The organism is Fictibacillus solisalsi (assembly GCF_900103485.1).
Lineage (GTDB): Bacteria > Bacillota > Bacilli > Bacillales > Fictibacillaceae > Fictibacillus_C > Fictibacillus_C solisalsi.
Window position 1 is genome coordinate 1,703,884 of sequence record NZ_FNHW01000001.1, and the last position, 56,783, is coordinate 1,760,666.

Sequence of the window (56,783 nt, forward strand, 5' to 3'; positions counted from 1 at the left end):
ATACCAAGCACCGTAAGAAAAGCCACAAACCCTGAACCTACAGCAATGCCCCCGCCAAAACCGATAAAGGCCAAAAACACGCTTTTAATCCCCATCGATTTTTTTCTCGGTTTCCTTATTTTCATGAATGACGACGTACTGATCCAGATCCTGCTGGTATTTAAACATCTCTACTTCAAGCGGGCTAGGCTCTTCATTTAGTCTTTTCTTAAAGACATGGTTAAAAAAAAGAACCATTCCAATCCCAAGCCCCAGGGAATAGGGGATTTGCAATATCAGCGGCTGGTTATCATAAGTTCCCGTCACCATATAATAAATTTTTTGGTGAACCACCTGCATGCTGACATCCTCATGAAAGTTCATGATAGCCAGTGCGGACCCGATAAATAATAGCAGCCAGACAAGCACAAAGTAGACAGGTGCAAGCTTCTTTTTTTTATACTGGATCTCCAGAATCGATTGAGCGGGGCCAACCGTTTGGATTTCAATTCCCGGAAATACGTGTTGAATCCGTTGAACAACTTTCATCACATCCAGCACGATTAAATGCTTATCGGCCGGCTTTACCTGGTAAATGACCAGCATTTGCAGCTTTTTTTGTAAGGCTGGAGGAGCCACTATTTGGGCAACCGTTCTAAGTGTCACGGGCTGCTCAAGCACAACCTGAACCTTTTGTCTCATCCTTATGTAAACAGCAGATTCTTTCATGGCCGCACCTCCTGATATTCAACATTCTTGTTTAGTATGGATTTGGTAAAGTTGTATCATTCTTCTCCAAAGAATTATCCATCAATTACCATAGGCAAAAAGCTGCGTTCCATTTATGCTTGCACACAAAAAAGCCAGATGGGTTACTCATCCATCTGGCTTTTCATCTGAGCCAAAATTTTCTTTTCAAGCCGGGAAACCTGCACCTGCGAGATTCCCAGCCTCTCGGCAACTTCTGATTGTGTCTGGTCTTTATAATAGCGAAGATAAACAATGAGGCGTTCCCGTTCATCCAACGATTCAATGGCTTCCTGCAAGGTAATTTTGTCAAACCACTTGTTCTCGGTGCTGTCTGCAATCTGATCAAGCAGGGTAATCGGGTCTCCGTCGTTTTCATAAACCGTTTCATGAATAGAAGTCGGTGCTCGTACGGCCTCCTGCGCCAGTACAACATCTTCCACACTGATCTCCAGCTTCTCAGCGACTTCGTTGACCGTCGGAGTTCGTCCAAGTACTTTCGACAATTCATCTTTAGCTTTTCTGACTTTGTTTCCCATTTCTTTCAGCGACCGACTAACCTTTACCGTTCCATCATCCCGAATGAATCGCTGGATTTCTCCTATGATCATTGGAACAGCATAAGTGGAAAAACGCACATCATAGCTTAAATCAAATTTATCGACCGACTTTAAAAGCCCAATGCTTCCGATTTGGAAGAGATCATCCGGTTCATAACCGCGGTTGATAAACCGCTGTACGACCGACCATACCAGACGCATATTTTTTTCTACAATTAAGTCCCGGGCTGACTGATCACCTTCCTGGCTTCGTTTTATCAAAAGCTTGATTTCCTCATCCTTAAAGTACGATTCGTTTTTACCGCCTTTAACCTCGACATCCATAAGGCATACCCCTTAATTGATAACCGCTTTATTTTTTGCCAAAAATTTTGTCAAGTGGATCGTGGTGCCATAGGAGGGTTCGGAAATCACTTCAACCTCATCCATAAAGTTCTCCATAATTGTAAAGCCCATCCCCGACCGTTCGAGCTCCGGCTTTGAAGTGAAAAGAGGCTGTCTTGCTTCATTCAAATCAGATATGCCAACGCCTTTGTCCCGGATGGTCAGCTTAACTGTATCCTCATCAAGCAAGACTTCAATGTAAACGATGCCATCGGACGAATTTTCATATCCATGGATAATGGCGTTCGTCACAGCCTCTGAAACCACCGTTTTAATTTCGGTCAGTTCGTCCACGGTAGGGTCCAGCTGCGCGATAAAGGCTGCGACCGTAACCCGCGCAAATGATTCATTCTGGCTTAGTGCTGAAAACTGAATTTTCATCTCGTTTTTCATGATTAAGCCACCCCCAAGGTTTGTAGGGCATATTCTTCATTTTCTTCCAGTCTGATAATCTTGAACAGACCGGACATGTCGAATAACCTTTTTACTGCAGGAGAAATGGCACACACCACCATTTCACCGTTATTACTTTTGATTTGTTTATATCTCCCAAGGATTACGCCGAGGCCCGAGCTGTCCATGAAGTCCAGCCCTTCAAGGTTCAGCATGATATGTTCAATTTTCTTATTCTTTAAAATATCATCTACCTTTGACCTCAATTCATCAGCCGTGTGATGGTCCAGTTCCCCATCCAGGCGAATACATAATACTGTATGCTTGATCTCCAGCCCGATGTTAAGACTCAAACGTCTCTCCTCCTTCTTCTTGATACGCAACTGTTTCGATAATAAAAGGACGAATTCCTCCACTATTACAAAACTAGTGCGGATTCGTCCCATTTAGTCAAAACATGAGATTATGAAGATTTCGCCATATGTCCAAGCGTACGTTTAAACAAACTCCACCAGGACGCGTTCTTTACATTCTCTGAAGCAAGAAGCGGACTTTTTGTTACAGTCTTTCCGCCTTTCATAATGCTCAACGTTCCAACTTGCTGTCCTTTTTTAATCGGCATTTTCAAATCGGGATTCACCTGTATGAGGGGTTTCACGTTGTTTTCCTTTTCCCCTCGTTTGGAAAGGAGGGAAATGCTTTCAGATGTCACAACCGCCAGCTGCTGCTTGTTTCCTTTTTGGATCTTTACCTGCTTTACAATCTGATGACGGTCATATAATTTTTTGGTTGCATATTGAGAAAAAGCATAATCAAACATTTGAGTGACTTGTTGATTGCGCTGTTTTGGGTTGGGTGCACCCATTACCACAGCAATCACCCGCATATCATGTTTTTTGGCAGTAGCAGTAAGACAATACTTGGCTTCTTGTGTAAACCCTGTTTTCAGGCCATCTGTGCCTGGATAAAATTTCACAAGACGGTTGGTATTCACCAGCCAAAATTTATTCGGCGTATTTTGACGGAGATATTCCTCATAAAGGCCGGTATATTTTGTGATTTCTTCATGCTTTAACAGCTCTTTACCCATAATGGCCATATCATGAGCGGAAGAATAATGTCCCGCAGCAGGCAGCCCGGTAGGATTTTTAAAAAATGTGTCCTTTAATCCCAACTGTTTGGCTTTCTTGTTCATCATATCCACAAAGGAAGCTTCAGAGCCTCCAATTTTTTCTGCCATGGCAACAGACGCATCATTTGCGCTTCCAATCGCAATTCCCTTCATCATGTCGTGAACGCTCATTTCTTCACCGGGTTCTAGGAAAATTTGGGATCCTCCCATAGAGGCGGCATATTCACTGACTCTAACAGGATCGGTCAGTTTGATCTTTCCTGAATCAAGGGCTTCCATGGTCAGAATCATGGTCATGATTTTTGTCATGCTCGCCGGCGGCAGTTTTTTATGGCTGTTTTTATCAAAAAGAACAGTTCCCGTATCACGTTCAATCAAAATAGCTGAGGATGCATTTGGAGCAAGACTTTGTGTTTTTTCAGCAGCAAATGTCCGGCCTCCGCCCGTAGTCAGCAGAAGCGCGAGCGCAACAGCAGCCACTATGTATCGTTTCATTCCATTTCCCTCCAATCATGATACCCCTATTTTTTCCATTATTTTTCGGTTTATACAGGAATATCAGTGGGAGAGAAAAAAAGGGAGCTTCCTTTGAGAAGCTCCCTTTACGTCATGCTTTTATTCGTTTTTATTTAATGATATCGTGAATTAATTTAGGTGCTTCTACGGATTCCTTTGTAAATGTGTATGCGTTCTTCAATGTTTTCTCCGCTTCAGCAATATCTTCAAAATTAGCATGGAATACAGCAAGTGTTTCTCCTTTGGTTACTTTATCCCCTACTTTTTTCTTCAAGGTAATACCTACTGCATAATCAATGCTGTCTTCTTTCGTCTTTCTTCCTGCGCCCAATAGCATCGCAGCAATTCCAACCGATTCAGCATCAATGGTTTGAACGTTACCTTCTTCATCTGACTTGATTTCCATGTGATATTTTGCTTGAGGCAACGTTTCAGGATTCGTAATTTGATTACCGTTACCACCTTGAGATTCAACAAATTCTCTCATCTTCTCGACAGCTTTGCCACTTTCCAGAACCTTCTGCAACTCACGTTTTGCTTCGTCAAAGTTGGAATAAGCGCCGCCTAATACAGCCATATTGCCTGCGAGTGTCAAGCAAACCTCTGTTAAATCCTTATCACCTTTACCACTTAAGACGGCAATTGCCTCCTGAACCTCATTGGCATTCCCGATTTCATGCCCTAAAGGCTGATCCATATCTGTGATAATGGCAACCGTTTGCCGGCCTAGTTCATTACCGATGCCAACCATCGCACTTGCCAATGCTTTAGCATCTTCCAACGTCTTCATGAATGCGCCTGAACCAAACTTAACATCCAATACAATAGCATTAGATCCTGAAGCAATCTTCTTGGACATAATGGATGATGCAATCAATGGTATAGAGTCAACCGTGCCTGTAACGTCTCTTAACGCATAAAGTTTTTTATCCGCAGGAGTTAGGTTGCCACTTTGGCCAACAACTGCAATTTTGTGTTTATTAACATTCTCAATAAATTGCTGTGTCGTTAATTCAACCTGGAAGCCTTCGATGGATTCTAATTTGTCAACAGTACCTCCAGTATGACCTAAGCCGCGCCCGCTCATTTTCGCCACAGGAACGCCTACTGAGGCCACAAGAGGAGCAATAATTAGGCTTGTCTTGTCTCCCACTCCACCTGTAGAGTGTTTATCAACTTTAATACCTTCAATTTTTGAGAGATCAATCTCGTCTCCTGACTTGACCATAGCATGGGTTAAGTGAGCCGTTTCTTCTTTTGTCATGCCTTTAAAGTATACGGCCATAAGGAAAGCGGATACCTGGTAATCAGGAATGTCACCGTTTGTGTAGCCTTTGATGAACGTATCAATTTCTTCTTTTGTTAATTCTTTTCCGTGTCGTTTCTTTAGGATAATATCGACAGCCCTCATTTAAATCCACCTCATTGAGCTTTCTTTTTCTTTATTTTTGTTTAGGTAACCAAAAGCGGTCTACTTTTGATAATCAGTCCATTACAAAGTTACATTTTTTACGATTTCTTTGACCAGGTTGATAAATTTTGGCTTCGTACGGTTCGCCACTGCCACGACTTGTTCGTGAGTGAGCGGTTCAAGCTCGTCTGCGATCGCCATGTCTGTGATACAGGAAATCCCGATCACTTTTAAGCCCATATGGCTTGCAACGATAACTTCCGGTACCGTTGACATACCGATTGCATCTCCGCCCACCGTGCGAAGCATGCGAAGTTCTGCCTTCGTCATATAGGTTGGCCCTGTAATACCTGCGTAAACACCCTCTTGAACGTTAATTCCCAGGGAAGCTGCTGTTTCTTTTGTAAATTGAACAAGTTCCGGCGTGTAAGCTGTGCTCATATCCGGGAAACGCGGACCGAGTTCTGCCTCGTTCGGGCCGATCAGCGGATTGGCGCCTGTCATATTCAGGTGATCGTTAATAATCATAAGGTCTCCCGCTGAAAATTCCGGGTTCATTCCGCCGCATGCATTGGTTACAACCACCAGCTTAACCCCCAGACCTTTCATGACACGCACAGGAAATGTTACATCCTGCATGCTGTAACCTTCATAATAATGAAAACGCCCCTGCATGGCTAAAACGGTCTTTCCGTTCAGCGTACCAATTACCAGTTTGCCTGCATGTCCTTCAACCGTTGAGACAGGGAAATGAGGGATCTCACTGTAATCGATTTGAACGGCATTTTCAATTTCATCGGCCAGTTCACCAAGGCCTGAGCCGAGAATCAAACCAATTTCAGGTTGTTTTCCTTCTATTTTGGATTGAATCAATGTTGCTGCTTCATTCATATTAGATAATAGTGTAGCCATGTTTTCTTCCTCCCTTAAATGGTTTTAACAATGCCTTTAACCAGGCCAAGGAAATTCGATTTTACCCGTTCAGTGGTTTCCATCACTTCATCATGGGTTAGCGGCTGATCCAGAATCCCTGCAGCCATGTTGGAGATGCATGACAATCCGAGCACCTTCATGCCTGAATGGCGTGCCACAATGACCTCGGGAACAGTGGACATGCCAACTGCATCTCCGCCAAGAATACGGAGCATGCGGATTTCCGCCGGTGTTTCATAACTTGGTCCAGAGTTCGCCACATAGACCCCTTCTTTGAGGGAAATTCCAAGCGAGGATGCAGCCTGGCGGGCTGTATTCTGCAGCTCTGGCGTGTAGGCATCCGACATATCAGGGAACCGCACGCCAAACGAGCTGTCGTTTGGCCCGATGAGCGGATTGTCACCCAGGTTGTTGATATGGTCGGTAATCAGCATAAGGTCCCCCGCCTGAAACGACGTGTTAATTCCACCTGCAGCATTTGTTACGATGACACTGCTTACGCCAAGTTCCTTCATTACGCGCACCGGAAAAGTTACCTTCCCCAGTGAATATCCTTCATAATAATGAAAGCGTCCCTGCATCGCGATCACTTGCTTACCCTCAAGTTCCCCGATGACAAGCTGTCCGGCATGACCCTCAACCGTTGAGACTGGAAATTCAGGAATATCACTGTAAGGAAGAACCACAGCGTTTTGAATTTCATCAGCAAGAATTCCAAGACCAGAGCCCAAAATCAATCCGATTTCAGGTTGGGAAGAAAGTTTGTTTTGTATAAAATCTGCAGCGGTTTGAATCGGTTTCAATTCTCCCATTTCATTTCCCCCTAGTTTAATTGATCTAAAAAGCTTACGCCGTGCTCCGGCAGCTTCACATGATAATTATCGGCTACTGTAGCTCCAATGTCAGCAAAAGTTTTGCTCACGTTCAGCGGTTTTCCTGACTCGATGCCCTTGTAATACACAAGGAGAGGCACGTATTCACGTGTATGGTCAGTTCCATGGTGAACCGGATCGTTTCCATGGTCGGCAGTGATGATTAAAACGTCATCCTCATTCAGCTTTTCAAACACTTCCGGAAGCCGGGCATCAAACTCCTGCAGGGCTTCCCCATAGCCTTTTGGATCGCGTCTGTGTCCAAATAACGCATCAAAATCAACTAGGTTTATGAAGTTAAGCCCTGTAAACGACTGGTCCATGGATTTAACAAGCTGATCCATGCCATCCATATTGGATTTAGTGCGGATCGCCTGAGTCACTCCCTCACCATCATAAATATCAGAAATTTTCCCCAATGCAATCACATCATAGCCGCCGTCCTTCAGCTCGTTCATCACAGTTCTTCCAAACGGTTTGAGCGCATAATCATGGCGGTTTGAAGTCCGCTGAAAATCTCCCGGTTTACCGACGAACGGGCGGGCAATAATCCGGCCGATCATGTATTTTTCGTTCATTGTCATTTCTCTGGCCATTTCACAGATCTTGTACAACTCTTCAAGCGGAACAACATCTTCATGGGCGGCAATCTGAAGAACAGAGTCAGCGGATGTATAAACAATAAGCGCACCGGTGTTCACATGTTCTTCGCCCAGCTCTTTCATAATTTCCGTTCCTGATGCCGGCTTGTTTCCGATGATTTTGCGGCCGGATTTCTCCTCAAGCTGCTGAATCAGGTCGTCCGGAAATCCTTCCGGGAACGTCTGAAAGGGCTGGTCAATAAAGAGGCCCATGATTTCCCAGTGGCCGGTCATCGTGTCTTTTCCGTTCGATGCTTCCTGAAGCTTCGCATAATGGGCTTTCGGCGCTTTTGCCGCTTGAATTCCCTGGATTTCACGAATGTTGCCAAGACCCAGTGCTTCCATGTTCGGCATTTGAAGTCCATTCATTTCCCTTGCGATATGGCCAAGCGTATCTGAACCTTTATCGTCAAATTTTTCGGCATCAGGTGCTTCCCCGATCCCGACGGAATCCATCACAATTAAAAATGTGCGTTTGAACCGTTTATATTCCATTCCTAATGACCTCCAGTACAAAATAATTCATCTTTAGATACTATATCCCACCATCACTGACAGCAAACTAAGATCAAATGATGTCAGAAGTCAGACCTCTTGATTTAAAAAAAGGCTTACGCCCTTGGATGATAGGCAGCATAAATATCTTTCAATCTCGTTTTTGACACATGGGTATAAATCTGAGTGGTTGAAATATCCGCATGGCCCAGCATTTCCTGAACCGCCCTTAAATCTGCTCCATTCTCCAGCAAGTGAGTGGCGAATGAATGCCTCAAAGTATGCGGGGTCAGTTCTTTTTCAATGTTTGCTTTTTGGGCAAGGTGCTTCAGGATTTTCCAGAATCCCTGACGTGACAAACGGTTGCCATGATGGTTCAAAAACAGAGCGTTGCCGCTTTTCCCCTTTTGGAGAGCCGGCCTGCCTGACTCCAGATATACTTGAATAGCACTTGCCGCCATCTTGCCAAGAGGAATGATCCGTTCTTTGTTTCCTTTGCCAAGGCAGCGCAAAAATCCCATGGACAGATGGACATCGGACTGATCCAGGCTTACCAGCTCTGTCACCCTGATGCCAGTAGCATACAGAAGTTCAAGCATAGCCTTGTCCCTCATACCAAAAGGCTGGTGTGAATCCGGAACATCTAAAAGCGCTTCCACTTCCTTCATCGAAAGGACCTTGGGCAGCTTGCGTTCGGTTTTTGGTGTTTCGATATGTACTGACGGATCGGCGTCGCTGATCTTTTCCCGAAGCAGATACTGATGGAACGACCGGATCGATGCAATGTTTCTGGCTATGGTGGTCGCCGCTTTACCGTTCTCCTTCAAATGGAGCAGATAGCCTACAATATTGGCACGCTGAATCTTGCCGACCGCATCGATACTTTCGACCTTTTCCATATACAGCGTATACTGCTCAAGATCACGGCGATAAGAATCAACGGTATTTTTCGAGAGACCACGTTCGACGATCAAGTAATGTATAAAATCCTGGACATGATCTTTCATATCTGCACTCCTCACTCACTGGATTCGTAAAAAAACAGCAGACGGATGAGCCAATTGCTCTCGTCCACACTTTCAGCGGCAGAATCGTTTTGGAATACCTTCACTGCTTTTCCTTTTGGCACGTCATATCTATGATAATTCTGATATTCCTGATTGATCCAAAGCAAACCAAAATAGAATAATAATGTGCAGGCCGTAAATGAAAAAAATATTTTGAATGCACTCCAGCATAATTTCAGCCAAGATCTCATGTCTTTAAGCCTCCCCGTACACTTATTAGTACAGGTTATGCCAAAGAATTAAAGGATTATACACATTTTCTATTTTCACTGTAACTTTACGTTAACTTATTCCTTTGGATTTGTAAATAAATAAAAAAATGATGAGCATCATTCATTCGGATGTCTCATCATTTTTTTCCTTCCCATGACAGCGGTGGCAGATCCCGTGAAAGGTCAGGCGATGGTCTTTAATTTTAAAATTCCATCCTTCTTCCACTACTTTTTCTACATCTTCCAGAAGATCCTCCTGAATTTCATCAACGGCTCCACATTCGAGGCAGACGAGGTGATGATGAAAGTGAGCGGCTCCTTCTGTTCGGAGATCATAGCGGGAAACCCCATCACCAAAATTTATTTTATCGACCACTTTCAATTCGGTTAATAATTCCAATGTACGGTACACGGTTGCGAGACCTATTTCCGGCGCTTTCTCCTTCACCAGCAAATATACGTCTTCTGCGCTTAAATGATCTTCCTCATTCTCAAGGAGGACTCTAACGGTTGCTTCTCGCTGGGGAGTAAGCTTGTAGCTCTGGGAATGCAGCTGTTTTTTGATACGGTCAATACGGCTTTCCATACCTGATCCTCCCTTATGTTTCACATCCATATTATAAGTCATGAGAAGAAAAGGTGTCAATTTAAAATGATTATAATATACAGTTTAAAATAATTATTATCTGATAATTCATAGGGTTTTATTTTTTTGTCAAACTCATAACACCTTCCATTAAATGGGGAGAGAGGTACGCTTCAAACAAAGATGCAAGCCCTAAAAGTAATCCCACAGCAAGGATGAGTGCCGAGTACTTGAAGAACTTTGGAAAAAAAGGCTCGCTCGACTTTTTTAGAAATTGCTGCCTGATCATTTTGATCGAAAATAGAATGGAAGCGGCTGCGGCAATAATGATGCCGGGAACCAAAACGATGTTCTGTGGCAGCACCGATACAAAAGCCAGCAGAAATCCATGCCATCCCATTTGGTTAACCAGGAATCCGACCGTAAACCCAATCACCACACCCTTGATAAACAGCATGATCAAAATGACCGGCAGACCGATGACAGACAAGCCCAGAATCCACATGAGCATGATGTATTTAATATAGTGGCTGTAGCTTTGCGAAAACATATCCTTTGAATTGGCAAAGCTTCCATTGGAGACTTCACCAAAGAACCTCGACAGGTAATTCAGCAGATCTTGCTTTTGCCCAAGGGTCAGGCTGTTTACAATTACAGCGCCAAAAATGACGCCCATCAGCAGCAGGACGGAAACAAATACGTAGAGCGAATAGTGTTCCTGCAGATGGAACCAAACAAATCTTTTAATTGAAGCCATCTTTTTTCCTCCCTTACTCTCTTAATTCATTCTATGAATCAAATAGGGAGGTATGTCTATTTTTATTTGCTAGATTTGCTGTTGGGTGACCTTTCCGTATGTTCCTCCCCCTCCGGCACGGAGGGACAGCTTACCTTCTCTTGCCAGAAGGATATGGCGGACGACAGCTTCCGGTGCTACGGTTTTTAAATCCTTTTCTTCAATATCATGAAGCACCGCCATGTCCGTTCCAAAATGGTCCCTTAGTTTCTGCAGCGTTTTGGGGCCCAGAGCCGGAATAAATTCCAGCGGCACCTGGTGGATATAAGGCGGTCTTTCTCCCCTGTCAATCCGAGGCACCGGGAGGGCTGCCAATTCGTTAATTCTGTTTCGCACACCACGGATGACCGTCGTGCTCCTGCACTCCGCACATTCCATTCCTTTTTCTTCATAAATAACGGCAGAGCATTTGGCACAGGTGGTTTCGTAATATTTTCCGAGCCTAGGATCAAGCCCGTAATTGGCTGTTATCTTTCGTCCCTCTTTATTTTTCAGCGCGAGCTTAAACTCTGCAAATGTCGGTTTTTCCATTTGTATCGTCTGGTATTCCCGCCCGATTTTCTCCAGTGAATGGGCATCCGAATTTGAGAGAAACGGAAATTGCCGAAGCTCCTGGATCCCGTCGGCCATATTCGTATCCGAGCTTAAACCAAGCTCGATGGCATCGATGAGTTCTGGCATAAATATTTCAGAAAGCGAGCTCTTTACGCCTTTCCCGTACACACTTTTATGAGGCGTAAACACATGGGCAGGAATGAACAGGCCACCCAGCTCTTTGGTGGCACGCTGAAGGTTATGTGCCGATTCATAGATTCGCTGGGAGCTCAGGGTTACGTTTTTCATTCTTCCCTGCAAATACAGGCTGAACTGTTTCATCTTTTCCACTGTAGGAAAAAATGATAGAACATGTACGGGTCCCCGGCAGTTTTCATCGTATATTTCAATCTCTGAACCGGGAAGAAGACATACATTCTCATACCACAATCCGCCTTCCGGATGTTCCCTCATTTCTCCTGACGCCAGCATCTCTTCCATTTCTTCAATGACTTCCGGCACATGGCAGTCTATGATTCCCAGAAGATTAATGCCCTTTACTGAGGACGCCATCTCGAGAATATTGGATAAAGTCAGTGTTCTTGCTCCGGTAATTTTCACCGGCTTCCCTGAACGGGATCTGCCGATATGCACGTGAAGATCGGCATAGTAAGTGTTAAGCATGATTCTCCATCTTCCTTTTCAGCTGTTCATATTGCACCGCATAAGCTGTTTTTGCATCATGAATCTGCTGGTCTTTTATAAGCTCAAGCGCTTCTTCAAGCGTTACTTCCATCACATCCAGAAATTCATCCTCATCCGGCTGCTGATCTTTGCATTCTTTCAGAGAGTCTGTATAAAACAAATGAATCAATTCATCAGCAAATCCCGGTGACGTGTAAAACGAGGTGAGGTATTCCAACTTTTCACACTCATACCCGGTTTCTTCACGCAGCTCACGCTCTGCACATTTTTGTGGATTTTCATCTTTTTCAAGCTTTCCTGCGGGAATTTCCACAATAATTTTATCCAGCGCTTTGCGGAACTGCCGGACAAAGAGAAGTTTATTTTCCGGGGTGATGGCAATAATAGCTACTGCGCCCGGATGTCTGATGATTTCTCGCTTGCCTTTATTTCCGTTCGGAAGCTCTACTTCCTGAATTTCCAAATCTATAATTTTCCCTTCATAGACGGATTCAGTAGAAAGGGTCTTTTCATTTAAATGTTCCATACTGATCTCACTCCTGGTTCTATAACTTATTTGGCTACATAAAGTCTACCATAAGGAAATGCGTAACACACATTTAAAAGGAGCTGTTCATGTGAAGATCTATATTCAGCCGAAAAGCGTGACCCTGGTGGGAAAAGCGTGGCAAATAAGGTACATGCTCAAGCGTTATATGAAAGAACATACCACAGTGCAAGAGTGGATCTCTTCCGCCCCGGGGCCAAAACAGTGACCCTGCAGGCTGGAAGGTTTTTTTTTGCCCGTTTTCATGCTACCCTTTTTTTAAATCTATCAAAAAAGGAGCTGGTATGTAATGAAGCAGAACCAACTTGGATCCTCAGAGCTGCGAGTCAGTGAAATCGGACTGGGCTGCATGTCCCTTGTGCCGGAAAATGCGGCGGAAGGAAAAGAAATTATAAAGCGTGCGTATGAAGAAGGCGTTACTTATTTTGACACAGCCGATCTCTATCAATTTGGCTGGAATGAGGAATTCGTAGGAAAAAACATCCGTCCTTTCAGAGATAACATCGTTCTGTCCACAAAGGTTGGAAACCGCTGGACAGCAAATAAAAAAAGCTGGGACTGGGATCCCTCGAAAACATACATAAAACAAGCCGTAAAGGATAGCCTGCACCGTTTGGGAACCGATTATATTGATCTGTACCAGCTTCACGGAGGAACGATTGAAGACAACATGGATGAAACGATTTCAGCCTTCAACGAATTAAAACAGGAGGGCCTCGTCCGGGAATATGGCATTTCATCCATCCGGCCAAACGTGATTTCATATTACGCCGAGCATTCACAGATTGTCAGCGTCATGATGCAGTACAGCATCCTTGACCGGAGACCAGAAGAAGAAATGCTTGATTTTCTTCATGAAAAAAACATCAGCGTGATTGCCCGTGGGCCTGTTGCAAAAGGATGGCTTACCGAGCGCGCGTTGAATCGCAGCAAAAGTGATCATTATCTTGAATATGAAGGAAAAGAAATCCAGGAAATAGTGAAAGGGCTGCAGGACAAATTGGACAGTGAGCGGACGTTGAGCCAGACGGCCATCCGTTATTCCCTGCACCATCCTGCGGTAGCAGCCGTTATTCCAGGGGCAAGCTCTGTTGAACAGCTGCTGTCAAATGTAGGTGCTGCTCATACACCTGAACTTTCGGCAGATGACGTTGCCGTGATCCAGTCCCTTTCAAAAGCCTCTGTCTACGGTCAGCATCGACGATAAAATAAAAAGGCTGCCATCGCCTGTTTACGGCGTTTGGCAGCCTTTTTGTTATTTTTTCTAAAGGTTGCTACTGCGGGAGAATTCACCTTCATTGAACCGTTGATTGGAATGCAAGGTGGAACGGAAATAGCCACTCCCGAAGAGCAAGTCTTATAAAAGGAGCTTTTGGTTTATGAAGATACATTTTCGATAATCATGGCAATCCCCTGGCCCCCACCGATGCAAAGGCTGGCCAATCCATATCGCAACCCTCTGTTTCTCAGTTCATACGCCAAAGTAAGGAGCAGACGGGATCCGCTGGCACCGACCGGATGGCCGAGCGCGATAGCCCCTCCGTTCACATTCGTCTTTTCACGATCCAGACTTAATTCTTTTTCAACCGCCAGGTATTGGGTGGCGAACGCTTCGTTAATTTCTACAAGATCCATGTCTTTAATGGACAGGTTCACTTTGGCAAGGGCTTTTTGAGAGGCCGGAACCGGGCCGATTCCCATGATATTCGGATCAACGCCGCTGATTCCCCACGATACTATCCGCGCCAGCGGTTTGACTTGGTTGCTATTGACGGAATCCTCACCCGCGAGCACCAGAGAGACTGCACCATCATTGATCCCGCTTGCATTCCCCGCCGTTACGGTTCCGTCTTTTTTAAAGGACGGGCGCAGGGCGGAAAGCTGCTGAAGGGTGGAGTCAGGCTTCACCAGTTCATCCACCGTGAAGGTAAGGCTCTTTTTTTCATCAATGACAACCGGTATCGTTTCTTGGGCGAATCTTCCTTCATGAATGGCTTTTGCCGCTCTTTGATGGCTAAGAAGTGCGTATTCATCTTGTTCTTCCCGTCCAATACTGTGCTTCTCTGCAAGGTTTTCCGCGGTAATCCCCATTCCGCAGCCAATATACTGATCGGTCAGCGTATGAAGAAGCATATCCTCGAACTCAAGATTTCCGAACTTTTGGCTTTGAAACCGCTGGTTAAAGGATGAATGTGGACTCTTTGACATGTTTTCAATGCCGCCACACAGGGCCAGACCGGCATCACCCGTTTGAATGGCAAGGGCACTGCTTATGACCGCCTGAAGGCCCGATCCGCATAAACGGTTTACCAGCATGGCCGGAACATGATCGGGAACCCCTGCCTTTAAAGCGACATGCCTTGCGGCATAGGCAGCGTCTATGCTCGAATGAATAACATTTCCGTACACTACATCCCCGATTTGCGCCGGGTCGATTTTCGCCCTCTTGATCGCTTCAAGCGCAGTCAGGGTGCCCATTTGAATTGTTGAGACACTTTTCAATGATTTCCCAAAGCTTCCAAACGGCGTTCGAGCTCCTTCTACAACAAATACTTCCGTCATGTTTCCTTCCCCCGCTCTCTTTGCCTTAATAAACGCCCAGTGTTACTTCGTCGGTAATCAAATCCGGCTCGGTGCAGCTTTTAATATCCTCAATACTGTACCCATCAGCGACTTCAACCAGTTTCAGTCCCTGATCCGTTACATCAATAACCGCTCGATCCGTAATGATCCGGTCCACTACTCCCTTTCCTGTCAGCGGCAGGCTGCATCTTTTTAGGATCTTGCTCTGTCCGCTTTTGTTGACATGTTCCATAATCACAATGATCTTTTGCGCGCCGTGTACAAGATCCATGGCACCGCCCATTCCTTTAATCATTTTCCCCGGAATCATCCAGTTGGCCAAGTCGCCGGTTTCAGATACTTCCATACCACCCAGGATGGCAATATTCACATGTCCTCCCCGAATCATGGCAAACGATTCTGCGCTATCAAAATAGGAGGCTCCCTTGACCGCAGTCACGGTCTCTTTTCCCGCATTGATCAGGTCGGGATCCACTTCCGTTTCTTTAGGGTAAGGGCCAATTCCAAGCAGCCCGTTTTCCGACTGAAGTACCACACTCTTATTCTCGCTTATGTAGTTCGCGACCATAGTCGGCATGCCGATGCCGAGATTTACATAAAAACCATCCTTGATTTCTTTTTCTGCTCTTCTGGCAATTTTCTCTCTGCTATTCATAGCCCATCCCCACTTTCTCTCTTTATGATTGAACTGTCAGTCGCTCAATGCGCTTTTCCTGAGGCGCAACAATCATTCTCTGAACATAGATTCCAGGCGTGTGGATGCAGTCTGGATCCAGCTCACCAATCTCGTGCAATTCTTCGACCTCTGCAATGGTGATCTTGCCAGCTGCAGCCATCATTGGATTAAAGTTACGCGCTGTTTTATTAAAAATGAGGTTTCCTGCTTTGTCACCATGTGCTGCCCGAACGAGGCTGAAGTCCGCGGTCATCCCGTGTTCAAGCACATATTCCTTTCCCTCAAACGTACGCACTTCTTTCCCTTCTGCAATCGGCGTACCTACACCGGCCGGGGTATAAAAAGCGGGAATACCCGCACCGCCTGCCCGGATGCGTTCAGCCAATGTGCCCTGGGGGGTGAGTTCAACCTCCAGTTCACCGGAAAGCACCTGGCGCTCAAACTCTTTGTTTTCTCCCACATAGGAACCCACCATCTTCTTGATTTGTTTATTACGCAAGAGAAGGCCGAGCCCCCAGTCATCGATTCCGCAGTTATTAGAGATGACCGTCAGGTCTTTGGTGCCTGTTTCCACAAGAGCCAAAATCAATTTCTCCGGAATCCCTACCAATCCGAATCCACCGACCATCAGTGTGGCACCATCCTGAATATCCTTCACTGCATTCAGTGCACTGCTTTCCACCATTTTCATAATATGCCGTCCCCCTTATTTCCAGTTTTCATTTTCTACAATGGTGGCTACGCCCTGTCCCCCGCCGATGCAAAGCGTAGCAAGCCCCAAACGGTTATTCCTTCTTTTCATCTCATGAAGCAAGGTGACAAGAATCCTTGCGCCGCTTGCCCCGATTGGATGTCCAAGGGCAATGGCTCCTCCGTTCACGTTTAATTTCTCTGTTGAAAATTGAAGTTCCCTGCCTACAGCCAGAGCTTGTGCGGCGAACGCTTCGTTCGCTTCAATCAAATCAATGTCATTTAGAGTGACTCCGGATTTTTCAAGCACTTTTTTCGTGGCATCCACCGGCCCGATTCCCATGATGCTTGGATCCACTCCCGCGCTGGCGTTTGCAATGATTTTGGCAAGCGGTATCAGACCGAGCTCCTCGGCTTTTTTCCGCGATACCACCACAAGAGCAGCCGCTCCATCATTGATTCCCGATGCGTTCCCGGCTGTTACTGTGCCATCCTTTTTAAACGCTGGTCTTAACTTGGCAAGCCCCTCAGCCGTGGTTCCCTTTTTCGGATATTCATCTTCTGAGAATTGAAGCGGCTCTCCTTTTCGCTGGGGAATTTCAACAGATACAATTTCGTCTTTGAACTTTCCTTCATTGATCGCTTTTTCGCATTTTTGTTGGCTATCTGCTGCGAACTCATCCATCTCCTCGCGGCTAAGTCCATAGGCGTCACACAGGTTTTCCGCTGTCATCCCCATATGGTAATCGTTAAACGCACACCAGAGACCGTCATGGATCATGGAATCTGTCATTTTTCCATCTCCCATGCGCAGTCCTGTTCTTGCGTTATCCAAAAGGTACGGTGCTCTGCTCATGTTCTCCATTCCGCCGCAGACGATGATGTCCGCCTCTTCTAGCATGATCGCCTGGCTTGCCAGATGCAGCGCCTTTAAACCCGATCCGCATACCTTGTTAATCGTCATTGCTGAAACAGAATTCGGGAGCCCTGCCTTAATCGCAGCCTGCCGCGCGGGGTTTTGCCCCAAACCGGCCTGAAGAACATTGCCCATAATCACTTCGCTCACATCATTAGGAGAAACATTGGCGCGCTCCAATGCCTCTTTAATTACAATCGCCCCAAGTTCGGTGGCTGGTATATTTTTCAACGTGCCCAAAAAGCTGCCAATCGGTGTCCTGACAGCGCTTACAATCACTGCTTCCTGTATGGCCATAAATTTCTTCTCACTCCCGTATTTTTTTCTGAATTTTCCCTTTTATCATATCATATTTCCTCTCACTGTATTGCATCTTAACTGGCCAAAACGTAAAATAAAGAAGAATCAATGACAGATATATACATAGGAGGATGCATGGAATTACCCCAAAGAGTCTCGATCATTGAGGTTGGACCGCGCGACGGGCTTCAAAATGAAAAACAGCTTGTTCCTGCCCAGGAAAAGATTAAATTCATTAAAAAACTGAAAGCCTCGGGAATTCAGGAAATGGAACTCACCTCTTTTGTTTCACCAAAATGGGTTCCGCAAATGAGTGATGCAGAACAGATCATCGAGCACTGCCTGGATGACAGCACTCGCAATCTTGTTCTCGTCCCCAATGAAAAAGGCGTTTCCCGCCTGCTTTCTTCAGCCTGCAAAAATGCGGCATTTTTTGTCGGTGTAAGCAATACCTTCAACCAAAAGAATATAAACAAAAGCACCAGAGACAGCATGGAAGAGCTTGCTCCGCTGATTAAAGATTTGAAACGAAACGGCTTCTTTGTCCGCGCTTGCCTTTCCACCGCTTTTTATTGTCCTTATGAAGGAAAAGTGGATGAACAGGAGGTTCTTGCTCTTTCTGAGGAATTTGCGGCGCTTGGCGTGGATGAATTAAGCGTGGCAGATACCATTGGCCTTGCCAATCCGCAGGAAGTGTTCGAACTGTTCAGCCTTCTTAAGCATCATCTTCCCTCCACACTTTTGATTGCTGCCCATTTCCACGATACAAGAGGAATGGCACTCGCGAATATCTTCTCCGCACTCCAGGCCGGTATCGACCGTTTTGATACATCTGCCGGCGGACTTGGCGGATGCCCGTTTGCTCCGGGGGCAACTGGAAACGTCGCAACTGAGGATGCTGTTTTCATGCTTAATCGCATGGGGATCAGCACCGGAATTCAGCTGGAGCCCCTGCTGGAGGCTGTGGAATTTATTGCTCCCTTCGTTTCCCGCGGCCTTCAAAGCCGGCAATTTTTGCTATCCAAAACAGGAAAGGGCGCTTTAGGTTAAGCGCCCTTTCCTGTTTCTATTTTATTTTCAAACCGAAGATGCGGATTAAGCATCTGGTTTGGACTTTTTAGTTGAAATGTATGTTGCTCTGCTTTGTAATCAATCGTCATCTTTTCATCAAAAAATACCAGTTTGCTTTGTTCCATATAAACAGGAAGGAAATTGGTATCCACTTTCACAGTCCCATCAGGCTGTTCATCGACAAGCCAGAGTGCAGACACACCGCTTACCACGCACCCGCAGCCCTCCGTATCGTATTTCAAAAACAACTGTCCGCCCTGCACCTTGTGTTCTATTTTCTCTATTGCTTTTTCTGTCCATTCCAGAATCATTCTTCATCACTGCCCTTCTCTTTAGTACTCTTGATTACGTCAATCGCCCAGTCGCACCATTCCATCCAATGCTGCATATAACGTTTTCCAAATTCGGATGTTAAGTATTCTCCCAAATCTTCCTGGTTAAACTGCCCTTCTGGAAAATGACTTTCTCTCCATTTTTCCATTAAACCATGGCCAAACATATGCTGTTCCTTTGCTCTCTCTAAAAAGGCGATCGCTTCTTCCGACGGGATTAACTGAAACAGCGATACCTGGAGCAGAAGATCATCCTTTAAATTAGACGGGAGAATCTCTTTGCTCAGCAGCCACTGAAGCAATGCTTCATAGCCTTTATCTTCAAGCCGGTATATTTTTTTATCTGGATAATCCACCTGATGAACCACCTGCGAGGAGACCAGTCCTTCTTCCTCCATCTTAACAAGCTGACGGTAGATCTGCGTATGATGGGCACTCCAGAAATGAATCATGGTTTCTTTAAACTGCTGATTCAGTTCGTATCCAGTTGCTTCATTTTTGGTCAATAAGCCAAGAAGCGCATACTTCAACGCCATCTTTTCATTCCTTCTTTCCGTATCTGTATGTCATTTTAACACATTCTTCACAATTAACTACGGTTAATGCTTGATATATTTATCATACTTTCCTTATACTAACCTTGAACATATGTGAATATACACATATAAAATAATGAAGGAGAGTGAATCATGAACTGGCTAACGAAATTCAGCTTAAAGAACCCTGTCGCTATTTTTATTTTTTCTTTCTTGCTTATCCTGGGCGGCTTGTTTTCTTTCAGCTCCCTGAAAGTTGACCTGCTTCCGAATGTGGATTTTCCGCAAATCACCGTGCAGACCACCTATCCGGGCGCGTCTCCACAGGATGTTAACAAGCAGGTAACAGATGAGCTTGAAAAAAAATTAAAAAGCCTTAACAACGTAAAGTCGGTAAAAAGTACTTCGCTTGAAAGTGTCTCAATCATAAATCTTGAATTTCCTTTTTCCGCAAACATGGATGATATAGAGGATCAAATTAACACGATCACAAAGGAAGCTGCTCTTCCGGATACCGTGAGTGTTGAAGTAAACCGCTTTTCATTCGGAACGATTCCCATCTACAATATCTCTCTATTCCCTAAAGAAGGAGAGAACATTCAGCCTTTTGTTGAGGATGAGCTGGTGCCTGAACTGAAAAAAATTCAGGGAATCAATAACGTCTCAGTCGGCGGGGTGAAAGAAGATTTCGTATCCATTAAGGTCGACCAGAAAAAGGCGCAGCAACTTGGAGTATCGTTAAGTACCATCAAAGACGAGATTAATTCTAAATTTCTCTCCTTCCCTGCCGGCAATGTGACCTCAGGTAATATCTCCGTGCCAGTGCGTGTCGAGGAACAACTTAAAACAATCAAGGAATTAACATCCCTTGAGCTGACTCCCCCGTCTCAAGGAACAGCTCAAAAATCTTCATCTGGCCAGGGATCTGGAAGCGGAGCCCCTGCTGCGGGAGGACCTCCGGCCGGAACTTCACAGAGCGGTGGAGCAGGTGCACCTTCCGGCAGTGCAGGCGGTGGAGCTCCATCGGGTGCTGCAGCTCCTCAAAGCGTTCAGCTCGGGGATATTGCCAGCATTAAGCAGTCCGAAGATGTGAACGAAATTACCCGCTATAACCAAAAACGCTCTTTATCCATGGCGGTCACCAAAAAACAGGATGCCAATACGGTCGATGTCGCTGATAAAGTTATGTCTGTTCTAAACAAAGACAAATACAAAGACAAAATCGATTATGCCATCGGATTCGACCAGGCAAGCGGGATTAAAGAATCCGTGAATTCCTTGATCAAAGAAGGATTGTTCGGAGCACTCTTTGCTTCGTTAGCCGTTCTCTTGTTCTTGAGAAACATTCGCGCAACAATTATTGCAATTGTTTCCATTCCGCTGTCGATTCTCATATCCGCGATTTTCCTGAACCAGCTCGATATTACGCTTAATATCATGACGCTGGGGGGAATGGCTGTAGCAGTGGGCCGGGTCGTGGATGACAGCATCGTTGTCATAGAGAACATCTTCCGAAGGATCAGCAAAAGCAGCGAAGAATACAGCAAAAATAAGTTGGTCATCGATTCGACCAAGGAAATCCTCCGTGCGATTGTATCCTCCACCTTGACAACCGTGGTAGTGTTTCTGCCGCTAGGGTTTGTCGGGGGGATTACCGGAGAATTTTTCCTGCCGTTCGCTTTAACGGTTGTATTTGCCCTTTTGGCTTCCTTGCTTGTAGCCATTACGATCGTGCCGATCCTGGCCAAGTTCGCTTTCAAAAAAGTTAAACCGGAAAACAACGATGGTCCTCTTCAACGGGCATACGCAAAAGTGATCCGCTCGTCATTGAACCACAAGTTCATCGTTCTGTTCATTTCGATTGTTCTTCTTGCAGGCTCTCTGTTCCTGTCTACAAAGCTTGGAGCTGTCTTCCTGCCGAATGAAGAACAAAAGACCATTACGGCAAACATTGAACTTCCTGCCTCTACCACTGTGAAAAAAACAAATGACGTGTCACTGAAGGTGGAGAAGATGCTTGATCAGCGGGATACTGTAAAAGAGGTGACCGCCGGCATCGGCAGCCGTGACTTCCAGTCCGGATTGAAACGCGAGAATGTAGCCAACTATTTTATCAATCTTAAGAAAGATACTAATGTTAACAACGAGATTAAATCTCTCGAAAAAGAAATCCAGACCGTTGTGGACAAAGACAGTAAAGATGCTGTTGTCAGCCTGCAGGAGGCCCAGTCAGGCGGACCGCCATCTAACAATGAAGTTAATATTGATTTGTATTCCAACAATCTTGATGACCTGCAAAAAGGTGCTGCATCGGTTGAGAAATACATGAAATCACGTAACGACCTTAAATATGTTTCCAATAACTTCAAAGATACCCAGCGTCAGTGGATCGTAAAAATTGATACAAAAAAAGCCGCAGACGCCGGAGTCTCAGGCTATACGGTGCTCGGCATTATCAATGATGCCACCAAACCTGTCTCTGTGGGTAACCTTAAACTGAACGGAAAAGAAAATGATGTCCGGCTTGCCTATAATAAGGCACCGAAATCCCTTGATGAAGTTAAGGACCTTAAAGTATACGGCACCAAAGGCCCCGTTGCCCTTTCAGAAGTGGCAGACATTCAGGATGTAGATGCTGTAACCGCAATTCAGAAACTCGATGGCAAGGTTTATGCTCAAGTGTCTGCACAGATTCCTGGTAATGACGTCCAAGGTGTCACACAGGATGTGATCAAGAGCGTAAATGATAAAGTGGACCTTCCAAAAGATGTATCGACTGAAGGTGGCGGCGGAAGTGAAGAAACCACCCAGACCTTTAAAGAGCTTGGCCTGGCCATTGCTGTAGCCATTGGCCTTGTCTACTTGACGATGCTCATTACCTTTGGCCGTGCACGGATCCCATTTATTATTCTATCATCCCTTATTTTCGTGCCGGTGGGTGCCATAGGCGGTCTGTACCTGGCGGATGAGCCGCTTTCAGTCAGTGCAATGATCGGCATTCTGATGCTTATCGGGATCGTAACCACCAATGCCATCGTTCTCGTCGACCGGATCGGACAAAACCGCAATCTGAAAGGCATGACAATCCGAAAAGCATTGCTTGAAGCCGGAAAAACACGGCTTCGGCCAATTCTGATGACCGCATTTGCCACAATTGCGGCCCTCATTCCGCTGGCTCTGACCTCTTCATCGGGTACGTTGATTTCAAAAGGACTTGCCGTGGTAGTAATCGGCGGTTTAACGACCTCCACCCTGCTCACATTAATTATTGTTCCTGTACTGTATGAACTCTTTTTCAGGAAGCAGGCAAAAAGAGAACAACGAGAATCCAAAGCGTGATCTCCAAAATAATACGGCGGAGCCAGTTGGTTCCGCCGTTTTTTTATATAAGAAGAACCCGATCAGCCGGCAGCTCTCCGGTTCCGTTTTTTGTACAAAAACTTATAGAGCAGGTAACAAAGAAGCAAAGCGCCTGCGCCAATCAGAATATATGTCTGTGACGCTTCGAGGATTGAGTTAACGGTTTTTATTTCTCCCAGCCTGCCCAAAAACAGCATAGCGATCGCCAGGGGAAAAACACCAATAAAGGTTAACACTCCAAACTTCCAGCGGTTTACCTTGCTCATCCCTGCCGCATACGAGACATAGTTTCCTATACCAAACGGGCGTGAAAGCGCGATGCTCCACTCACCGTATTTTTTGAACACCCTTTTGGTTTTCTCCACCTTTTTCTCGTCAAACTTCTCTCTCATCTTGCTTTCCAGCTTATAGCCGATCACGTATGGCACATAACTGAACAATGTATAAACGACACTTACCGCTAATGCCAGCAGCACCGTCTCCAGCGGACTCGGTTTCAGCAGAAACCCATAAATTAAAATAACGAGCGCTCCGGGAAAGGGAACGGAGGAAGCTTCCAGTGCCGTTCCAATGAACAGGCCTGCAGCCCCCACTTCTCGTAAAAAATGAAAAATCATTTCAAACACAATATTCATTCTCCTTTCCTGTCTTCTCCCCCTCTTTATTCCCTTTCCCGCCAATTTCAATCTCTTTGGTTTAATCGTCTCCGGTATGGGGTAGATACGTTTTAAGTCGACTATTATACAATCCATTTCAGGAGGATAACATACATGAAAAAGATTTGTTCAAAAACCGTTTCCATGACACAGGATGCTTCTAAATTTACCATTCAAAAGATAACGAATTTCGTTAATATATCACGTTCTTATCAATCCAACGTGTTTCTTTGCAAAAACGGCGTTACCCTTCAAGCAAAAAAATTGTCTTGCCTGGTTACCTTCTTTATGATGCTTCGCAAGGATGAATCCTTTCTCCTTATTACAGAAGGCGCTGATGCAGACTCCGCTATCCAGCAGCTGCTTCAACAGCTTACACCATCACAGGCCACTACATAAAAAAAGCGCTGAATTGTGTCAGCGCTTTTTTTCTTTGGTTATTGCCTTATAGGCCAAGCTTTTTTTGCCACCTTTTTCTGGTGACCACCGGCAGGACAATCAATATGATCAGAATAATGGATGAGATTAAGATTTCCTTCATGCCGGTATGAGCCACCGAAGATCCGATATAGGTATACGCCAGCGTTCCCGGTATGATGCCAATGGCCGTTGCTGCCGCATAATCTCTGAATTTTACATTTGCCGCTGCTGTAAGATAACTGACAAGGTCGTAATTCAGGATGGGCAGTAACCGGAGAATCAGCACATATATGAAGCCTTTCTCTTTGATGCCCTCCTGCACTTTCCGATACTTGCCCTTCCATTCTTTTTTCATCGCTTTTTTTCCAATCCATCTGACCGCCAGATAGGTGATCAGACCCCCGGAAAGCGACCCGAGGTAGGTATATAGACAGCCATAGTATAATCCGAAGGCCAATCCACTTGTAATCGCAAACACAGAGGACGGAAACAGCACAAAGGGTCTCAGGCCGTACAGCACAATAAAAACAATGGGTGCCCATACGCCCCAGGAAAGAATCCATTCCCTGAATACTTGCGGTGTTAAATTTAAATACTTATGGTTGAAATACCATAGCAGTGCCACGCCTATAGCGATTATTAAAATTTTCATCCAAATTTTTTTGCTGCGAACCAATCGATGTTTCTCCTTTCTCCTGTCTTACCTTTATATTTTCCATTACTTTCCGATAGAAGTCACTTTTATTTTCATTATATTTATGACATTTCCTCCTTACTCCTTCATAAGCTGTATAAAAAAAGAAGATATAAGGGGAGAGAAACGATTTGAAAGTCATTGCGAAAAAACCGATCTATTCCAAAAATGCCGGCCAATTTGTGCAGTTTACCAGCCGTTTTGAAGAACCAGTGTATGTAAAAAAAGGAGAGAAAACGGCTGACGGCAAAAGCCTTCTCGGATTGATTGCCTTATCCATCCAGCCGGGACAGGAGATTGAAATAACAAGCAGTGCCGATTTATCTGATCTGCAGAACCAGCTGTTCCAATCCGATCTGTTTGAAAATGCCGAATAAGCCAGCCGGTAATGACTGTCCCCTGAATGTCAGTGGGGAGTCATTATCGGCCGGCTGTTTTTTTGTTCCTTATAAATGGGCAATGGCGACGATTGTCTGCAGGTATACGTCCTGCCGCCCTCCTGCTTCATCCACCATCCTGAGCATACGGCGGTAAGGATCGTAATAATGGATGCTTCCCCTCACTCGTTTGCCCGTGAGAGCGCCGTCCCGGCACATAATCTCTACCCGGCCTGCCTCTTCCATCGCCAGAAGGATCTGCTGATTCATCTCCTCTAGCAGCTGCTCATCCCATTCACGGTTTTCAGCTGTATCTCTATCTTCCCGTTCCCATTCCCTTAATTGCTTCACATGCTCCGGCAGCATCATGGAGGTCCATTTCAAGCTTCCTCGGTCTTTGATCATATGTGAGGCGTCCTCCTTTCTCTATGCCTTATGGCCGCCAAGAAGGGTACTGCGGTGCAGTGCCGTCCCCCCGCTCGTATACGAGACGGCCCGAAGAAGAGCAGTTGACCCGTACTTTTTGCGAATATCATCCATCACATACCCAAGCTTTCGTTTTTTGGGATGTTCCAGCGTAAAGATGCTTAATTGAGTTTCATTGTCCTCGCACACATTGGAAAGGCAAATCGAAATCTTTCGGACGGTCTTTCCTTCATAAAATGTATGAAACAACTCCAGGCAGACCTCATAAATCTCCATCGTAATATTGGTCGGTTCCGGAACGGTTTTTGAGCGGTAAAATCCTCCTCCCCATTCCTCCTTGCTGTAGCCGATTCCAAGGCTGACCGTTCTCCCTGCCTTTTTGGCTGTCCTGGCCCTCCTGGCCACCTCTTCGCACATTTCAAGGATGACATGCTGGACTTCCTTCGGGTCCGTATAATCCCTCAGGAGAATCTGGCTTTTGCCATAACTGATCTGTCCCTGCATAATGGGCGCCCCCACCTCCGAGAGGTCCACACCCCAGGCATGATAATACAGCTGGTTTCCCATAATGCCGAACTTTTTTTCCAAAAGCGCCAAAGGATAGCGGGCAAGATCCCCAACCGTCGTGATCCCCATCAAGTTCAGCGTCCGTTCCACACGTGACCCAATGCCCCACATCTTGCTCAGGGGGGAAAGGGTCCATAGTTTTTCCGGAATGTCCTCATACGTCCACGTGGCCACCCCTTCCTTTTTTGCCTCCAAATCAAGACAGAGTTTCGCCATCAGCATATTAGGGCCGATGCCGATCGCGCAGGGCAGCCCGAACTCTTCCTTGATGGCGGTGCGAATGGCTTTTGCCAGCTGCATCGGCCCTCCCCATAACCGTTCCGTGCCGTCCGCCTGTATGAAGCTTTCGTCCACACTGTACGTATGAATGGCTTCTTTGGGGACGAATCGGTTAAGCAGACGCGTAATCTCCATGGAGCGCTTTAAAAAAAAGGACATTTGGGCGTCCACAATATGGATGCGGCTGTCTTTGGGAATCTCAAAAAGCCGGTTTCCCGTTCGGATGCCAAAGTCCCTTTTTAAACAGGGAGAAGCGGCCAGAACCACGCTTCCCTGCCTTTCGGTGTTCCCGACGACGGCAAGATAACAGTCCAACGGATCCAGCCCTAAACGCACAGCCGCACAGCTGGCGTAAAAACTCTTCATGTCCATACACAAAATTGAACGATTTTGAACCTTGGAATAATCGATCAACTTCCTCACTCCTTCAAAATGCAAACGTTCGTTCTCTTTATTATGTATACCCATTTTAACCGAATGTATGTTCTGTTCTCAATGGAAATTTTTTCAGGCTTATTCCACCCTTAAGAATCATTGACCACGGATGGCAGGTACACTACATGGTGTACAAGAGGAAAGGATGACGATGATGGAACAGCGCCTGCTGCGCAAGTGGCTGGAAAAAGCCTTGTTAACCTACTTTGACGATAAAGAAGCCATCCCGTATACGGAAAAGGAATACGCCTTGTTTTGGAACAAATCCAAGGGTTGCACGCCGCAGAAGGGGCGGACCTTACCTCACCATACAGGATGTCGTGTATCATTTTGTGACCCAATAATAAAAACCCTCTCTTGGTCAATAAGAGAGGGTTGGCGTTATCCGTTGCTTTCCACCGTTTCCTTTTCAAAAAAATGTTCCCATGCTTCCCGAATTCCACCGGCGCAGTGGTTTTCTGCCCGGAAAATAAGCGGATGTTCCGGAAGCTTTTTCAGTTCATCCTGGCAATTCCCCACCACTACGGCAGGATAACCCATCGTGATCATGTCACGATCATTTCCCGAGTCCCCGGCAATAAGAATATTTACTTTCTCCCACCCCTTTTCACGAAGCAGGAAGGAAAGGGCTTCACCTTTGCCTGCGTTTGGAGGAAGAATGTCCACATCTCTCCCCGAACTGAAAATCAGCTTGTGCGGCACTCCGTTTTCTTCAAGTTTTTGTTTTACTTCTTCAAATGCTCCTGCATTCTCGGCAAAGTAGGAAAGCCGGTGTGTGGAGGGAATGGATTGAGGCGTAAGCCCGCTGCACTGGGCGGCAATCCGGGAAATTTCCTCAGGCCTCCACTGCTTCTCCAATGTTTTTTTCCATCGCTCATGAAATTCTGAATCATCAAAATCATATACTTCTGTTCCTACGTCGGAAATGAGGATGGATGGCATCGGAAGGTTTTCCGCCTTGATCAGTTCCATCGTCGAATCATAATGCCGTCCGGTCACATAGACGAGTTCAACCTCATAGGCCTGTTTCCCGTAATATTCAAACAAGGCAGAAGTCAGTTCCTCTTCTCCTACAAGCGTCCCATCAAGATCAGTAGCTAAAAGATGTGTAACGTTTTTTTGTTTCACCTTCAAGAACCTCCTCATATACCTGCTCGACTCTCGCTGCCACATTTGGCCAGCGGTAATCGCGTTCTGCAAGAGAGGACGCCTGTTTGCCAAGCCTTTGTGCAATAATATCATTGTTTAAAATAATTTCAAGGGTCAAAGCCAGATCCTGCGGGTCTTTTGGTGTAACAAGCAAGCCGGTTTCCCCTTCAACGACCACGTTTTGCAGTCCGCCTACACGCGATGCAATCACCGGGCAACCGCAGGCCTGGGCTTCAGCCGCCACCATGCCGAACGATTCATAATAAGACGGCACAACCGCCACATTCGCAGCATTAAAGTAGTCTGCCAGTTCTTCCTGGCTTTTTGGCCCGACAAAACGGACATAACGCTCGATTCCTTTTACCCATGAGCGCTGTTTCTCGGGTACGGGAAGCTGGTCGTCACCGATCTCTTCCTTTTGTCCGCCGGCCAGAACCAGTTTGGTGTCAGACGGCACATCGCCCCATTGGATTAAATACCTGAAAGCTTGAAGCAAGGTTTCAACGCCTTTCGTTTCTTCGAGCCTTCCTGCGTAAAACACCAAAGGTCCATAGGCGCCAAGCTTTTGTTTGGTAGCTGATCGCTGGTTATATGGATAAAATGTAGGAGATACACCAATTGGAATAACATCTACAGGCGCAGGCTGTTTAGCTACTTCATGAATGAGACTTTTTTCGCTGTTGGTGGTGGCGATCACACGGTTGGCGGAACGGAGGATGGTTCGTTCATACTGAAATCTGCGCTCATCCCTTTCTCCTGTAGCTCGTTCTTTTGCAGCGCCAAGGGAATGTGATGTATGAACAAACGGTATGTTGTATTTTCTGCGGAGCTGGCGTCCGAGGATTCCGGAAAGCCAGTAATGAGTATGAATAATGTCGTATTGGTCAAGAGGTGCAACCTCTTCAATTTCTTTAAAAAATGCCGGCAAGATTTGAAACATCTCATTTTTTGATACAAAACCTTTAATTCCGGCTTTAATGCGGATGACTCTTGCACGTTTTCCAAAGTTCTCTATCTGCGGGGCATCTTTATCACACCAATGGGTTATTACATCAACATCCCATCCCCTGTTTTCCATTGCCAGGGCCAGGTGGTATACATAATTATTTTGTCCTCCAGCTTGCTTTCCACCGAGTTTTGCAAGCGGATCCCCATGATCTGAAATAAATAAAACTTTTTTATTCATTGTCGTTACCCCTCTTTCTATTGTTGCGGTCGATAGCCTGTACTAGATATACCCCGGTTTTGGCCAGAACAAACCACTTTTAGTACTTAAGTCTCAGTGAATTAAGACTTTTTACCTTTTATTGAGAAGGTATGGAAATAACAGAACCCGAATAAATTATGAGAAAAATCATCATTTTATTACAAAAATAGTTTACATAATAATATTATTGATTATTTCTGTTTAAAGGCATTGCCTCCCAGTTTTTCAACAAGCCTTGGAAACATTTGATACAGTTTGCTTCCCGCATTCATCCAGCCGGGAAGATTGATTTCCCGGACCGGTCGGCCAACGGCCGAGAGAATTTTTTTTGAGACATATTCCGGTGACAGCATCCACTTTTTAATATTTGCTTCATAGGATCCGGATTTATCCGCAATCGAAAAAAAGTTGGTTTCAATCGGCCCGGGATTTACCGTGGTCACATGGACCCCGCTTTCGGCAATCTCCATCCGCAATCCGTTTGAAAAACCAAGCACCGCATGCTTGGACGCCGCGTAGCCACTGGATTTCGGGGTTGAAATTTTACCTGCCTGGGAAGCGATGTTGATGATATGACCCGATCCGCGAGATATCATTTGCGGCAGCACCGCCTGCGTGCAGGCCATAAGCCCGATCACGTTGGTTTGCATCATGCCTGAGAGGTCTTTAAGGTCGGCATCAACAAAATAGTCAAAAATTCCAAAGCCAGCATTGTTAATCAGCACATCAACCTGTAAATCAGAAGTGATTTTATGAAACACTCGGCTGACGACTTCAATATTCCCGACATCCAGTTGATGGATGACCGGCTCACGGTTTCCTTCCGCCTTTATTTTTTTCTTTATGTGTTCAAGCTTCTCTTTATTGCGGGCAATCAGTACGAGATGCGCCCCCATACGGGCGGCATCCAAAGCCACCTGGGCACCCAGACCGCCAGACGCCCCTGTAATCACTATCACTTTGTCTTTTACCTGGTTCATTGTTTTTACTCCTATTCAGCTTTCCTGTAATATAGAACATCCTGAATTTGCTCAATCCGCACTTTACCCTCTGCCTCAAGCAGGTCCAGATGCCCTACCGTTTCTGATAATGTGAGCCCCGGCTCTTTTTTATACACCCGCGGGAACAGCTGCCGGCTGAGTTCATAGGCAGTCATTTTTTTCACAAGGAAAGATCGAAGCACTTCTGCTCTGCTGTTCTGTTCCTCCAGCCTTTCCCCGATCAACTCCCGGCAATTGGTAATATCATTGCCATGTCCCGGCAGAATCCGCTTGATCGGGAGAGCAGCAGCTTTTCGCAGCGATTCCCGGTACTGCAAAAGGGGTCTGGGGCGGACGGTTTCTCCCGGCTCAGGAGGTTCTATGAGCGCATTGGATGAAACACGCTGGAGGAGAAAGTCCCCTCCCACCATAATTCCGCTTTCTTCGTGAAACAGTGAGAGATGGTCCGGTGAATGCCCGGGAGTTTTGATCATCATCCATCCCGTCAGGCCGGGAATCTCCTTCCCCTCTTTTATCGTTTTGTCCGGATGAACCACAGCAGAATAGTCGAGATATCGTTTCAGCTTGTATTCTTCAAGCTGGGAAGCCTCCGCAGGCATCCCTGATTTACTATAAAATGACTCATAAAATTGGTTTCTATGTAAAAAATATCGCGGGTCCTGGCTGAGATACGGAATCTCTTCCTTGCTTGCCAGAACGGGCGGCGGGGAAGCAAAGTATGCATATAATCCAACATGATCGGGATGATAATGAGTAAAAATAATCTGCTCAATATCGTTTGCGGAAATCCCTGAATCGCGAAGCTTTTCCTGGAAAACCGACCAGGCCTCTGGTGTTTTTGGGCCGCAATCGACGAGAGTCAGCTTCTTTCCCGGTATAAGATACACATTAACATTCCCTACCGGAAAAGGAGTGGGAAGCTCGATGGCCATAATTTTTTCTTTCAAAGGTGCACCTGACCTCCTTACGTTGCATAGTATAATCAGTATAGCAAAACTTCCACTCTTTAAATAAATGAAAATTCCAAAAAAAAAGATGGAATACCCTTGACATACGAGAGGTGCCCATTGCATAATATCTTTTAATAACTAAACGTTGAAACGGCGCTGAAAGGGACCAGTACTTCATAGAGCGGCTAAAAGAGAGCGGAATCCACCGGCTGAAAGATTCTGCAAGCACGTGATGAGGGAACCTATCCCCCGAGCTATCAGGGATTGAACCTGATCGTATGCCTTCGATACAGGCAACAAGCTGGGCTTTATTATCAAGCCAATTAAGGTGGTACCGCGGATCGCACTCCTCCGTCCTTTTCTAGGATGAAGGAGTGCGTTTTTAGTTTAACCTAAATTGGAGGGATAGCCTTGAATAAAAAAATTGCCTTTATCGGAGCAGGCGCGATGGCTGAAGCCATGATTTCGGGAATGATTGCCAAAAAACTGGCTGACCCAAAGAACATTATTGTGACAAACCGAATCAATACCAAAAGGCTGCAGGAACTTCAGGAAAACTATAAAATTACCGTTTCGGCATCTGCCGGTGACGCTGCACACCAGGCTGATATACTCATTCTGGCCATGAAGCCGAAAGATGCCGAACAAGCCCTGCGGTCATTAAATAAAACGGTTCATGCGGACCATATCATCATCTCGGTTCTCGCAGGTATTTCAACTGACCTGATTTCGTCACTGCTAGACGCTACCGTCCCTGTGATCCGGGCCATGCCAAACACCTCTGCGGCCATTGGGTATTCGGCAACCGGCATCGCCGGAGGAAAATTTGCCGAAGTCAAACACATGCAGCTCGCCGAAGAATTGTTCAGCTGTATCGGCACCACAACCTGCCTTCGGGAAGAAAGCCTGCATGCAGTAACCGGTTTATCCGGAAGCGGCCCCGCTTATGTTTACTATCTTGTAGAAGCCATGCAGCAGGCTGCTTCTTCCATGGATATCAGTGAAGAGGAAGCACGAGATCTGATCGCCCAGACGCTGCTCGGGGCAGCACACATGGTGAAAATGAGCGGAGATCATCCCCAACAGCTTCGCCAAAAAGTGACCAGTCCGGGAGGCACAACGGAAGCCGGCATTCAGATGCTCGACCATTTCCAGGTGAAAAAAGCGATTGAGCAATGCGTCAAACGGGCGGCCGAACGATCAGAAGAACTTGGCAAAATGTACAGCCAGCCCTCAACCCGAGAAATAGTTTGACAATTCTGTTATTTCGTTTTATAATAAAAGACCAAACGTCAGCAACGGGAGGGATAATATGCTTGATCAAGAAGAAGTCAAGCGGTACAATCTGTTGTTTAAAGAATTTCAGCAGTTCCTCACCCGGCCATTGACAAAAAAGGAAAAAGATTTTATAAAATGGATTGTAAAAAATGATATGAGCATCGAACACCGCTCTTCGGCGAATGCAACATAACCAAGCCTCCCCAGGAGGCTTTTTTTCTTGTGCGGCAGGCGGTTTATTCCCGGGGACTTCTGGTAATGGTATAGGACAGAAAGGAGTTTTCCAGATATGACAAAAATCTATGGGCACCGGGGCGCAAGCAAAGTATGCCCGGAGAACACCATGGCAGCCTACATAAAGGCGTTGCAATTAGGGGCAGAAGGCCTGGAAATTGATGTTCATTTGACAAAAGACGGCATCCCTGTCGTTATCCATGACGAAACGGTAAAACGGACAACCAGTGGAAAAGGGTATGTAAAAAATTTCAGCCTTGCAGAAATTAAACAGCTGGATGCGGGCAGTTGGTTTTCTCCAGAATTTCAAAACGAACGAATTCCGACACTTGAGGAGTTTCTTCAGTGGATCCGCACGACTCCTCTTTTGCTTAATATCGAATTGAAGAACAATAAAGTGTATTACGAGGATTTGGAGCAGAAGGTGTACAGCCTTGTGAATGCCTATGGAATGAAGGAAAGAACCATTTATTCGTCTTTCAATCATTACAGCTTGGTTGTATTAAGAAGCATGGACCCTTCCATCGATATTGCTCCTCTTTATACATCGAACCTTTATGAGCCTTGGAATTACGCAAAACGGCTTGGTGCATGGAGCGTGCACCCTCCCTATAAAAGCCTTCATCCCCCTATCCTCGAAGAGCTCCGCCATCATAACGTCTCGGTCAGGCCATTCACGGTCAACCAGGAAAAATGGCTCTATTATTTCTTTCAATTCGAAGTGGATGCGGTGATTACCGACCAGCCCGATTTGGCTCGTGCCGTCCGAAATGGAGAAGCACCCGTCAAAAATAGCTTTATGAAAAAAAAATGACCGCAAAGAAGTGATCCAAATGCGGGTCACTTCTCTTCGCTCATTTTTCCAAATCGGCTGCTACGGGCTTTTCCACCGGAAATACGGAAAAGTCGTTTGCCATTGATGTATTGAAAAATACCTCCCGCGCTTCCTCCAGCAGCAGATGTTTCTGTTCTTTATGATACCTGGAACTGATATGATTGATGATCAACGCGGAAGCATTTGCCTTCCTGGCGGTCAAGGCAGCGATTTTTGCAGAAGAATGGCCAAATTCGGCAGCCTGTTCAGCCAATTCATGAAGAAACGTCGCTTCATGCACAAGCACCGTAGCGTCTTTTCCGAGCTTTACGGCGTTGTCGCAAGTTTTTGTATCACCCAGGATGGTAATGATTCGTCCTGGAACAGGAGCCGAAAGAAAATCCTTGCTTTTAAGAACCGTCCCGTCTGGCAGCGACAAATCCTTGCCTTTTTTCAACTCCTGATACAAAGGGCCGGGAGAAACTCCTCTTTTTTGCAGCAGCTCCGCTTTCAGTTTGCCGGGCTGCGGGGATTCTTCCACCCGGTATCCAAAACAGGGAATCACGTGGTCAAGCAGACCGCTGTATACGCGACGGCCATTTCCCTCAAAAACCAGTCCTTCAGAGATTTCAACCACTTCAAAAGGATAGGTGAGGTAGGTTGAGCTTACCTTCAGGCAGATTTCCAGATAATCTTTGATGCCCGGAGGACCATATACCGTAAGCAGGCTATCTTCACCGCTTTGAAAAGACCGGCTGCCAAGCAGTCCGGGAAGCCCAAAAATGTGATCCCCATGAAGATGAGTAATGAAAATCTTAGTGATTTTACGCGGCTTAATGGCCGAAGTATGCAAAATTTGATGCTGCGTAGCTTCCCCGCAGTCAAAAAGCCAAACCTCTCCGCCCCGTTGAAGAAATTTCAGCGCAAGGGATGAAACATTTCTCTCTTTCGATGGCATTCCGGCTCCTGTGCCCAAAAAATGAAGTTCCATATCTCAGTTCTTCCTTTCATGCCATAAAATAAAAACCGCCAGCTGGTAGAGAACGATAAAAAGTAAAAGCAAACTTCCGCCGGCCAAAAAACCTGCCACCACATCACTTGGATAATGTACGCCAAGATAGATCCGGCTCAACCCCACAAGCAAAATATACAAAGAACCCAAGGCAGCGATCAGGCGCCTTGCCCACGTCCGCTTCACATTGATGGCCAAAAAATAAAAAAGTAATCCGAAAAATCCGGCTGAAATCATGGCGTGTCCACTTGGAAAGCTGTACCCGCCGATCTCCACAAGCTGATGAAAGGATGGGCGTTCTCTTTCGTACACATCTTTCAGAAAAAAATTGCCATGGCGGGTTGTAAATAGACAAATCGTTAAAACGACAGGTTCCAGCCACTGCCGGCGCCAGATAATAAATAAAACAGAAAAGGCCAGCAACGAAAGCCATTCATTCGTTTTCGCGGCGCTATTGGTAATCCAGATAAACAGCCGGGTCAACTCCCCGGGCTGATAAGCGGTCAAAGCAGAAATGATCAGGTGGTCCATTTTTTCCACTTCCCTACTGCTGTACCCCAGGGCAAGCAGTACAAAGATAGCCGCTAATCCTATCATTCCAACCAAGAGCCACAGCTTGACGACTTTTTTCAAAACATTCATCACCACCCGGGATAAAAAAAGCTTCTTTCTATAAAGTTTATGACGGACCTGCTTTCCATTTGCCTCTGATGATGAATTGCTGTCCAAACTTTTTTTGAAGGTCACTGATCAGCCGGTTCACATCTGCCTGCTTTTTTTCCTTTTCGAACGTAAAAAGATCCATTTGTTTATAGGCATTTTCACGGGGGATAACATCTGCCGCCGTAATGCCAAGAAGCCGGACAGGCTCTCCATTCCAATGCTTTTTAAATAAATTCAACGCCATTTCAAGGATGATGTCCTTGTCATGAAATGGGTTTTCAAGGGATTTGCTCCGCGTCACCGTCTTTCTGTCTGCATAACGTATAACAATCTGCAGATTTTGCCCCACTACTTTCTTTTGCTTCATCCTCCGTTCAACCGATTCGGCTAGGCTTTCAAAGACCCGTTTAATTTCTGGTTCATGATCCAGATCTTCTGCCAACGTGGTCGAATTTCCAACGGACTGAAATTCAGAAGCACGCTCGGGATTAACGGGCCGGTCATCGATGCCGTTGGCACGTTCCCACATCTTTATCCCATTGATTCCAAACCGGTGCTTCAGACTGTATGCATCTTCTTTTGCAAGGTCACCAATGGTGTGAATGCTGAATGTTTTCAACTTTTCTTCCGTTGCTTTGCCAATACCATGCATCTCTCCTACGCCGAGCGGCCAAAGGATGGTACTCATTTCTCTTTTTCTCAAAACCGTAATACCCATAGGTTTTTTCATGTCAGATGCCATTTTGGCAAGAAACTTATTGGGTGCGATTCCTATGCTGCAGGGCAATCCAAGCTCATGATAGATCCTGTTTTGTATTTCACCTGCGAGTTCAACCGGGTTCATGGATGATGCTGTCACGTCCAGATAGCCTTCATCAATGGATACAGGTTCAACAAGATCGGTATACTCTCTCAGGAGCTGAAACATCCGGTTCGACATCATTCTGTATTTTTGAAAATCGGGCCTGCGTACAATCAGGGAAGGACACAGTCTTTTTGCCTGCCAGAGGGTCATGGTGGTTTTAACACCAAACTTCCTCGCTTCATAACTGCATGTGACGATGATGCCCCTGCGTTCTTCGGGGTTTCCTGCAATCGCAAGCGGCTTGCCTTTTAATGTGGGATCCATCATGCTTTCCACAGAAGCATAAAAGCTATTCATGTCCACATGCAGAATAAATCTGCGCTTATGAGTTGAACGATCCATGTTCTTCCCTCTCCTTTTCATGGATTCCTTCATTATTATATGAAAAGAGAAACGAGAATAAAAGGCAAAAGCCCATCAAAAAAAGACAAGGCTTACCTTGTCTTCACCTCGTTTCTCAGCTGCTTCCCGGTGGCTTCAACCCATTCCACGTACTCCGAGCCATGAAAGTGCTGATTCATTTCTTTATGTAACCGTCCAAGTTGAAGCAGAAACTCCGCTCGATCTTCCTGCTTGCCCCATGTCCGAAGATATTCATATATTGAATTTTTTCCTTCGGTGGACATCTCCTGTTTCTTTGCTCCTTCTTCAGTAAGACTCACATACGAAATTCGCCGGTCATGATCCTTCTTCAGCATCTGCACCAGCCCTTTTTCTTTCAATCGTTTGATTACCTGCATGACGGTTGAAACATCCCATAATCCGAGTTGGGCAATACGTGATATGGTGGCTTCCTGTTCAAAGGATACAATCCACAAAATATGCTGCTCCGCTTGTGTCAGACCAAGCGCCTTAGCACATTTTTGCCAGTCTTCCTCTAAAACTTTATAGACTCCCCGCACATAATTCATCATCATATGCATGTCCGCAACTTCACTCATCCTATCCCTCCGGCTTTTCATCCAATTTAAGCATAATTTTCCACAATTAAACTACCACCAAATATACTAACTGCTGAGGTTCCTGTCAATTCAAACGTACAGCCCGTAATTGAGAATAAAAGAGGGCCAACACAATTTTATGGCTGGCCCTTTTTATTATTCTCCTGCAACCTCTTGGATAACTGCAACCACGATTTCAGCTGTTTTTACCAGTTCTTCAATCGGCATTTTTTCATTTTTTGTGTGAATGTCTTCATAGCCTACCGCCAGATTCACGGTTGGAATGCCATGTCCTGCGATCACGTTCGCATCGCTTCCACCGCCACTTTGAAGCAGGCGGTGAGGGCGGTTAACCCGTGCGGCGGCTTTTTTCGCCACTTCCACGACATGGTCGCCATCTCCGAATTTAAACCCTGGATACATCACCTTTACAGCAACATCTGCACGGCCGCCTAGGCTTTCTGCCGTGGATTCAAATGCTTCTTTCATCTTTGCAACCTGCTGTTCCATTTTTTCTGCGATGAGAGAACGCGCTTCTGCCAGGATGGAAACATGGTCGCATACAATATTGGTTTGCGATCCGCCTTCAAACCTTCCAATATTAGCTGTTGTTTCTTCATCAATGCGTCCAAGCGGCATTTTAGAAACGGCCTTGGCTGCAATGGTAATTGCCGACACACCTTTTTCCGGTGCAACACCGGCATGTGCGGTTTTTCCATAAATATCAACCATCAATTTGGCCTGGGTAGGAGCAGCAACAATGATGTCACCCACCTTGCCGTCACTGTCAAGCGCATAACCGAATTTGGCGGTAAGCTTGGAAGGATCAAGTTCTTTTGCTCCCACGAGGCCGGATTCCTCACCCACGGTAATGATGAATTGTATATCACCGTGCTTAATATTTTTTTCTTTTAAAATTTTCACGGCCTCAAGCATTGCCGAAAGGCCGGCCTTGTCATCCGCTCCGAGAATGGTGGTTCCGTCCGTAACAACATATCCGTCCTTAACAGAAGGCTTGACGCCAACACCGGGCACCACTGTGTCCATATGGGATGTGAAATAAATCGGATCGATTCCCTCTTTATTCCCCTTCAGTGTACAAATTAAATTGCCTGCTCCGTGTTCTGTTGTTGATTCGGCGTCATCTTCAAAAACTTCCACACCCAAATCAGTGAATTTTTTTGTTAATACTTTGGAAATCTCTTTTTCAAATTTTGTTTCGGAATCGATCTGAACCAATTCCAAAAATTCATCCAGCAATCGTTGTTCATTTACCATTATGTCTTTCCTCCATTATAACGGGATATTGCCATGTTTTTTCCAAGGCCGTTCTTCCTGTTTTGTGCGCAGCATTTCAAGAGCCTGGATGCACTTCATTCTTGTATCACGCGGATCGATCACATCATCAACCATGCCCCTTGCCGCCGCAACATACGGATTAGCAAACTTCGTGCGGTATTCATCGATCTTGGCCTGTCTGGTCGCTTCCGGATCCTCGCTCTGTTCAATTTCTCTTGCAAAAATTATATTGGCAGCTCCCTGTGGCCCCATCACGGCAATCTCCGCGTTTGGCCAGGCAAAAACCAGATCTGCTCCAATCGATTTGCTGTTTAACGCCACATAGGCCCCACCGTATGCCTTACGGGTGATTACGGTGATTTTCGGAACAGTGGCTTCGGAATATGCATAAAGAATTTTGGCTCCGTGTCTTATGATTCCGCCATGTTCCTGTTTAATTCCTGGAAAAAAACCGGTGACGTCCTCAAAGGTGATAATCGGAATATTGAAAGCGTCACAAAACCGAATAAAGCGCGATGCCTTATCCGAAGAATCAATATCAAGGCCGCCAGCCATCACTTTTGGCTGATTACATACTAATCCTACCACTTCTCCCTTGATCCTTGCAAAACCAACGACTATATTTCTCGCAAAATGAGCGTGCACTTCCAAAAACGTATCGGGGTCAACCACCTGCTCGATGACTTTTCGTACATCGTATGGTTTTGTGGAATCCACAGGTACCACGTCAGCAATATCAGGCCGGTCATCATCGCTTGCTTGCAGATTCCCTTCCTTGATTTCCGGTTTTTCTTTATTGTTCTGAGGCAGCAGTTCCACTAAAGCTCTCACCTGTTCGAGAACCTCGGCTTCCGTTTCACCCATAAAATGAGCATTTCCGCTTTTCGTACTGTGAACTTTTGCCCCTCCGAGATCTTCAGAAGAAATCTTTTCACCCGTCACGGTCTCTATTACTTTTGGTCCTGTAATGAACATCTGGCTCGTTTTTTCCACCATGAACACAAAGTCGGTAATTGCCGGTGAATATACTGCTCCGCCCGCGCATGGTCCCAGAATTACCGAGATTTGCGGTATTACTCCCGAATAGATGGAATTTCTGTAGAAAATTTGCCCATAGCCATCGAGTGAAACAACCCCTTCCTGGATGCGTGCTCCGCCTGAGTCATTCAATCCGATGAAAGGTGTACCATTCTTGGCTGCAAGGTCCATGACATTTGCGATCTTATGGGCATGCATCTCGCCAAGCGCACCGCCAAAAACGGTAAAATCCTGAGCAAACAGATAAACCGGACGGCCATGAATTTTTCCATATCCTGTGACAACACCTTCCCCGGGAGCCTTCATATTTTCCAGGCCAAAATCGGTACATCGGTGTTCAATAAAGGGATTCAGTTCAATGAAGCTGCCTTCATCAAGCAACAGGTCAATCCGTTCTCTGGCCGTTAATTTTCCCCGCTCATGCTGCTTGTCGATTTTATCATCTCCACCGCCGAGCTCGATTTCACGTTTTCTGTCATATAATTCATCCATTTTATCGTACATATCCATTTAGGAAGCACCTCCTTCAATTTCCGTTTTGTCACACAGCTCAAACAGCACCTTGTGTGAGGAAGAAGGATGAATAAACGCAATGGAAGCATCGCCGGCTCCTTTCACCGGTTTTTCCTGAATCATTTTGATGCCTGCATTTTTAAGCTCCCCGATCCGCTCTGAAATTCCTTCCACACCAAGGGCGACATGATGAACCCCCTGCCCCCGCTTTGTTATGAATTGCCGGATCGGGCTCTGTTCACTTAACGGTTCAAGCAGCTCGAGGCGACTCTCACCGATTTTGATAAAAGCCACTTTTACGTTTTGTGAAGGCACTTCCTCAATAGCTTCAAGTTTCAAACCGAGCGTGTTCACGTAAAACGGAAGTACTTCGTCCAAGGATTCGACTGCTATTCCAATATGATCGATCTTTTTGGGAGGCTCCATGCCTATTGAAACAGTGTAGCCGTCCCGGGCATGAACCGCTGCTTCAATGAACTTTGCCGTTTCAATAGTAGGTGTGCCCGGAGTAAATATTTTTTGGACGCCTGCTGATTCAAGAAACGGGATATCCTCCCATGGAATCACGCCTCCGCCAACGACGATGATATCATCCGCTCCGCGTTCCTTTAAAAGGGCCATTACTTCCGGAAACAGTTCATTATGGGCACCTGAAAGACACGATAAGCCAATGGCATCCACATCCTCCTGCACGGCGGCTGCTACGATTTGCTGCGGCGTCTGACGCAGCCCCGTATAGATAACCTCCATGCCATAATCGCGAAGAGCCTGAGATATAACCAGTGCTCCCCGGTCATGCCCATCAAGACCTGGTTTCGCAACCAACACACGTATTTTTTTATTCATTGTCCATCCACTCCTGTCTGTCTATACTCCCGCATACTCTCCGAACTCTTCCCGAAGAATGCCGCAGATCTCTCCGATCGTGCAATAATCACGTACACAGTCCACAATAAGCGGCATCAGGTTTTCTGTTCCCTTCGCTCCTTGGCGCAACGTTTCCAACCGAGCGCTCGCTCGGTCTTCGTCCCTTGAATTCCGCAATTGCTTCAGCTTTTCCTTCTGCTTTTCACCCAGGGTCGGGTCCACACGTAAAAGTTCCGGCCTCACTTCATTCTCAAGAGTGAACGAGTTCATCCCGACAATGATTTCTTCCCCTTTTTCGATCGCCTTTTGAGTTTCATAGGCTGTATGATGAATCTCCCGCTGCATGTACCCTTGCTCAACCGCAGCCACTGCCCCGCCAAGCGATTCAATTTTCTCTAGATATTTTCCTGCCTCTTCTTCCATGACATCGGTTAAGTGTTCCACATAGTAAGAGCCGGCTAGCGGGTCCACCGTATCTGCCACTCCACTTTCATGGGCGATAATCTGCTGGGTTCTGAGCGCAATTCTCGCAGAATCCTCAGTAGGAAGGGCAAGGGCCTCATCTCTTGAATTGGTATGCAAACTTTGTGTTCCTCCCATAACCGCCGCCAGGGCCTGCAGGGTAACCCTGACAATATTATTGTCCGGCTGCTGCGCCGTTAAGGTGGATCCCCCCGTCTGGGTATGAAAGCGAAGCTGCCAGCTTTTCGGATTTTGGGCTCCATATGTATCCTTCATCAATTTGGCCCAGATTCTCCTGGCAGCACGGAATTTGGCAATCTCTTCAAAAAACTGGTTATGAGCATTAAAGAAAAAGGCCAGCCTTGGCGCAAAATCATCAATATTCAAACCAGCTTCAATCGCGGCGTCCACGTAAGCTTTGCCATTAGCAATGGTAAAGGCAAGCTCCTGAACCGCATTTGCTCCTGCTTCGCGAATATGATAGCCCGATATGCTGATCGTATTCCATTTCGGCACCTGTTCTTTACAATACGCAAAAATATCAGTAATCAGCCTCATGGAAGGCTTGGGTGGAAAAATATAGGTTCCTCTTGCAATATATTCTTTTAAAATATCATTTTGAATAGTACCAGATATCTTATCCGGCGAAATACCCTGCTTTTCAGCCACCACGATATACATGGCAAGCAGTACGGATGCCGGGGCATTGATCGTCATTGACGTGCTCACCTGGTCAAGAGGAATCTCCCGTAAAAGCGCTTCCATATCTTCGAGCGAATCAATGGCAACCCCAACCTTCCCCACTTCTCCCTTGGACATGGAATGGTCGGAATCATAGCCAATCTGTGTTGGCAAATCAAAAGCGACGGAAAGACCGGTTTGACCCTGCTGCAATAGGTAACGAAACCGTTTGTTCGTCTCTTCAGCTGATCCAAAACCGGCATACTGCCTCATGGTCCAGTAGCGAGCCCGGTACATGGTCGGCTGTATTCCCCGTGTATAAGGGTATTCGCCCGGAAGTCCGAGTTTTTCTATATCATAGTTTACCTGATCTGCACCATATAGTCGGCTGATTTCAAATTTGGAACTGGTCTCGAATCGTTCCTTTCTCTCCGGAAACCGCTGCATGCTTTTCTCTGTGGCCAGCTTCCATTTTTTTACTCGCTCCTGATGTTTAATCATATGGTTGCCTCCTGTCACCTATCTTTCGACATTATCTTACCTATGATTACTTTCTTTTTGAAAACGCTTTTTCCTTCTTTTTCTCTTAAAATAAAGAGAAAACGCAGGAATCCTTGTGACATGTCATAATTCCTTGTACAATAACAGTGGATAAGGAGGGTTGGTATGTCCCAAAAAGTAATCAAGACCGTCGTTTTTATCATGCTGGCATCCTTGCTGCTGACAACCTTGCTGACCGGAATCAGCGCATTTTTTTAATAGAAGGCTGATTTCAAGCACTTTGGTGTTTTTGGATCATCTGTCTCGCATCATACACTCAATCACCCAGACAATGAAGGAAAAAATACAGCCTAATAAAAAAAATAAGCCTTCACGGCTTATTTTTTTTTATTATACGTCGCTTTTCTTGAAGGTTTTTTTGATCAGAAGGTAGCGTTCGATTTCGTTTAGGAGATGATGGAGCTTGGAGCGGGTTTCAAATTCCGCCCGGTCTTTTGGCAGATCCATCTCACGGAATGTTTCTCTCATTTTTTGGATGCTGTCCAGGTATATGACCGCCGTATTTCCAGGATGGACCGCTTCGCTCAGTTCTCCAAAAAAGTCTCCGAGAATATAACCCTGTATATACCGCTCATCAATGGATGACAAAATGGGGATCATCCGTTCAATCAGCTCCAGTTGCTTTTCCCTCATTTTGAAATAATGATAATACTCATTTTCATACCGCACTGTATGATTCTCCACGTCACGAAACGCCAGGTCTTTCCCTTCATCAATCAGCTGTGCTGATTTCGTGATCTCTTTTCCGTCCCACAAATGCTCGTGATCATACAAATAAGCACGAAACTCAAGGAAGATGGCTTTAAACTGGTCCTCCAGCTCTCCTTGAATCTTTTTGAGTGTAAGCTCCATGCTTGGCATATAGAGGTTAACCAGAAGCGCCATACCGATTCCGATGGTTATCAGTGCCACTTCATTTCCGGCTGCCTTCCAGCTGATATATTCCAGGGTATACAAATGAAGGATGATAACCGAGCTTGTAATGATCCCTTCTTTTAAATTCAACGCGACAAGCACGGGAATAAACATCAGGATCAAAAGTCCGATGCTCCATGGATGGTAACCAAGTACGGTGAAAAAAACAGCAGCGAACAGAATGCCGATGAGACAGGCGGCAAACCGCTCCCAGGAGGTGATCAGGGAACGCTTTTGGGTAACCTTAACGCAAAGAATCGTCAAAATTCCTGCCGAGCTGTAAAACTCAAGGCCGAGCCATTGAGCGATTCCGATCGCCAGTGCCGTTCCAATTGCTGTTTTTATTGTTCTGTAGCCGACTTTAATGGCTGGCATAGCTGTCTTCCTTTCTTACATTCTCTGATACACAATACTTATTATCTTGCAGGACAACTAGAAAAAGCGCAAGTTTCTTTAAGGCCTGAACTCAAAAAAAGAAGAGACCCTTCAAGGTCTCTTACAGTACTTTTTCAAGAAATGCTTGTGCTCTTTCGCTTTTTGGCTGAGCGAAAAATTTGGCCGGTACGGCATCTTCCACGAGAATACCGCCATCAAGAAACAATACCCGGTCTGCCACTTCCTTCGCAAAACCCATTTCATGCGTCACGATAGCCATGGTCATTCCGCTTTGAGCGAGTGATTTCATGACATCGAGCACTTCTTTTACCATTTCGGGATCCAGTGCAGAAGTAGGTTCATCAAACAGCATCACTTCAGGGTTCATGGCCAGCGCCCGGGCGATGGCCACACGCTGTTTCTGTCCGCCGGAAAGGCGGCCAGGATATTCTCCTTCTTTGTCCTCAAGTCCTACTCTTTTCAGCAATTCGCGGGCCGCAGCTTCCGCTTCGCGCTTTGGCATCTTGTTCACCGTTACCGGTGCGTAGGTCAGATTATCAAGAACGGTCATGTGCGGAAACAAGTGAAAATGCTGAAAGACCATACCGATCTTCTTGCGAATTTGCTGGATTTTGGATGCCTGGGTTGTAACCTCCTGGTCTTTGAACAATATCTTTCCTTCTGTCGGTTCCTCCAGCATATTGATGCAGCGGAGAAAAGTAGATTTACCAGACCCCGATGGCCCGATTACAGCTACGACTTCTCCCTGTCCGATTTCAGTCGAAATGCCTTTAAGGACTTCGTTTTTTCCAAATGTTTTATGAAGGTTTTCTATTTTAATCACCGCGGCTCATTCTCCTTTCAAGCATGCGTCCAAGAACCGTTAATGCCATTACCATGAGATAGTAAATGATCCCCGCTGTAATCAGCGGCTCAAAGTAACGATAGGTGTCTGCACCCACGATTTGGGCACGTCTCATAATATCTGTCGTACCAATTACGGCAATGATGGCAGATTCTTTGGTCAGCGTAATAAACTCATTCATCAGCGCCGGCAGAATATTTTTTAATGCCTGCGGTAAAATGATCTGACGCATCATGGAGCCATATGAAACACCGAGCGCCATGGAAGCCTCACGCTGTCCTTTATCCACCCCGTTGATTCCTGCACGGATAATCTCTGAAACATAAGCTGCAGAATTCAGCCCAAACGTTAATACGCCCGCCAGGAATGGCTCGATTTTATAACCGGTAAGCTGAGGAGTGGCATTATAAATAATCAAAAGCTGAAGAATGAGCGGTGTTCCCCGGAAAATCGAAGTGTACGCATCAGCTCCCCAACGGAGAACATTCACTTTGCTGATTTTAAACAGCGCAAGGATGGTTCCAAGTACAAACCCCAACAGTATGGATACGACCACGAACTTAAGGGTGGTCAGAATTCCCTTTAAGATGTAGGGAATAGAAGGCATGATAGTTGAAAAATCGACGATCGATTTCTTTTCTGCCTTTTTCTCTGTTTTCGGTTCAAACCATTTCTTCGCGTATTGATCGAGCTCCCCGTTCTTCTTCATGGCGGCAATTTCTTTGTTGAACTTCTCAGTCAGGTCGCTGCCTTTTTGGAAGGCTACCGCCGAACCTGCAGAAGCAGAACCGGGGATGACAAACGAACTGAGATCCGGGTTTTTGTTCAAATATTCAATGGCGACTCCGTCTTCGATGACGGCCGCATTAAATCGTTTAGACATGATTTCCTGTACCAGATCCGGTACTTTATTTCTTTTTTCAATGGTTACATTGTCCACTTTGTCCGCGATTTTCTTTGCTTCTTTTTCCTGGATAGAACCAAGCTGCACTCCAATCGCTTTTCCTTTGAGGTCCTCAATCTTTTTGATTTTCGGATCGTTTGTAACAATTAGTTGTTTCGCTTTATAATAGGTGTTGGAAAAATCCACTTTCTTTTTACGTTCGGCATTGGGCGTCATTCCCGCCATGACGAAATCCACCCGCTTTGCATCCAAAGCAGGCACAAGGCCGTTAAAATCCATATCCTTAATCACTAGATTATAGCCAAGCTTGTCCGCAATGTGTCTGGCCACATCGACGTCAAAACCAATAATCTTGTTGCCTTTCGCCGTATCGATATACTCATATGGCGCATAATCAGCAGAAGTTCCCATGACCAGCGTTTTGTTGTGTTTCTCCTTAGCTGCTGCCTGATGCTGTCCTGGCAGCACGTTCCCCGCCAGACTGAAAATGACCAGCAACACCAATGTCAGCAGCACATGCGTTTTTTTAAACATTCGTTATCCCCCAACTCTCTGATTGACCTCTATTTGAAATTTATGCATTCATATTTATTCAATATAATGCATTTTAACACAAAAAGTGAGGAAAGCTAGTTTTTTGATAATTCAGAATGTATTTCTATACATTTCTATGTATAATTTTTGCGTATCATCCTGTCGTTTTTAAAAAATGCCCCTGTCCAGAAATTCAGGACAGGGGCATTTTAATACTATTTGCAATAGGTGTTAAATGCACCAATCAGCTTGTTGACGACTTCCATCGGTTCGTGGCCTTCAATCTCGTGTCGCTGCACCATCATTTGAATCTCTCCGTCTTTCATGAGTGCGAACGATGGAGAGGAAGGAGGATAACCAGTAAAATATGATCTTGCATGCTCTGTTGCTTCTTTATCCTGTCCAGCGAATACGGTAACCAGTTGATCCGGACGTACACCTTGCTTTACGGAATAGGAAGCAGCAGGACGCGCAATACCGCCGGCGCAGCCGCATACCGAGTTGATCATCACAAGAGTAGTTCCTGATGTGGCAAACGCCTTATCAACATCGTCAGGTGTAGTTAACTGGATATATCCAGCTTCCACTATTTCCTGCCGGGCAGCTTCCACAGCATCGTTCATAAAAAAATTAAAGTTTAAGTTCATTGAAGACTCCCCTTTCTGTCTTTATTTTACCCGTTTTCTTCCGGAATACAAAGAAAAGACGCTTATCCGAAGCGTCTTTTCTTTAGGGGGTTATGGGGTATGGAGGTGTTGATAGTCATTACATACCCTTTTTCCCTTTTCATAAACCATTATTTTAATAAATCGTTGTATTGTCCGCTGAAATGCTCTCCAGCCGTTTTTTGACGGAGGCGAGGAATCTGCCGCACACTAAACCGTCAAGTACACGGTGATCGAGTGACAGGCAAAGATTCACCATGTCCCGAACTGCGATCATTCCGTTGTTCATGACCACAGGGCGTTTCACGATCGATTCTACTGAAAGAATCGCAGCCTGAGGATAATTAATAATTGGTGTAGACATGACCGAACCGAAGGAACCTGTGTTATTCACCGTAAAGGTTCCGCTCTTCATGTCATCAGCACCCAACCGGTTGCTGCGGACCTTCTCTGCCAATTCTTTGACTTCCCGGGCAACGCCTTTAATGCTTTTTTCATCCGCATTCTTAATAACCGGAACATAAAGAGCTGTGTCAGTTGCTACAGCAATGGAGATGTTTATGTCTTTTTTCTGGATGATCTTATCCCCTGCCCACATGGAATTCAATTGAGGGTAATCTTTAAGGGACTCTACTACAGCCTTGATAAAGAATGGAAGGAAGGTGAGATTGTATCCTTCTTTTGATTGGAACTCGTTCTTTACACTGTTGCGGTATTCAACCAGATTTGTGACGTCCACTTCTACCATCGTCCAGGCATGCGGTGCTTCATGCTTGCTTCTCACCATATTGGCCGCAATCGCTTTTCTGACGCCTGTGACCGGAATTTCAATATCACCAGGCAGACTTTCAACAGATGGTGCTGATTTAGGAGCCTGCTGTTGAGGAGCAGGTGTTTGTGCTTCAGGAGCCTTCACATTTGCCGCTTCCTGAATTGGTGCTTCAACTGCCGGAGCCGCCCCAGGTGATGGAATTGATCCTGTTTCAATCAGTTTCAACAGATCTTTGCGGGTAATGCGCCCGCCCATTCCTGTCCCTTCCACCTGGTTTAAGTCAATGTTATGTTCTCCCGCGAGACGGAGCACTGCGGGAGAAAAACGGCTTCCTGATTTTTCTCGTTTCGGACGGATTTTTTCCTCCGCGTCCGCACCCTTTTCTGGTTGGATAATCTCTTGTTGAACAGGTGCAGCTTTTTCCTCTTTCGGTTCAGTCTCGGCATTTCCGCCTTCTGTATCGATATAACAGATCAGCTCGCCTACTGCCAAAGTTTCTCCTTCCTGTGCAACCAATTCTTTAATGGTTCCTGTAAAAGAAGATGGAACTTCGGCATTCACTTTATCAGTCATTACTTCAGCCAGCGGGTCATACTTTTTCACTTGATCGCCTGGCTGGACAAGCCATTTGCTGATGGTACCTTCTGTTACGCTCTCCCCGAGCTGGGGCATTACAATTTTTTCGGTAGCCATGTGTTCATCCTCCTTGGCGCTGTTGCTTAATATTCAGCAAGTTCCCTCATTGCTGTTTCTACCTTTTCAGGGTTCATCATGAAGTATTTTTCCATTGTTGGCGCATAAGGCATCGCCGGCACGTCCGGCCCCGCAAGCCGTTTGATTGGCGCATCAAGCTCAAACAAACAGTGCTCCCCAATAATAGCTGCTACTTCGCTCATAATGCTTCCTTCTTTATTGTCTTCCGTAACGAGCAATACCTTCCCTGTTTTGGAAGCCGCCTCAATGATTGCTTCCTTATCCAGCGGATATACAGTACGCAAATCAAGGACATGTGCTGAGATACCGTCTTTTTCCAGTTTTTCGGCAGCTTGTAGTGCAAAATGTACACATAATCCATATGTAATAACAGTGATATCCTCGCCTTCACGCTTTACATCCGCTTTTCCGATCGGCAGTGTATATTCTTGCTCTGGCACTTCTCCTTTAATCAATCGGTATGCTCTTTTATGTTCAAAGAAAAGAACGGGATCCCCATCACGGATAGCAGATTTAAGGAGACCCTTTACATCGTATGGTGTAGAAGGCATAACAATTTTCAAACCAGGAACATTTGCAAATAAGGCCTCTACGGATTGAGAATGATAAAGGGCTCCATGCACGCCTCCGCCATAGGGAGCACGAATGGTGATGGGACATGTCCAGTCATTGTTGGACCGGTATCTGATTTTTGCTGCCTCCGAAACAATCTGGTTCACAGCAGGCATGATAAAATCAGCAAACTGCATTTCTGCAATCGGCCGCATTCCGTACATGGCAGCTCCTATTCCTACTCCTGCAATCGCGGATTCGGCAAGTGGCGCATCTATCACGCGATCCTCGCCAAATTCTTCAATTAGCCCGGCGGTGGCACGGAATACGCCTCCGCGCACACCAACATCTTCTCCAACAACAAATACTTTATTATCACGCTGCATCTCTTCGCGGATGGCCTGTGTTACGGCATCGATATAAGAAATAATCGGCATAACTTCTCCCCCCTACTCTGCAAAAACATGGCGCATGGCAGATTCAGGATCTGCATAAGGCGCTGCTTCTGCATAGTCAGTTGCTTCATCAATAATGGCTGCAATTTCTTCATGACACTGTTTTTCGTATTCATCGGAAAGAACGCCAGCTTCTTTTAAATATTTAGTGAAGGTAAAGATCGAATCCTTTGCCTTTGCTTCTTCCACTTCTTCTCTTGTGCGGTATGCCCGGTCATCATCATCACTGGAGTGAGGAGTCAGCCGGTAAGATACAGCTTCGATCAACGTTGGTCCCTCCCCGCGGCGGCCCCGGTCTGCAGCAGCCTTTACGGCTTCATACACGGCCAGGGGATCATTTCCATCCACAGTTACCCCAGGAATTCCATAACCGACGGCCCGGTCGGACACATTTTCGCAAGCAAGCTGTTTTTGAATTGGAACAGAAATCGCATACTTGTTGTTTTCGCACATAAAGATAACTGGAAGCTTATGTACACTCGCAAAGTTAATACCCTCGTGAAAGTCTCCCTGATTGGATGATCCCTCACCAAAGGTTGTAAAGGTGACAAGGTCTTTTCCTTCCAGTTTACCGCCAAGCGCCATTCCAACCGCATGAGGTACCTGAGTCGTTACCGGGGACGACCCTGTAACAATGTGGTACTTCTTTCCGCCAAAATGCCCGGGCATCTGCCGGCCGCCGCTGCTCGGATCTTCAGCTTTGGCAAAACCGGAAAGCATAAGGTCTCTGGCCGTCATGCCAAACCAAAGAACCACACCCATGTCGCGATAATAAGGAAGTACATAATCTTTTTCACGGTCAAGCGCCATTGCTGCTCCCACTTGGGCAGCTTCCTGACCCTGGCAGGAAATAACGAACGGAATTTTACCCGCTCGGTTGAGCAGCCACATGCGTTCGTCGATTTTTCTTGCCAAGAGCATCGTTTTATACATTTCAAGGACATTTTCGTCCGTTAATCCCAATCTTTCATGTCGGTTTTCACCCATGATAGCTTCCCTCCTGTTTTTAGAAATGAATTGCCTTTCCATCTACAGCCAACGCCGCTTCTCCAAGTACTTCGGACAGCGTAGGGTGAGGATGAACGGTTTGGGCAACCTCCCAAGGTGTGGCATCAAGCACCCTTGCAAGCCCCGCTTCTGAGATCATATCAGTGACATGAGGGCCGATCATATGGACGCCGAGCAAATCATCAGTCTTTTCATCCACAACCAGCTTGACAAAACCATCCGACTCACCGTAGACAAGCGCCTTACCGATGGCTTTGAACGGAAACTTCCCAATCTTGACACTGAATCCTTTTTCCCTGGCTTCTTTTTCAGTATATCCAACACTGGCCATTTCAGGATTAGAGTAGATGCATTTTGAAACCATGGAATAGTCCAGCTTGTGAGGCTTCTCATTGGCGAGATGCTCAACAGCAATCATTCCTTCGTGCGAAGCCACATGGGCCAGCTGGAGGCCGCCGATTACATCACCAATCGCATAAATATGGCTTTCTGCGGTTTGATAATATTCATTCGTTTCAATGAAGCCTTTTTCCACCTTGATGCTGGTGTTCTCAAGGCCAATTCCTTCCACATTGGCCTGCCGTCCGACAGAAACAAGAATTTTTTCGGCACTGAAGGTTTTCTGACCATTTTTATGTTCAGCTTCAATTTGCAGGCCGCCTTCTCTTTTCAGTGTTTCAGGCAGAACCTTGGCGCCCGTAACCAGTTCAATTCCTTTTTTCTTCAAAATGCGCGCAGCTTCTTTGGAAATTTCCTCGTCTTCAGTAGGAAGAATGCGGTCTGCGTACTCCACCACCGTAACCTCCACGCCAAAATCATTCAGCATTGAAGCCCATTCAATTCCTATGACGCCTCCCCCAATAATAAGGATGCTTGCTGGAAGCTTTTCCATATTAAGTGCATCATCCGAGGACATGACATGTGTTCCGTCAAGATCCAGACCCGGAAGGCTCCGCGGCCTAGATCCGGTCGCAATGATAACATTTTGCGGAATCAGCATCTCGTTTTCATCACCGTTGTTAAATTCAACCGAAACGGTTCCCGGCATCGGAGAAAAAATGGAAGGACCCAAAATGCGTCCTATGCCTTCATACACTTCAATTTTTCCTTTTTTCATCAGATGTTTCACACCGTTATGAAGCTGATCCACAATTTTTTGTTTACGCTCCTGAACTTTCATAAAATCCAGGGTAACACCTTCAATGGATACACCGTATTCTGCTGCTTTCTTTGAAGTAGAATACACTTCGGCACTTCTCAGCAGGGCTTTGCTTGGAATGCATCCTTTATGAAGACAGGTACCGCCAAGCAGCCCTTTTTCTACCACTGCTACTTTTTTCCCGAGCTGAGCGGCGCGAATGGCAGCCACATAGCCGCCTGTCCCGCCTCCAAGGATGACTAGATCAAAATCAGTTGCCATACAGTTCTCCTTTGTATCGTTAGTTTGGACTTAATACACCAGTTGTGCCGTATTCTTTGGCTTGTTCCTCGCGTCTCAGAACACGAAGTCCTCCTTCAGCGAGTGCCTGAAGTTCATTTTCTCCGGGCTGTACAATGACATCCGCTATCCATTCTACACGTTCAGTAATTTTTTTCACAAATTCTTTGCCGTAAGCAAGACCCCCGGTAATAATAATGGCGTCCACTTTCCCGCCAAGAACTGTGCTTTGAGCTCCTATTTCTTTCGCCACCTGGTAAGCCATTGCATCATAGATCAATTTGGCCTGTTCATTCCCGCCTGCAATCATTTCTTCTACTTTTACCGCATCATTGGTTCCCAGATAGCCGACCAGTCCGCCCTGTCCCACGAGTTTTTTCATTAGTTCATCTGCATAGTATTCCCCCGAGAAGCACAGCTCTACCAAATCCCCGATCGGAACCGTTCCTGCACGTTCCGGTGAAAAAGGACCTTCACCGTGAAGGCCGTTATTTACATCGATGACTTTGCCCCGCATATGGGCACCAACAGTAATGCCGCCACCCATATGCGTAACAATTAAATTCAGATCATGGTAGGAACGTCCAAGCTGTGCAGAAACTCTTCTGGCCACGGCTTTTTGGTTTAAAGCATGGAAAATACTTTTACGCTCAATATCCGGGATTCCCGAAATCCTTGCGACTGGCTGAAGCTCATCGACAACCACAGGGTCAACAATAAAGGCAGGGATATTTAGTCCTGAAGCGATCTCAAAGGCAAGAATGCCGCCCAGATTGGAGGCATGCTCGCCTGCGTATCCCTTCCTCAGATCCGCAAGCATAGCATCATTCACATGATAGGTGCCGCCTTCAATCGGCCGAAGCAGCCCGCCTCGCCCAACCACCGCATTCAGTCTGGAAATATTGATCCCTTCATGATCAAGAGTTTCCAGTATCGTTTGTTTACGAAAAGTATACTGGTCAATAATTTGTTCAAATGAAGCAAGACAATCGCTGTCATGGCGTATTGTTTTTTCAAATACGGCACGTTCATTGTCGAAAATCCCGATTTTGGTAGAGGTTGATCCCGGATTTATGACAAGCAGACGATGTTCTTTCAAAGGCACCATATAAACCTCCAATTCACAAACCGCGATTAACGAGTTCTGCTGGACAAAATATGACGTTCATTGAGAAGAAACTGGCTTCTTGAATTGCGCATTCTCTCAATGCGTTCTTCGGCCAGACGGTCCGCTGCCAGATAAGTCGGTATATGGTCGCGCTTTGAGATTTCGATAACTTTGGCAATGTTGTCATAGATGGTTTCCACTTTTTTCATTGCACGGTCCCGGTTGTAACCGTTCAACTCATCAGCTACGTTAATTACACCTCCGGCATTGATCACGTAATCGGGTGCATAGACAATCCCCATTTCATGGATCGCATCCCCGTGGCGTGTTTCACGCAGCTGATTGTTTGCCGCACCAGCAATCACCTTCGCTTTAAGTTGGCCGATGGTTTGATCATTGATAATGGCTCCAAGTGCACAAGGTGCAAAAATATCACATTCCACTCCGTAAATTTCGTCAGGATCAACGGCTTTTGCACCGAACTCACCCACAACACGGTCAACCGCTTCTTTATTAATATCTGTTACAATCAGATGAGCACCTTCTTCATGCAGGTGGCGGCAAAGGTTATAAGCAACGTGTCCCACACCCTGCACTGCAATGACTTTGCCTTCCAAAGAATCTGTTCCAAATGCTTCGTTCGCTGCAGCCTTCATTCCGCGGTATACGCCATAAGCGGTAACAGGTGAAGGGTTTCCAGAAGAGCCAAATGCCGGAGAAACGCCTGTTACAAAAGGGGTTTCCTGATAAATGATATCCATGTCCTCAACAGTTGTACCTACATCTTCTGCAGTAATGTAACGGCCATTCAATCCTTGGATATAGCGGCCAAATGCGCGGAACATTTCTTCGTTTTTATCTTTTTTTGGATCTCCGATGATAACCGTTTTTCCGCCACCCAAATTCAGGCCGGCTGCGGCATTCTTATAGGTCATTCCTCTTGCAAGACGAAGCGCATCTTCCAGTGCGTCCTCCTCTGATTTGTACGTCCACATTCTTGTTCCGCCAAGGGCCGGCCCAAGCGTTGTATCGTGAATCACGATAATCGCTTTTAATCCTGATTGTTTATCCTGGCAAATCACCATTTGCTCATAATCGTACGTTTCCATGTATTTAAAAATTTCCATTATAATTCCTCCTAGGTGTTTTTATGTTGTAATGTCTTCACCGCAAGCGCGATGGAGAATAATTTACTTTCTGCACTGTCAGCTCTTGAGGTTAGCACGATGGGTGCACGGGCGCCTGCAATGACTGCCCCCACTTTTGCCCCGGAAAAATAAATGAGCGATTTGTACAGGGCATTGCCCGTTTCAATGGCCGGGACAAGCAGGATATCCGCCTTGCCTGCCACTTCACCTGAAATACCCTTATGCTCTGCTGCTTCAGTTGATATGGCATTATCCAGCGCAAGCGGTCCTTCAACGATGCAGTGAGAAATTTGGCCCCGTTTGTTCATTACGGTCAACGCACTTGCATCAAGCGTTGCCTGCATGGAAGGATTTATCGTTTCAACCGCTGCGAGAACTGCTACTTTCGGCATTCTTACTCCAATTCCTTTGGCAATCAGAGCTGCATTTTCAATGATTTGTGCTTTTTGCTGCAAATCAGGATTGATGTTCATGCCTGAATCGGTCACAAAAACCAGACGGTCATAACCAGGAACCTCAAACGCGGCCACATGAGATAATATTTTACCCGTCCGAAGACCAGCCTCTTTATTCAGGACAGCTTTCAGCAAATCCGAAGTGGGGATCATCCCCTTCATCAGAATGTCTGCTTGTCCGCTGCTCACTCGTTTGACCGCTTCCAATGCTGCCTGACCAGAATTTGCTTCAATGATCTGCAGGTCCGATGCATCCCCGAGATTATACTGTTGCAGCAAAAAGTTTATTTTTTCAGCATTCCCAACGAGGATAAAGGATGCGATTCCCCGTTCGTAGGCCTGTTTGACGGATTTGATAACTTCTTCGTCTTCTGCAGCAGCAACAGCAACTGTTTTCTTATTTTCTGCAGTTATGGAGTTCAGCAGATGTTCTAGTTCCAATGTTCAGCCTCCTTTACGCCGCCCTGCTTTTATATTGCAAGAACCGTGCCAAAAAATAATTGTTGCTGTATATGGTTTGAGTTTCATTTATCCATGAATAGTATTGCACACTATGAATTTTTTTGCATGCAACAAACTTCAGTCTTCCGTTTGAATTCCATATTTCTCAAGTTTGTAATACAAATTTCGGAGCGATATACCAAGAACTTTTGCACACTTTGTTTTATTCCCATCAACTTCCGCCAGCGTGTCAGATAATATCCTTTTTTCCACTTTATCCATTTGCACGGATAGTGATTCGATGTCATTTAGCGAAATTATTCTTTTGTGTGAATCTTCTAGTTTGATTTGTACCGGCAGATCAATATGAACGCCGCTTATTTTTTGTTCATGCGGTTCCATATGAATCATGGCTCTTCCTAAAACATTCTCAAGTTCCCTCACGTTGCCGGGCCACTCATACTGTTTTAGTATTTCTTCTGCCTGCTTTGTTATTTCTTCAATATTTTTTCCATAATCCTGATTAAGCTTTTTGATCAGATGCTCTGCCAGCATCCGGATGTCCTGTTTGCGTGCTCTAAGTGGCGGAATATAAATCGGCATGCGATTCAGCCGGTAGTACAAATCCTCGCGAAAGGCACCATCCGCTATCTTTCTTTCAAGGTTAATGTTTGTCGCTGCAATAACCCTTACATTAATGGATATGGACTTGGTGCCGCCTACTCTCCGGATCTCTTTTTCCTGAAGAACCCGAAGCAGTTTCGCCTGCATGGCCGGTGCCAGCTCCCCGATTTCATCTAAAAAGATACTTCCTCCGTTCGCTTCTTCAAACAAGCCTCGTTTTCCACCGCGGACCGCTCCGGAAAACGCGCCTTCCTCATATCCAAACAGCTCGCTTTCAAGCAACGATTCAGAAATAGCAGCACAGTTGACTCTTATAAATTTGTTGTATTTTCTGTTGCTTCCGTTATGGATGGCATGAGCAAAAAGCTCTTTTCCCGTACCGGATTCTCCCCTGAGCAAAACAGTGGCAGGTGTGGAAGCAGCAAGTCTTGCCTGTTCCACCGCAAATGTCATTTCCTCGGATTCGCCTTTTATGTCTTCAAAAGTATATTTCGCTTCCAAAGTCCGGATAATCTGGCGGGCACGGCTTAATTCCTCCGTTAGAGATTTAATCTCCGAAACGTCGTGAATGACACCCACACTGCCTTTTAGCACACCGTCAACAATAATGGGTGCAACATTCACCACAACGTCCCTTTTTTGCGGCCCCACCTTCAAACGGGCGCCTCTCACCGGTTTCCGGGTTTTCAATACCTGCATATGTATGCTTTCCCCTTCAGATATATCTATGGTTGCAGGTTTTCCAATCACCTGATCGGATTTCAGGCCCGTGAGTTTTGTATACGCAGGGTTGATCATGATTCCCTTACCTTCTTCATCTACCACAGAAATGGCTTCTTCTGATGATTGAATAATCGCATGAAGCATGGATTGAATGCTTTTTAAATTGGTAACCTCCTCAGCCATGTTGATCATTTCCGTGATATCCTTAAACACGGCAAAAGCACCCATTTTATTTCCATATTCATCGATAATCGGAATGCGGGTGGTAATGATCTTGGTGCCGTTATCCAATATTTGTTCCTGATTGATTTCTTCCTTTCCCTCGATCATGACGCGCGGCAGCTGGCTCGAGGGAATGACATCCTTTACCGGTTTGCCTATTACTCCTTCTTGATCCTGCCCCGTCATTTTTGCGGCACTTTTATTAAAAAGTGTGACGTTAAACTTATCATTGATCGCAATCATTCCATCATGCGTCGAATCCAGAATGGTGTTGATTTTATGAAGTTTATTACGGTAAGAAGGAATGGATCCTTCGCCTCCGGACAAGGAGTGAAAAAACTTCCATGCGGTGGAGGATGTTACAACACTGACGTTCTTTTTAAAAATATTTTTTGTCTCGTGATGATCCAGCCGGCCGGAAAAATCAATCACCAGTTCAACATCCGAATCTGCTGCTTCGGAAAGCGTCTCTATGATTGGAATATCATACTGGTCTGCCAGG

At 45.8% G+C, this 56,783-nt stretch carries 60 protein-coding genes and 1 other annotated feature (2 of these 61 only partly in view); of the genes, 10 read left to right on the forward strand and 50 right to left on the reverse strand.

Going from position 1 to position 56,783, the window contains the following annotated elements; genetic code table 11:
• The 16 genes from BLT53_RS08730 to BLT53_RS08805 all read right to left on the reverse strand — a co-directional run.
• Nucleotides 1–95: the beginning of a stage V sporulation protein AB gene (locus BLT53_RS08730; protein WP_090234175.1), read on the reverse strand. It extends 328 nt beyond the left edge of the window; the window shows 95 of its 423 coding nt (coding positions 1–95); it begins with the start codon at nucleotides 93–95; its stop codon lies beyond the left edge, outside the window.
• Nucleotides 85–708: a stage V sporulation protein AA gene (locus BLT53_RS08735; RefSeq protein ID WP_090234176.1), complete on the reverse strand. Its 624-nt coding sequence runs from the start codon at nucleotides 706–708 to the stop codon at nucleotides 85–87. The genes BLT53_RS08730 and BLT53_RS08735 overlap by 11 nt, the downstream gene beginning before the upstream one ends.
• A gap of 143 nt (nucleotides 709–851) precedes the next feature.
• Nucleotides 852–1,610, reverse strand: coding sequence for an RNA polymerase sporulation sigma factor SigF (gene sigF / locus BLT53_RS08740; protein WP_090234178.1), 759 nt, complete (start codon nucleotides 1,608–1,610; stop codon nucleotides 852–854).
• A 12-nt stretch (nucleotides 1,611–1,622) separates the two neighbouring features.
• Entirely contained in the window at nucleotides 1,623–2,063 is a 441-nt protein-coding gene (spoIIAB, locus tag BLT53_RS08745; protein WP_090234179.1) for an anti-sigma F factor, read from the reverse strand.
• A gap of 2 nt (nucleotides 2,064–2,065) precedes the next feature.
• Nucleotides 2,066–2,416, reverse strand: a complete 351-nt coding sequence (gene spoIIAA / locus BLT53_RS08750) for an anti-sigma F factor antagonist (protein WP_061970808.1) — start codon at nucleotides 2,414–2,416, stop codon at nucleotides 2,066–2,068.
• A 110-nt stretch (nucleotides 2,417–2,526) separates the two neighbouring features.
• Entirely contained in the window at nucleotides 2,527–3,690 is a 1,164-nt protein-coding gene (locus BLT53_RS08755) for a D-alanyl-D-alanine carboxypeptidase family protein (protein ID WP_090234181.1), read from the reverse strand.
• Nucleotides 3,691–3,820: 130 nt separating this feature from the next.
• A complete protein-coding gene (locus BLT53_RS08760) occupies nucleotides 3,821–5,122 on the reverse strand; it encodes a pyrimidine-nucleoside phosphorylase (protein ID WP_090234182.1) in 1,302 nt (433 codons plus the stop codon).
• Nucleotides 5,123–5,203: 81 nt separating this feature from the next.
• Nucleotides 5,204–6,034 (reverse strand): purine-nucleoside phosphorylase, encoded by an 831-nt coding sequence (locus BLT53_RS08765; RefSeq protein ID WP_090234184.1) that lies wholly within the window; start codon nucleotides 6,032–6,034, stop codon nucleotides 5,204–5,206.
• Between the two features lie 14 nt (nucleotides 6,035–6,048).
• Nucleotides 6,049–6,867 (reverse strand): purine-nucleoside phosphorylase, encoded by an 819-nt coding sequence (locus BLT53_RS08770; RefSeq protein WP_090234186.1) that lies wholly within the window; start codon nucleotides 6,865–6,867, stop codon nucleotides 6,049–6,051.
• 11 nt (nucleotides 6,868–6,878) lie between these two features.
• Entirely contained in the window at nucleotides 6,879–8,063 is a 1,185-nt protein-coding gene (gene deoB, locus BLT53_RS08775) for a phosphopentomutase (protein WP_090234187.1), read from the reverse strand.
• A 116-nt stretch (nucleotides 8,064–8,179) separates the two neighbouring features.
• Nucleotides 8,180–9,070, reverse strand: coding sequence for a site-specific tyrosine recombinase XerD (xerD, locus tag BLT53_RS08780; RefSeq protein ID WP_090234189.1), 891 nt, complete (start codon nucleotides 9,068–9,070; stop codon nucleotides 8,180–8,182).
• An 11-nt stretch (nucleotides 9,071–9,081) separates the two neighbouring features.
• On the reverse strand, nucleotides 9,082–9,321 hold the full coding sequence (locus BLT53_RS08785; RefSeq protein WP_090234191.1) for a YqzK family protein: 240 nt from the start codon (nucleotides 9,319–9,321) through the stop codon (nucleotides 9,082–9,084).
• A gap of 142 nt (nucleotides 9,322–9,463) precedes the next feature.
• Nucleotides 9,464–9,928 (reverse strand): ferric iron uptake transcriptional regulator, encoded by a 465-nt coding sequence (gene fur, locus BLT53_RS08790; protein WP_090234192.1) that lies wholly within the window; start codon nucleotides 9,926–9,928, stop codon nucleotides 9,464–9,466.
• Nucleotides 9,929–10,046: 118 nt separating this feature from the next.
• Nucleotides 10,047–10,685, reverse strand: a complete 639-nt coding sequence (gene spoIIM, locus BLT53_RS08795; protein ID WP_090234193.1) for a stage II sporulation protein M — start codon at nucleotides 10,683–10,685, stop codon at nucleotides 10,047–10,049.
• Nucleotides 10,686–10,754: 69 nt separating this feature from the next.
• Nucleotides 10,755–11,942: an endonuclease Q family protein gene (locus BLT53_RS08800; RefSeq protein WP_090234194.1), complete on the reverse strand. Its 1,188-nt coding sequence runs from the start codon at nucleotides 11,940–11,942 to the stop codon at nucleotides 10,755–10,757.
• The gene (locus BLT53_RS08805) at nucleotides 11,935–12,489 is read right to left on the reverse strand and encodes an NUDIX hydrolase (RefSeq protein WP_090234196.1); all 555 of its coding nucleotides are present in this window, start codon (nucleotides 12,487–12,489) and stop codon (nucleotides 11,935–11,937) included. The genes BLT53_RS08800 and BLT53_RS08805 overlap by 8 nt, the downstream gene beginning before the upstream one ends.
• Nucleotides 12,490–12,580: 91 nt before the next feature.
• On the opposite strand from BLT53_RS08805, the gene mciZ reads away from it, so the two are divergent.
• The gene (gene mciZ, locus BLT53_RS08810) at nucleotides 12,581–12,718 is read left to right on the forward strand and encodes a Z-ring formation inhibitor MciZ (RefSeq protein ID WP_090234197.1); all 138 of its coding nucleotides are present in this window, start codon (nucleotides 12,581–12,583) and stop codon (nucleotides 12,716–12,718) included.
• Between the two features lie 81 nt (nucleotides 12,719–12,799).
• Nucleotides 12,800–13,717, forward strand: a complete 918-nt coding sequence (locus tag BLT53_RS08815) for an aldo/keto reductase (protein WP_090234198.1) — start codon at nucleotides 12,800–12,802, stop codon at nucleotides 13,715–13,717.
• Nucleotides 13,718–13,887: 170 nt separating this feature from the next.
• On the opposite strand, the gene BLT53_RS08820 is transcribed toward BLT53_RS08815, so the two are convergent.
• The 4 genes from BLT53_RS08820 to BLT53_RS08835 are packed head-to-tail and all read right to left on the reverse strand — an operon-like array spanning nucleotide 13,888 to nucleotide 17,672.
• Nucleotides 13,888–15,072 carry a thiolase family protein gene (locus tag BLT53_RS08820; protein ID WP_090234199.1) on the reverse strand — a complete coding sequence of 395 codons (1,185 nt, stop codon included), beginning with the start codon at nucleotides 15,070–15,072 and terminating at the stop codon, nucleotides 13,888–13,890.
• Between the two features lie 25 nt (nucleotides 15,073–15,097).
• A complete protein-coding gene (locus BLT53_RS08825) occupies nucleotides 15,098–15,748 on the reverse strand; it encodes a CoA transferase subunit B (protein WP_090234201.1) in 651 nt (216 codons plus the stop codon).
• 22 nt (nucleotides 15,749–15,770) lie between these two features.
• Nucleotides 15,771–16,460, reverse strand: a complete 690-nt coding sequence (locus tag BLT53_RS08830) for a CoA transferase subunit A (RefSeq protein WP_090234202.1) — start codon at nucleotides 16,458–16,460, stop codon at nucleotides 15,771–15,773.
• Nucleotides 16,461–16,475: 15 nt separating this feature from the next.
• Nucleotides 16,476–17,672 (reverse strand): acetyl-CoA C-acetyltransferase, encoded by a 1,197-nt coding sequence (locus BLT53_RS08835; protein WP_090234203.1) that lies wholly within the window; start codon nucleotides 17,670–17,672, stop codon nucleotides 16,476–16,478.
• A 138-nt stretch (nucleotides 17,673–17,810) separates the two neighbouring features.
• On the opposite strand from BLT53_RS08835, the gene BLT53_RS08840 reads away from it, so the two are divergent.
• A complete protein-coding gene (locus BLT53_RS08840) occupies nucleotides 17,811–18,725 on the forward strand; it encodes a hydroxymethylglutaryl-CoA lyase (protein WP_090234205.1) in 915 nt (304 codons plus the stop codon).
• Here the strand turns inward: BLT53_RS08840 and BLT53_RS08845 are convergent.
• Both BLT53_RS08845 and BLT53_RS08850 read right to left on the reverse strand, forming a co-directional pair.
• Nucleotides 18,722–19,057 (reverse strand): iron-sulfur cluster biosynthesis family protein, encoded by a 336-nt coding sequence (locus BLT53_RS08845; RefSeq protein WP_090234206.1) that lies wholly within the window; start codon nucleotides 19,055–19,057, stop codon nucleotides 18,722–18,724. The two genes, BLT53_RS08840 and BLT53_RS08845, sit on opposite strands and share 4 nt — an antisense overlap.
• A complete protein-coding gene (locus BLT53_RS08850) occupies nucleotides 19,054–19,614 on the reverse strand; it encodes a PadR family transcriptional regulator (protein ID WP_090234208.1) in 561 nt (186 codons plus the stop codon). Before BLT53_RS08850 ends, BLT53_RS08845 begins: the two co-directional genes overlap by 4 nt.
• 153 nt (nucleotides 19,615–19,767) lie before the next feature.
• Here BLT53_RS08850 and BLT53_RS08855 point away from each other — a divergent pair, with 153 nt between their 5' ends.
• The gene (locus BLT53_RS08855; RefSeq protein WP_090234209.1) at nucleotides 19,768–22,953 is read left to right on the forward strand and encodes an efflux RND transporter permease subunit; all 3,186 of its coding nucleotides are present in this window, start codon (nucleotides 19,768–19,770) and stop codon (nucleotides 22,951–22,953) included.
• 62 nt (nucleotides 22,954–23,015) lie between these two features.
• Here BLT53_RS08855 and BLT53_RS08860 read toward each other — a convergent pair whose 3' ends face one another.
• Nucleotides 23,016–23,591 (reverse strand): DedA family protein, encoded by a 576-nt coding sequence (locus BLT53_RS08860; RefSeq protein ID WP_090236800.1) that lies wholly within the window; start codon nucleotides 23,589–23,591, stop codon nucleotides 23,016–23,018.
• Between the two features lie 153 nt (nucleotides 23,592–23,744).
• On the opposite strand from BLT53_RS08860, the gene BLT53_RS08865 reads away from it, so the two are divergent.
• Entirely contained in the window at nucleotides 23,745–24,029 is a 285-nt protein-coding gene (locus BLT53_RS08865; RefSeq protein ID WP_090234210.1) for an HPr family phosphocarrier protein, read from the forward strand.
• A gap of 46 nt (nucleotides 24,030–24,075) precedes the next feature.
• On the opposite strand, the gene BLT53_RS08870 is transcribed toward BLT53_RS08865, so the two are convergent.
• Nucleotides 24,076–24,726, reverse strand: coding sequence for a TVP38/TMEM64 family protein (locus BLT53_RS08870; RefSeq protein ID WP_090234212.1), 651 nt, complete (start codon nucleotides 24,724–24,726; stop codon nucleotides 24,076–24,078).
• A gap of 149 nt (nucleotides 24,727–24,875) precedes the next feature.
• Between BLT53_RS08870 and BLT53_RS08875 the strand changes: the two genes are divergently transcribed.
• Nucleotides 24,876–25,121, forward strand: coding sequence for an HPr family phosphocarrier protein (locus BLT53_RS08875; protein ID WP_090234214.1), 246 nt, complete (start codon nucleotides 24,876–24,878; stop codon nucleotides 25,119–25,121).
• 69 nt (nucleotides 25,122–25,190) lie between these two features.
• Here BLT53_RS08875 and BLT53_RS08880 read toward each other — a convergent pair whose 3' ends face one another.
• The 6 genes from BLT53_RS08880 to BLT53_RS08905 all read right to left on the reverse strand — a co-directional run bounded on the left by BLT53_RS08880 (nucleotide 25,191) and on the right by BLT53_RS08905 (nucleotide 31,132).
• A complete protein-coding gene (locus BLT53_RS08880; RefSeq protein WP_090234216.1) occupies nucleotides 25,191–25,526 on the reverse strand; it encodes a YolD-like family protein in 336 nt (111 codons plus the stop codon).
• A gap of 21 nt (nucleotides 25,527–25,547) precedes the next feature.
• The gene (locus BLT53_RS08885) at nucleotides 25,548–26,807 is read right to left on the reverse strand and encodes a Y-family DNA polymerase (RefSeq protein ID WP_090234218.1); all 1,260 of its coding nucleotides are present in this window, start codon (nucleotides 26,805–26,807) and stop codon (nucleotides 25,548–25,550) included.
• 402 nt (nucleotides 26,808–27,209) lie between these two features.
• Nucleotides 27,210–27,956, reverse strand: a complete 747-nt coding sequence (locus BLT53_RS08890; protein ID WP_244520384.1) for an HAD-IIB family hydrolase — start codon at nucleotides 27,954–27,956, stop codon at nucleotides 27,210–27,212.
• Nucleotides 27,919–29,163: a glycosyltransferase gene (locus tag BLT53_RS08895; RefSeq protein ID WP_090234221.1), complete on the reverse strand. Its 1,245-nt coding sequence runs from the start codon at nucleotides 29,161–29,163 to the stop codon at nucleotides 27,919–27,921. Before BLT53_RS08895 ends, BLT53_RS08890 begins: the two co-directional genes overlap by 38 nt.
• A 212-nt stretch (nucleotides 29,164–29,375) precedes the next feature.
• Nucleotides 29,376–30,164: an SDR family NAD(P)-dependent oxidoreductase gene (locus tag BLT53_RS08900; protein ID WP_090234222.1), complete on the reverse strand. Its 789-nt coding sequence runs from the start codon at nucleotides 30,162–30,164 to the stop codon at nucleotides 29,376–29,378.
• 11 nt (nucleotides 30,165–30,175) lie between these two features.
• Nucleotides 30,176–31,132 carry an MBL fold metallo-hydrolase gene (locus tag BLT53_RS08905; RefSeq protein ID WP_170834284.1) on the reverse strand — a complete coding sequence of 319 codons (957 nt, stop codon included), beginning with the start codon at nucleotides 31,130–31,132 and terminating at the stop codon, nucleotides 30,176–30,178.
• 150 nt (nucleotides 31,133–31,282) lie between these two features.
• Nucleotides 31,283–31,497 (forward strand) — a binding site (T-box leader).
• Nucleotides 31,498–31,546: 49 nt separating this feature from the next.
• On the opposite strand from BLT53_RS08905, the gene proC reads away from it, so the two are divergent.
• The 3 genes from proC (at nucleotide 31,547) to BLT53_RS08915 (ending at nucleotide 33,461) form a co-directional block, all read left to right on the forward strand.
• Nucleotides 31,547–32,389, forward strand: coding sequence for a pyrroline-5-carboxylate reductase (gene proC, locus BLT53_RS08910; RefSeq protein WP_425284662.1), 843 nt, complete (start codon nucleotides 31,547–31,549; stop codon nucleotides 32,387–32,389).
• A 58-nt stretch (nucleotides 32,390–32,447) separates the two neighbouring features.
• On the forward strand, nucleotides 32,448–32,606 hold the full coding sequence (locus BLT53_RS24980) for a hypothetical protein (protein WP_156412564.1): 159 nt from the start codon (nucleotides 32,448–32,450) through the stop codon (nucleotides 32,604–32,606).
• 96 nt (nucleotides 32,607–32,702) lie between these two features.
• Nucleotides 32,703–33,461 carry a glycerophosphodiester phosphodiesterase gene (locus BLT53_RS08915; RefSeq protein WP_090234227.1) on the forward strand — a complete coding sequence of 253 codons (759 nt, stop codon included), beginning with the start codon at nucleotides 32,703–32,705 and terminating at the stop codon, nucleotides 33,459–33,461.
• 40 nt (nucleotides 33,462–33,501) lie between these two features.
• On the opposite strand, the gene rnz is transcribed toward BLT53_RS08915, so the two are convergent.
• The 8 genes from rnz to BLT53_RS08955 all read right to left on the reverse strand — a co-directional run bounded on the left by rnz (nucleotide 33,502) and on the right by BLT53_RS08955 (nucleotide 42,249).
• Entirely contained in the window at nucleotides 33,502–34,452 is a 951-nt protein-coding gene (gene rnz / locus BLT53_RS08920) for a ribonuclease Z (RefSeq protein ID WP_090234228.1), read from the reverse strand.
• Nucleotides 34,453–34,455: 3 nt separating this feature from the next.
• Complete coding sequence (locus BLT53_RS08925) at nucleotides 34,456–35,106, reverse strand: phosphatase PAP2 family protein (protein WP_170834285.1); 651 nt, start codon at nucleotides 35,104–35,106, stop codon at nucleotides 34,456–34,458.
• A 46-nt stretch (nucleotides 35,107–35,152) separates the two neighbouring features.
• Nucleotides 35,153–36,343, reverse strand: a complete 1,191-nt coding sequence (locus BLT53_RS08930; protein ID WP_090234232.1) for a DNA polymerase IV — start codon at nucleotides 36,341–36,343, stop codon at nucleotides 35,153–35,155.
• A 92-nt stretch (nucleotides 36,344–36,435) separates the two neighbouring features.
• The gene (locus BLT53_RS08935) at nucleotides 36,436–36,942 is read right to left on the reverse strand and encodes a winged helix DNA-binding protein (RefSeq protein ID WP_170834286.1); all 507 of its coding nucleotides are present in this window, start codon (nucleotides 36,940–36,942) and stop codon (nucleotides 36,436–36,438) included.
• Between the two features lie 156 nt (nucleotides 36,943–37,098).
• Nucleotides 37,099–38,220 (reverse strand): tripeptidase T, encoded by a 1,122-nt coding sequence (locus BLT53_RS08940; protein WP_090234236.1) that lies wholly within the window; start codon nucleotides 38,218–38,220, stop codon nucleotides 37,099–37,101.
• Nucleotides 38,221–38,235: 15 nt separating this feature from the next.
• Nucleotides 38,236–39,789, reverse strand: a complete 1,554-nt coding sequence (locus BLT53_RS08945; protein WP_090234238.1) for an acyl-CoA carboxylase subunit beta — start codon at nucleotides 39,787–39,789, stop codon at nucleotides 38,236–38,238.
• On the reverse strand, nucleotides 39,790–40,638 hold the full coding sequence (mce, locus tag BLT53_RS08950; protein WP_090234240.1) for a methylmalonyl-CoA epimerase: 849 nt from the start codon (nucleotides 40,636–40,638) through the stop codon (nucleotides 39,790–39,792).
• Nucleotides 40,639–40,659: 21 nt separating this feature from the next.
• Nucleotides 40,660–42,249, reverse strand: a complete 1,590-nt coding sequence (locus BLT53_RS08955; protein ID WP_425284700.1) for an acyl-CoA mutase large subunit family protein — start codon at nucleotides 42,247–42,249, stop codon at nucleotides 40,660–40,662.
• A 219-nt stretch (nucleotides 42,250–42,468) separates the two neighbouring features.
• On the opposite strand from BLT53_RS08955, the gene prli42 reads away from it, so the two are divergent.
• Entirely contained in the window at nucleotides 42,469–42,561 is a 93-nt protein-coding gene (gene prli42, locus BLT53_RS24985; RefSeq protein ID WP_170834287.1) for a stressosome-associated protein Prli42, read from the forward strand.
• Nucleotides 42,562–42,693: 132 nt separating this feature from the next.
• Here the strand turns inward: prli42 and BLT53_RS08960 are convergent, their stop codons facing one another.
• The 12 genes from BLT53_RS08960 to BLT53_RS09015 form a co-directional block, all read right to left on the reverse strand.
• Nucleotides 42,694–43,653 carry an aromatic acid exporter family protein gene (locus BLT53_RS08960; protein ID WP_090234243.1) on the reverse strand — a complete coding sequence of 320 codons (960 nt, stop codon included), beginning with the start codon at nucleotides 43,651–43,653 and terminating at the stop codon, nucleotides 42,694–42,696.
• 121 nt (nucleotides 43,654–43,774) lie between these two features.
• A complete protein-coding gene (locus tag BLT53_RS08965) occupies nucleotides 43,775–44,497 on the reverse strand; it encodes an amino acid ABC transporter ATP-binding protein (RefSeq protein ID WP_090234245.1) in 723 nt (240 codons plus the stop codon).
• The gene (locus BLT53_RS25615) at nucleotides 44,490–45,956 is read right to left on the reverse strand and encodes an ABC transporter substrate-binding protein/permease (protein ID WP_090234246.1); all 1,467 of its coding nucleotides are present in this window, start codon (nucleotides 45,954–45,956) and stop codon (nucleotides 44,490–44,492) included. The genes BLT53_RS08965 and BLT53_RS25615 overlap by 8 nt, the downstream gene beginning before the upstream one ends.
• A gap of 215 nt (nucleotides 45,957–46,171) precedes the next feature.
• On the reverse strand, nucleotides 46,172–46,603 hold the full coding sequence (locus tag BLT53_RS08975; RefSeq protein ID WP_090234248.1) for a BrxA/BrxB family bacilliredoxin: 432 nt from the start codon (nucleotides 46,601–46,603) through the stop codon (nucleotides 46,172–46,174).
• A gap of 154 nt (nucleotides 46,604–46,757) precedes the next feature.
• Complete coding sequence (locus BLT53_RS08980) at nucleotides 46,758–48,086, reverse strand: dihydrolipoamide acetyltransferase family protein (RefSeq protein ID WP_090234249.1); 1,329 nt, start codon at nucleotides 48,084–48,086, stop codon at nucleotides 46,758–46,760.
• A gap of 26 nt (nucleotides 48,087–48,112) precedes the next feature.
• Nucleotides 48,113–49,096 (reverse strand): alpha-ketoacid dehydrogenase subunit beta, encoded by a 984-nt coding sequence (locus BLT53_RS08985; RefSeq protein ID WP_090234250.1) that lies wholly within the window; start codon nucleotides 49,094–49,096, stop codon nucleotides 48,113–48,115.
• A gap of 12 nt (nucleotides 49,097–49,108) precedes the next feature.
• Nucleotides 49,109–50,101 (reverse strand): thiamine pyrophosphate-dependent dehydrogenase E1 component subunit alpha, encoded by a 993-nt coding sequence (locus BLT53_RS08990; protein ID WP_090234252.1) that lies wholly within the window; start codon nucleotides 50,099–50,101, stop codon nucleotides 49,109–49,111.
• A 19-nt stretch (nucleotides 50,102–50,120) separates the two neighbouring features.
• Nucleotides 50,121–51,542, reverse strand: coding sequence for a dihydrolipoyl dehydrogenase (gene lpdA / locus BLT53_RS08995; protein ID WP_090234253.1), 1,422 nt, complete (start codon nucleotides 51,540–51,542; stop codon nucleotides 50,121–50,123).
• A 19-nt stretch (nucleotides 51,543–51,561) separates the two neighbouring features.
• On the reverse strand, nucleotides 51,562–52,668 hold the full coding sequence (gene buk / locus BLT53_RS09000; RefSeq protein WP_170834288.1) for a butyrate kinase: 1,107 nt from the start codon (nucleotides 52,666–52,668) through the stop codon (nucleotides 51,562–51,564).
• A 26-nt stretch (nucleotides 52,669–52,694) separates the two neighbouring features.
• Nucleotides 52,695–53,795, reverse strand: coding sequence for a branched-chain amino acid dehydrogenase (gene bcd / locus BLT53_RS09005; protein ID WP_090234255.1), 1,101 nt, complete (start codon nucleotides 53,793–53,795; stop codon nucleotides 52,695–52,697).
• Between the two features lie 11 nt (nucleotides 53,796–53,806).
• Entirely contained in the window at nucleotides 53,807–54,712 is a 906-nt protein-coding gene (gene yqiS, locus BLT53_RS09010) for a phosphate butyryltransferase (RefSeq protein WP_090234257.1), read from the reverse strand.
• Between the two features lie 138 nt (nucleotides 54,713–54,850).
• Nucleotides 54,851–56,783 carry the 3' portion of a sigma-54 interaction domain-containing protein gene (locus tag BLT53_RS09015; RefSeq protein ID WP_090234259.1) on the reverse strand. Its footprint extends 122 nt past the window's final position, so the window shows 1,933 of its 2,055 coding nt (coding positions 123–2,055); the start codon falls outside the window, past its right edge; the stop codon is at nucleotides 54,851–54,853.

Excerpts from the sequence above, each read along its gene's own strand:
- sigF (WP_090234178.1), bottom strand. The coding sequence starts at position 1,610 with ATGGATGTCGAGGTTAAAGGCGGTAAAAACGAATCGTACTTTAAGGAT.
- BLT53_RS08980 (WP_090234249.1), bottom strand. The coding sequence starts at position 48,086 with ATGGCTACCGAAAAAATTGTAATGCCCCAGCTCGGGGAGAGCGTAACA.
- bcd (WP_090234255.1), bottom strand. The coding sequence starts at position 53,795 with ATGGAAATTTTTAAATACATGGAAACGTACGATTATGAGCAAATGGTG.
- BLT53_RS08830 (WP_090234202.1), bottom strand. The coding sequence starts at position 16,460 with ATGAAAATGGTGGAAAGCAGTGCACTGAATGCAGTGAAGGATATTCAG.
- rnz (WP_090234228.1), bottom strand. The coding sequence starts at position 34,452 with ATGGAACTTCATTTTTTGGGCACAGGAGCCGGAATGCCATCGAAAGAG.
- BLT53_RS08860 (WP_090236800.1), bottom strand. The coding sequence starts at position 23,591 with ATGATTTTTCATTTTTTACGAGAAGTGGGGGCTGCAGGCCTGTTCATT.
- BLT53_RS08940 (WP_090234236.1), bottom strand. The coding sequence starts at position 38,220 with ATGGTAAATGAACAACGATTGCTGGATGAATTTTTGGAATTGGTTCAG.
- BLT53_RS08915 (WP_090234227.1), top strand. The coding sequence starts at position 32,703 with ATGACAAAAATCTATGGGCACCGGGGCGCAAGCAAAGTATGCCCGGAG.
- BLT53_RS08755 (WP_090234181.1), bottom strand. The coding sequence starts at position 3,690 with ATGAAACGATACATAGTGGCTGCTGTTGCGCTCGCGCTTCTGCTGACT.
- BLT53_RS08955 (WP_425284700.1), bottom strand. The coding sequence starts at position 42,249 with ATGCAGCGGTTTCCGGAGAGAAAGGAACGATTCGAGACCAGTTCCAAA.
- buk (WP_170834288.1), bottom strand. The coding sequence starts at position 52,668 with ATGGTGCCTTTGAAAGAACATCGTCTGCTTGTCATAAATCCGGGATCA.
- BLT53_RS08990 (WP_090234252.1), bottom strand. The coding sequence starts at position 50,101 with ATGGGTGAAAACCGACATGAAAGATTGGGATTAACGGACGAAAATGTC.
- BLT53_RS08855 (WP_090234209.1), top strand. The coding sequence starts at position 19,768 with ATGAACTGGCTAACGAAATTCAGCTTAAAGAACCCTGTCGCTATTTTT.
- BLT53_RS08765 (WP_090234184.1), bottom strand. The coding sequence starts at position 6,034 with ATGGCTACACTATTATCTAATATGAATGAAGCAGCAACATTGATTCAA.
- BLT53_RS08735 (WP_090234176.1), bottom strand. The coding sequence starts at position 708 with ATGAAAGAATCTGCTGTTTACATAAGGATGAGACAAAAGGTTCAGGTT.
- BLT53_RS08880 (WP_090234216.1), bottom strand. The coding sequence starts at position 25,526 with ATGATCAAAGACCGAGGAAGCTTGAAATGGACCTCCATGATGCTGCCG.
- fur (WP_090234192.1), bottom strand. The coding sequence starts at position 9,928 with ATGGAAAGCCGTATTGACCGTATCAAAAAACAGCTGCATTCCCAGAGC.
- BLT53_RS24980 (WP_156412564.1), top strand. The coding sequence starts at position 32,448 with ATGCTTGATCAAGAAGAAGTCAAGCGGTACAATCTGTTGTTTAAAGAA.
- BLT53_RS08800 (WP_090234194.1), bottom strand. The coding sequence starts at position 11,942 with ATGCTTAACACTTACTATGCCGATCTTCACGTGCATATCGGCAGATCC.
- BLT53_RS08845 (WP_090234206.1), bottom strand. The coding sequence starts at position 19,057 with ATGATTCTGGAATGGACAGAAAAAGCAATAGAGAAAATAGAACACAAG.
- BLT53_RS08900 (WP_090234222.1), bottom strand. The coding sequence starts at position 30,164 with ATGAACCAGGTAAAAGACAAAGTGATAGTGATTACAGGGGCGTCTGGC.
- BLT53_RS08975 (WP_090234248.1), bottom strand. The coding sequence starts at position 46,603 with ATGAACTTAAACTTTAATTTTTTTATGAACGATGCTGTGGAAGCTGCC.
- BLT53_RS08865 (WP_090234210.1), top strand. The coding sequence starts at position 23,745 with ATGAAAAAGATTTGTTCAAAAACCGTTTCCATGACACAGGATGCTTCT.
- spoIIAB (WP_090234179.1), bottom strand. The coding sequence starts at position 2,063 with ATGAAAAACGAGATGAAAATTCAGTTTTCAGCACTAAGCCAGAATGAA.
- BLT53_RS25615 (WP_090234246.1), bottom strand. The coding sequence starts at position 45,956 with ATGTTTAAAAAAACGCATGTGCTGCTGACATTGGTGTTGCTGGTCATT.
- BLT53_RS08960 (WP_090234243.1), bottom strand. The coding sequence starts at position 43,653 with ATGCCAGCCATTAAAGTCGGCTACAGAACAATAAAAACAGCAATTGGA.
- BLT53_RS08930 (WP_090234232.1), bottom strand. The coding sequence starts at position 36,343 with ATGGATCGTTCAACTCATAAGCGCAGATTTATTCTGCATGTGGACATG.
- BLT53_RS08985 (WP_090234250.1), bottom strand. The coding sequence starts at position 49,096 with ATGCCGATTATTTCTTATATCGATGCCGTAACACAGGCCATCCGCGAA.
- BLT53_RS08820 (WP_090234199.1), bottom strand. The coding sequence starts at position 15,072 with ATGACGGAAGTATTTGTTGTAGAAGGAGCTCGAACGCCGTTTGGAAGC.
- BLT53_RS08825 (WP_090234201.1), bottom strand. The coding sequence starts at position 15,748 with ATGAATAGCAGAGAGAAAATTGCCAGAAGAGCAGAAAAAGAAATCAAG.
- mce (WP_090234240.1), bottom strand. The coding sequence starts at position 40,638 with ATGAATAAAAAAATACGTGTGTTGGTTGCGAAACCAGGTCTTGATGGG.
- BLT53_RS08945 (WP_090234238.1), bottom strand. The coding sequence starts at position 39,789 with ATGGATATGTACGATAAAATGGATGAATTATATGACAGAAAACGTGAA.
- BLT53_RS08785 (WP_090234191.1), bottom strand. The coding sequence starts at position 9,321 with ATGAGATCTTGGCTGAAATTATGCTGGAGTGCATTCAAAATATTTTTT.
- deoB (WP_090234187.1), bottom strand. The coding sequence starts at position 8,063 with ATGGAATATAAACGGTTCAAACGCACATTTTTAATTGTGATGGATTCC.
- BLT53_RS08805 (WP_090234196.1), bottom strand. The coding sequence starts at position 12,489 with ATGGAACATTTAAATGAAAAGACCCTTTCTACTGAATCCGTCTATGAA.
- BLT53_RS08850 (WP_090234208.1), bottom strand. The coding sequence starts at position 19,614 with ATGGCGTTGAAGTATGCGCTTCTTGGCTTATTGACCAAAAATGAAGCA.
- lpdA (WP_090234253.1), bottom strand. The coding sequence starts at position 51,542 with ATGGCAACTGATTTTGATCTAGTCATCCTTGGAGGCGGGACAGGCGGC.
- prli42 (WP_170834287.1), top strand. The coding sequence starts at position 42,469 with ATGTCCCAAAAAGTAATCAAGACCGTCGTTTTTATCATGCTGGCATCC.
- BLT53_RS08760 (WP_090234182.1), bottom strand. The coding sequence starts at position 5,122 with ATGAGGGCTGTCGATATTATCCTAAAGAAACGACACGGAAAAGAATTA.
- xerD (WP_090234189.1), bottom strand. The coding sequence starts at position 9,070 with ATGAAAGATCATGTCCAGGATTTTATACATTACTTGATCGTCGAACGT.
- BLT53_RS08895 (WP_090234221.1), bottom strand. The coding sequence starts at position 29,163 with ATGAATAAAAAAGTTTTATTTATTTCAGATCATGGGGATCCGCTTGCA.
- spoIIM (WP_090234193.1), bottom strand. The coding sequence starts at position 10,685 with ATGGCTTCAATTAAAAGATTTGTTTGGTTCCATCTGCAGGAACACTAT.
- BLT53_RS08815 (WP_090234198.1), top strand. The coding sequence starts at position 12,800 with ATGAAGCAGAACCAACTTGGATCCTCAGAGCTGCGAGTCAGTGAAATC.
- BLT53_RS08840 (WP_090234205.1), top strand. The coding sequence starts at position 17,811 with ATGGAATTACCCCAAAGAGTCTCGATCATTGAGGTTGGACCGCGCGAC.
- BLT53_RS08935 (WP_170834286.1), bottom strand. The coding sequence starts at position 36,942 with ATGAGTGAAGTTGCGGACATGCATATGATGATGAATTATGTGCGGGGA.
- BLT53_RS08835 (WP_090234203.1), bottom strand. The coding sequence starts at position 17,672 with ATGGCCATACAGGAAGCAGTGATTGTAAGCGCTGTCAGGACACCGATT.
- BLT53_RS08770 (WP_090234186.1), bottom strand. The coding sequence starts at position 6,867 with ATGGGAGAATTGAAACCGATTCAAACCGCTGCAGATTTTATACAAAAC.